Origin of the sequence: Nocardioides rubriscoriae (assembly GCF_008087085.1) — a bacterium.
Taxonomy (GTDB): Bacteria; Actinomycetota; Actinomycetes; order Propionibacteriales; family Nocardioidaceae; genus Nocardioides; species Nocardioides rubriscoriae.
Map to the genome: position 1 here is coordinate 624,338 of NZ_VIYJ01000002.1, position 46,915 is coordinate 671,252.

General features: G+C 73.3%; 45 protein-coding genes and 1 riboswitch (1 of these 46 only partly in view). Of the genes, 21 read left to right on the forward strand and 24 right to left on the reverse strand.

The window, feature by feature from the left end; genetic code table 11:
- From FZC61_RS06350 to FZC61_RS06375, 6 genes are all read left to right on the forward strand, one after another.
- Positions 1-20, forward strand: the 3' end of a protein-coding gene (locus FZC61_RS06350; RefSeq protein WP_148613259.1) for an NADP-dependent oxidoreductase. It extends 976 nt beyond the left edge of the window; the window shows 20 of its 996 coding nt (coding positions 977-996); its start codon lies off the left edge, out of view; its stop codon occupies positions 18-20.
- Between the two features lie 155 nt (positions 21-175).
- Positions 176-790: a CAP domain-containing protein gene (locus FZC61_RS06355; protein WP_148613260.1), complete on the forward strand. Its 615-nt coding sequence runs from the start codon at positions 176-178 to the stop codon at positions 788-790.
- Between the two features lie 63 nt (positions 791-853).
- Positions 854-3,328, forward strand: a complete 2,475-nt coding sequence (gene pepN, locus FZC61_RS06360) for an aminopeptidase N (RefSeq protein ID WP_148613261.1) — start codon at positions 854-856, stop codon at positions 3,326-3,328.
- Positions 3,325-4,125 (forward strand): formate dehydrogenase accessory sulfurtransferase FdhD, encoded by an 801-nt coding sequence (locus tag FZC61_RS06365; protein WP_148613262.1) that lies wholly within the window; start codon positions 3,325-3,327, stop codon positions 4,123-4,125. Before pepN ends, FZC61_RS06365 begins: the two co-directional genes overlap by 4 nt.
- Positions 4,126-4,250: 125 nt before the next feature.
- Entirely contained in the window at positions 4,251-5,429 is a 1,179-nt protein-coding gene (locus FZC61_RS06370) for an exonuclease SbcCD subunit D (protein WP_148613263.1), read from the forward strand.
- Positions 5,426-8,419 (forward strand): AAA family ATPase, encoded by a 2,994-nt coding sequence (locus FZC61_RS06375; protein WP_148613264.1) that lies wholly within the window; start codon positions 5,426-5,428, stop codon positions 8,417-8,419. Before FZC61_RS06370 ends, FZC61_RS06375 begins: the two co-directional genes overlap by 4 nt.
- Positions 8,420-8,431: 12 nt before the next feature.
- Here FZC61_RS06375 and FZC61_RS06380 read toward each other — a convergent pair whose 3' ends face one another.
- Both FZC61_RS06380 and FZC61_RS06385 read right to left on the reverse strand, forming a co-directional pair.
- Complete coding sequence (locus tag FZC61_RS06380; protein WP_148613265.1) at positions 8,432-8,965, reverse strand: type 1 glutamine amidotransferase domain-containing protein; 534 nt, start codon at positions 8,963-8,965, stop codon at positions 8,432-8,434.
- A gap of 72 nt (positions 8,966-9,037) precedes the next feature.
- Entirely contained in the window at positions 9,038-9,760 is a 723-nt protein-coding gene (locus FZC61_RS06385; RefSeq protein ID WP_148613266.1) for a sulfotransferase family protein, read from the reverse strand.
- 38 nt (positions 9,761-9,798) lie between these two features.
- Here FZC61_RS06385 and FZC61_RS06390 point away from each other — a divergent pair, with 38 nt between their 5' ends.
- The 5 genes from FZC61_RS06390 to FZC61_RS06410 all read left to right on the forward strand — a co-directional run bounded on the left by FZC61_RS06390 (position 9,799) and on the right by FZC61_RS06410 (position 15,000).
- Complete coding sequence (locus tag FZC61_RS06390; RefSeq protein ID WP_148613267.1) at positions 9,799-11,361, forward strand: TldD/PmbA family protein; 1,563 nt, start codon at positions 9,799-9,801, stop codon at positions 11,359-11,361.
- Positions 11,358-12,749: a TldD/PmbA family protein gene (locus FZC61_RS06395; protein ID WP_148613268.1), complete on the forward strand. Its 1,392-nt coding sequence runs from the start codon at positions 11,358-11,360 to the stop codon at positions 12,747-12,749. The genes FZC61_RS06390 and FZC61_RS06395 overlap by 4 nt, the downstream gene beginning before the upstream one ends.
- An 86-nt stretch (positions 12,750-12,835) precedes the next feature.
- Positions 12,836-13,513 (forward strand): Ig-like domain-containing protein, encoded by a 678-nt coding sequence (locus FZC61_RS06400; protein WP_148613269.1) that lies wholly within the window; start codon positions 12,836-12,838, stop codon positions 13,511-13,513.
- A complete protein-coding gene (locus tag FZC61_RS06405; RefSeq protein WP_148613270.1) occupies positions 13,506-14,279 on the forward strand; it encodes an Ig-like domain-containing protein in 774 nt (257 codons plus the stop codon). Before FZC61_RS06400 ends, FZC61_RS06405 begins: the two co-directional genes overlap by 8 nt.
- A 76-nt stretch (positions 14,280-14,355) precedes the next feature.
- Positions 14,356-15,000, forward strand: coding sequence for an Ig-like domain-containing protein (locus FZC61_RS06410; protein ID WP_148613271.1), 645 nt, complete (start codon positions 14,356-14,358; stop codon positions 14,998-15,000).
- A 13-nt stretch (positions 15,001-15,013) separates the two neighbouring features.
- On the opposite strand, the gene FZC61_RS06415 is transcribed toward FZC61_RS06410, so the two are convergent.
- From FZC61_RS06415 to FZC61_RS06485, 15 genes are all read right to left on the reverse strand, one after another.
- Entirely contained in the window at positions 15,014-16,522 is a 1,509-nt protein-coding gene (locus FZC61_RS06415; RefSeq protein ID WP_148613272.1) for a CYTH and CHAD domain-containing protein, read from the reverse strand.
- A gap of 48 nt (positions 16,523-16,570) precedes the next feature.
- Positions 16,571-17,812 carry a serine hydrolase domain-containing protein gene (locus tag FZC61_RS06420; protein ID WP_148613273.1) on the reverse strand — a complete coding sequence of 414 codons (1,242 nt, stop codon included), beginning with the start codon at positions 17,810-17,812 and terminating at the stop codon, positions 16,571-16,573.
- Entirely contained in the window at positions 17,809-20,727 is a 2,919-nt protein-coding gene (gene gcvP / locus FZC61_RS06425) for an aminomethyl-transferring glycine dehydrogenase (protein ID WP_148613274.1), read from the reverse strand. Before gcvP ends, FZC61_RS06420 begins: the two co-directional genes overlap by 4 nt.
- Positions 20,728-20,817: 90 nt before the next feature.
- A riboswitch (glycine riboswitch) is annotated at positions 20,818-20,910 on the reverse strand.
- A gap of 105 nt (positions 20,911-21,015) precedes the next feature.
- Entirely contained in the window at positions 21,016-21,576 is a 561-nt protein-coding gene (locus FZC61_RS06430) for a MerR family transcriptional regulator (RefSeq protein WP_246142572.1), read from the reverse strand.
- A gap of 218 nt (positions 21,577-21,794) precedes the next feature.
- Positions 21,795-22,277: a bifunctional nuclease family protein gene (locus FZC61_RS06435; protein ID WP_148613276.1), complete on the reverse strand. Its 483-nt coding sequence runs from the start codon at positions 22,275-22,277 to the stop codon at positions 21,795-21,797.
- A gap of 63 nt (positions 22,278-22,340) precedes the next feature.
- Positions 22,341-23,168, reverse strand: a complete 828-nt coding sequence (ftsR, locus tag FZC61_RS06440; RefSeq protein ID WP_425465809.1) for a transcriptional regulator FtsR — start codon at positions 23,166-23,168, stop codon at positions 22,341-22,343.
- Between the two features lie 10 nt (positions 23,169-23,178).
- The gene (locus FZC61_RS06445) at positions 23,179-23,709 is read right to left on the reverse strand and encodes an FHA domain-containing protein (RefSeq protein WP_148613277.1); all 531 of its coding nucleotides are present in this window, start codon (positions 23,707-23,709) and stop codon (positions 23,179-23,181) included.
- 219 nt (positions 23,710-23,928) lie between these two features.
- Positions 23,929-24,315: a glycine cleavage system protein GcvH gene (gcvH, locus tag FZC61_RS06450; RefSeq protein WP_148613278.1), complete on the reverse strand. Its 387-nt coding sequence runs from the start codon at positions 24,313-24,315 to the stop codon at positions 23,929-23,931.
- 94 nt (positions 24,316-24,409) lie between these two features.
- On the reverse strand, positions 24,410-25,135 hold the full coding sequence (locus FZC61_RS06455; RefSeq protein WP_148613279.1) for a DUF881 domain-containing protein: 726 nt from the start codon (positions 25,133-25,135) through the stop codon (positions 24,410-24,412).
- Between the two features lie 13 nt (positions 25,136-25,148).
- Positions 25,149-25,481, reverse strand: coding sequence for a small basic family protein (locus FZC61_RS06460; protein WP_148613280.1), 333 nt, complete (start codon positions 25,479-25,481; stop codon positions 25,149-25,151).
- Entirely contained in the window at positions 25,478-26,185 is a 708-nt protein-coding gene (locus FZC61_RS06465) for a DUF881 domain-containing protein (protein WP_148613281.1), read from the reverse strand. The genes FZC61_RS06460 and FZC61_RS06465 overlap by 4 nt, the downstream gene beginning before the upstream one ends.
- A gap of 233 nt (positions 26,186-26,418) precedes the next feature.
- Positions 26,419-27,063, reverse strand: coding sequence for a cardiolipin synthase ClsA (gene clsA, locus FZC61_RS06470; RefSeq protein ID WP_211357116.1), 645 nt, complete (start codon positions 27,061-27,063; stop codon positions 26,419-26,421).
- A gap of 69 nt (positions 27,064-27,132) precedes the next feature.
- The gene (locus FZC61_RS06475) at positions 27,133-28,185 is read right to left on the reverse strand and encodes a hemolysin family protein (protein ID WP_148613282.1); all 1,053 of its coding nucleotides are present in this window, start codon (positions 28,183-28,185) and stop codon (positions 27,133-27,135) included.
- A complete protein-coding gene (locus tag FZC61_RS06480; RefSeq protein ID WP_148613283.1) occupies positions 28,182-29,606 on the reverse strand; it encodes a hemolysin family protein in 1,425 nt (474 codons plus the stop codon). Before FZC61_RS06480 ends, FZC61_RS06475 begins: the two co-directional genes overlap by 4 nt.
- A gap of 415 nt (positions 29,607-30,021) precedes the next feature.
- The gene (locus FZC61_RS06485) at positions 30,022-30,804 is read right to left on the reverse strand and encodes a spermidine synthase (protein WP_246142563.1); all 783 of its coding nucleotides are present in this window, start codon (positions 30,802-30,804) and stop codon (positions 30,022-30,024) included.
- A gap of 47 nt (positions 30,805-30,851) precedes the next feature.
- Between FZC61_RS06485 and FZC61_RS06490 the strand changes: the two genes are divergently transcribed.
- From FZC61_RS06490 to FZC61_RS06515, 6 genes are read left to right on the forward strand one after another with little or no spacing between them, the layout of a single operon-like run.
- Positions 30,852-31,877 carry an SGNH hydrolase domain-containing protein gene (locus tag FZC61_RS06490; RefSeq protein WP_148613284.1) on the forward strand — a complete coding sequence of 342 codons (1,026 nt, stop codon included), beginning with the start codon at positions 30,852-30,854 and terminating at the stop codon, positions 31,875-31,877.
- Positions 31,878-31,926: 49 nt separating this feature from the next.
- On the forward strand, positions 31,927-32,304 hold the full coding sequence (locus FZC61_RS06495) for a nuclear transport factor 2 family protein (RefSeq protein WP_148613285.1): 378 nt from the start codon (positions 31,927-31,929) through the stop codon (positions 32,302-32,304).
- A 22-nt stretch (positions 32,305-32,326) separates the two neighbouring features.
- Entirely contained in the window at positions 32,327-33,319 is a 993-nt protein-coding gene (locus tag FZC61_RS06500; RefSeq protein WP_148613286.1) for an SGNH hydrolase domain-containing protein, read from the forward strand.
- A 4-nt stretch (positions 33,320-33,323) separates the two neighbouring features.
- On the forward strand, positions 33,324-33,635 hold the full coding sequence (locus FZC61_RS06505; protein WP_148613287.1) for a DUF1330 domain-containing protein: 312 nt from the start codon (positions 33,324-33,326) through the stop codon (positions 33,633-33,635).
- Positions 33,632-34,360 (forward strand): enoyl-CoA hydratase, encoded by a 729-nt coding sequence (locus tag FZC61_RS06510; protein ID WP_148613288.1) that lies wholly within the window; start codon positions 33,632-33,634, stop codon positions 34,358-34,360. Before FZC61_RS06505 ends, FZC61_RS06510 begins: the two co-directional genes overlap by 4 nt.
- A 49-nt stretch (positions 34,361-34,409) precedes the next feature.
- Positions 34,410-36,230, forward strand: coding sequence for a metallophosphoesterase family protein (locus FZC61_RS06515; RefSeq protein WP_148613289.1), 1,821 nt, complete (start codon positions 34,410-34,412; stop codon positions 36,228-36,230).
- Here the strand turns inward: FZC61_RS06515 and FZC61_RS06520 are convergent.
- Positions 36,116-36,925 (reverse strand): CPBP family intramembrane glutamic endopeptidase, encoded by an 810-nt coding sequence (locus FZC61_RS06520; RefSeq protein ID WP_148613290.1) that lies wholly within the window; start codon positions 36,923-36,925, stop codon positions 36,116-36,118. The genes FZC61_RS06515 and FZC61_RS06520 overlap by 115 nt on opposite strands.
- 67 nt (positions 36,926-36,992) lie before the next feature.
- On the reverse strand, positions 36,993-37,472 hold the full coding sequence (locus FZC61_RS06525; protein ID WP_148613291.1) for a type II toxin-antitoxin system PemK/MazF family toxin: 480 nt from the start codon (positions 37,470-37,472) through the stop codon (positions 36,993-36,995).
- Between the two features lie 206 nt (positions 37,473-37,678).
- Between FZC61_RS06525 and FZC61_RS06530 the strand changes: the two genes are divergently transcribed.
- Together FZC61_RS06530 and FZC61_RS06535 are read left to right on the forward strand one after the other, a co-directional pair.
- Positions 37,679-38,860 (forward strand): hypothetical protein, encoded by a 1,182-nt coding sequence (locus FZC61_RS06530; RefSeq protein WP_148613292.1) that lies wholly within the window; start codon positions 37,679-37,681, stop codon positions 38,858-38,860.
- A gap of 39 nt (positions 38,861-38,899) precedes the next feature.
- Positions 38,900-39,364, forward strand: a complete 465-nt coding sequence (locus FZC61_RS06535; RefSeq protein ID WP_170285998.1) for a lysyl oxidase family protein — start codon at positions 38,900-38,902, stop codon at positions 39,362-39,364.
- 23 nt (positions 39,365-39,387) lie between these two features.
- Here the strand turns inward: FZC61_RS06535 and FZC61_RS06540 are convergent, their stop codons facing one another.
- Genes FZC61_RS06540 through FZC61_RS06555 form a run of 4 tightly spaced genes read right to left on the reverse strand, consistent with a single transcriptional unit; the run spans position 39,388 to position 42,939 of the window.
- Positions 39,388-40,176 (reverse strand): ABC transporter permease, encoded by a 789-nt coding sequence (locus tag FZC61_RS06540; RefSeq protein ID WP_211357117.1) that lies wholly within the window; start codon positions 40,174-40,176, stop codon positions 39,388-39,390.
- Positions 40,173-40,973, reverse strand: coding sequence for an ABC transporter permease (locus tag FZC61_RS06545; RefSeq protein ID WP_148613295.1), 801 nt, complete (start codon positions 40,971-40,973; stop codon positions 40,173-40,175). Before FZC61_RS06545 ends, FZC61_RS06540 begins: the two co-directional genes overlap by 4 nt.
- Positions 40,973-41,827 carry an ABC transporter ATP-binding protein gene (locus FZC61_RS06550; RefSeq protein WP_246142564.1) on the reverse strand — a complete coding sequence of 285 codons (855 nt, stop codon included), beginning with the start codon at positions 41,825-41,827 and terminating at the stop codon, positions 40,973-40,975. Before FZC61_RS06550 ends, FZC61_RS06545 begins: the two co-directional genes overlap by 1 nt.
- Entirely contained in the window at positions 41,824-42,939 is a 1,116-nt protein-coding gene (locus tag FZC61_RS06555) for an ABC transporter substrate-binding protein (protein WP_148613296.1), read from the reverse strand. The genes FZC61_RS06550 and FZC61_RS06555 overlap by 4 nt, the downstream gene beginning before the upstream one ends.
- A gap of 194 nt (positions 42,940-43,133) precedes the next feature.
- Between FZC61_RS06555 and FZC61_RS06560 the strand changes: the two genes are divergently transcribed.
- Both FZC61_RS06560 and FZC61_RS06565 read left to right on the forward strand, forming a co-directional pair.
- Positions 43,134-44,378, forward strand: a complete 1,245-nt coding sequence (locus FZC61_RS06560; RefSeq protein WP_211357118.1) for an oxidoreductase — start codon at positions 43,134-43,136, stop codon at positions 44,376-44,378.
- A gap of 193 nt (positions 44,379-44,571) precedes the next feature.
- Positions 44,572-45,888, forward strand: coding sequence for an HNH endonuclease signature motif containing protein (locus FZC61_RS06565; RefSeq protein ID WP_170285999.1), 1,317 nt, complete (start codon positions 44,572-44,574; stop codon positions 45,886-45,888).
- 140 nt (positions 45,889-46,028) lie between these two features.
- On the opposite strand, the gene FZC61_RS06570 is transcribed toward FZC61_RS06565, so the two are convergent.
- Positions 46,029-46,454, reverse strand: a complete 426-nt coding sequence (locus FZC61_RS06570; protein ID WP_148613299.1) for a hypothetical protein — start codon at positions 46,452-46,454, stop codon at positions 46,029-46,031.
- Positions 46,455-46,915: the final 461 nt, after the last annotated feature.

Here is a 46,915-nt window from a genome sequence, read left to right on the forward strand (position 1 = left end):
TGCTCATCCGCGTGGGCTGAACGACGCGGCGTAGGCGCCGGGGCGGAGGCCCGCCCCGGCGCATCCTCCGTTCGGTCACTGCTGCCTGGTCACTCGCGACCACTCGCACCCGCGGACGGGTGGAAGCCGCGGGTAGGGGGTCAATCCGGCGTGGGGCCGCGTCGAGATTCCCCACATGCGACACCCCCACGGCGCACGAAGCACCCGCACCCCCGGCACCGTCCGAGGAGTCCTGGGCGCCCTGCTCGCCCTCGTCGCGTTGCTCGCCCTGGTGGTCGCGACACCGTCGTCGTACGCCGCCCCGGCCCCGGCCGCCGCACCAACCACCAGTACCAGCACCGGCACCAGCACCAGCACCAAGGTGGTGGTCCGCCGCACGCTGCGCGTGGTGCTGCGACTGGTCAACGCCACGCGAGCGACCGGCTACACGTGCGGCGACACGTTCTACCCCGCGGTCCGACCGGTGCGCCTGGACCGCAAGCTCAACCGGGCCGCTGCCAGGTTCGCCCGCCTCCTGGCCAAGCGCGACTTCTTCGCCCACGAGTCGCCCGACGGGTCGGGCCCGGGCGACCGGATCACGGCTGCGCGCTACCGCTGGCAGGCCTACGGCGAGAACATCGCCGCCGGCTACGAGACCGCCGCGGCGGTCGTCCAGGGCTGGCTCGACAGCCCCGGCCACTGCGTCAACCTGATGAACGGCACCTACACCGAGGTGGGGCTCGGCCACGCCTACCGCGCCGACTCCGACTACGGCGACTACTGGGTCCAGGACTTCGCTCGCCCGCGGTAGTGCCGCGGGGCCCGCGGGGCCCGTGCGGCCCCGCCCCGTGGGTCGGCTCCTAGGCTGGGCCACATGAGCGTCGCGTCCTCCCGAAGCCTCCTGCGCACCGAAGCCGTCGCCCGTCGCGACCAGCTCGACGTCACGTCGTACGACGTGGTGCTCGACCTGGCCGGGGCCGACGGCGACGAGGCCACCTTCGGGTCGGTGACCACGATCGTGTTCGAGAGCACCGGCGGGCCGACCTTCGTCGACCTCAAGCCGGTCTCGGTGCGCTCGCTGCGGCTCAACGACCGCCCGCTCGACCCCGACCTGCTCACCGGGGGGCGGCTGCCGATCGAGACGTCGACCGGCACCAACGTCCTGGTCGTCGACGCCCGGATGCCGTTCCGCAACGACGGCGAGGGCCTGCACGCGCACGTCGATCCCGCCGACGGGCGGCGCTACGTCTACGGCATGTCGTTCATGGACGCCGCTCCCACGATCTTCGCCTGCTTCGACCAGCCCGACCTCAAGGCGCCGTACACCCTGCACGTGCGCGCACCGCACGACTGGGTGGTCATCGGCAACGCGCCGGCCACCAACCCCGAGCCCGGCCGGTGGGAGATCGGTCCGACCCAGCCGCTCTCGACCTACTTCGTGACCCTCGTCGCCGGGCCCTACCACGTGGTCCGCGACGAGCACGACGGCATTGCGCTGGGCCTCAGCTCACGTCAGAGCCTCGCCGCGCACCTCGACAAGGACGCCGATGAGCTGTTGACGCTGACGCGCCAGTGCTTCGACGAGTTCCACCGGCTGTTCGGCATCCGCTACCCGTTCGGCGACTACCACCAGGCGTTCGTGCCCGAGTTCAACGCCGGCGCCATGGAGAACCCCGGGTGCGTCACGTTCCGCGACCAGCTCGTGTTCGACACCCGGGTGACCCGCGGCACGCGCATCGCCCGCGCCACGACGATCGCCCACGAGATGGCCCACCAGTGGTTCGGCAACATCGTGACCCCGACCTGGTGGGACGACCTGTGGCTCAACGAGTCCTTCGCCGAGTACATGGGCAACCGGGTCACCGCCGACGTCACCGAGTACGCCGACGCCTGGACCCACGTGGCCTGGTCGCGTCGCCAGTGGGGGCTGCTGGCCGACCAGCGGCCCAGCACGCACCCGGTCGCGGGCAACGGGGCGGTCGACGCCGTCGCGGCACTGCAGAACTTCGACGGCATCTCCTACGCCAAGGGCTCGAGCATCCTCAAGCAGCTGTGCACCTCGCTCGGCGACGAGGTGTTCTTCGCCGGCGCGGTCGACCACTTCACCCGGCACCGCTTCGGCAACGCCACCATGCACGACCTGTTCGCCAGCTGGGAGCGCGCCGGCGCCGGCGACCTGTCCCCGGTCGTCGACCAGTGGCTGCGGGTCGCGGGTGCCGACGTCCTGACCCTCGACCGCGCCCGCGGCGTGCTGCACCGGCAGGCGCCGGCCGACCACCCCGCCGACCGCGCCCACCGTCTCGAGGTGGTCACGCTGGCCGGTGGTGCCCCCGAGGCGACCGTCGTCGACGTCACCGGTGACGAGACGGCCGTGCCGGCCCTCGTCGGCGCGACCGGCGCGGTGGTGATCGACCCGCGTGAGCAGAGCTGGGGCGTCTACGCGCCCGACGCGGTCACGGTCGCAGCGCTGCGCGAGGAGCTGCCGCTGGTGACCGACGACCTGCTGCGCGCCGCGACCTGGAACAATCTCAAGAGCGGCTTCAACGAGGCCCTCGTCGCCCCCGACGACGTCGTCGAGCTGCTGGTCGCGGCGCTGCCGGTCCACGACACCGAGGACACCGGGCGCCACACCATGCCCTGGGTGCTCGGCGAGGTCCTGCCCGCCGCCTCACCCGGGTCGACGGCCCGCGTGCACGCTGCGGCGGTCGACCTGGTGGCCTCGGGCGAGCCCGGGTCCGAGCTGCAGCTGTCGGCGTTCCGCGCGGCCGTCAGCACCGCGGACGACGTCGACGTCCTGCGTGCCTGGCTGACCACGACCCCCCGGGGCATCGAGCTCGACTCCGACGTGCGGTGGCGGCTCCTGGTGCAGCTGGCCGCCCTGGGCGGCACCGACCCGGCCGAGCTCGACGCCGCCCTGGCCGCCGACAAGACCGCGGCCACCCGGGTCTCCCACACCCAGGCGACCACCGCCCTGCCGACCGCGGAGGCCAAGGCCCTGGCGTGGCAGATGTTCACCGGGGTCGTCGACGCCCCCAACTACGAGCTCGTCGCCGCCGGGCAGGGGCTGTGGCAGGGCGCGCAGCACGACCTGACCGCGCCCTACGTCGAGCGCTACTTCGCCGAGCTGCCCGCCACCTCGCAGGTGCGCTCGGGCTGGGTGCTCGCGCTCGCCGCCGACGCCTACTTCCCCCGCACCTTCGTCGACGACGCCACCCTCGCCCGCGGCCAGGAGCTGCTCGACAGCGGCCGGCTCGAGCCGGCCGTCCAGCGCCGGGTGGTCGACCAGGTCGACACGCTGCGCCGACGTCTCGCCGTCCGTGCGGCCTACCCGACCGGGCCGGCGTCGTGAAGGCGCGCCGGCCCGGCCCGTCGGTGCGGGTGCGGGTGCGCGAGGGCGACCGCGAGCGCGAGGACCGCGTCATCACCGAGGAGCCCCTGGAGATCAGGCTGCAGTGGCCCGGCGCCGACGCGCGCCGGGTGTGGGTGACGATGCGGACCCCCGGGCACGACTTCGAGCTCGCGGCCGGATGGGTGGTGCACGAGGGCCTCGCCCCGGCCGTGCGCGGCGTCGCCTACTGCACCGACACCACGCTGGCCCCCGAGCAGGAGTTCAACGTCGTCACGGTGACGCTCGAAGCCCCACCGGCCGCGGTCCCCCACCAGCACGAGGCCATCTCGGCCGGTTCGTCGGCCTGCGGGGTCTGCGGGTCCGACAGCGTGAGCAGCGCCCTGGCCACCACCGGTCCGAGGTGGAGCGGACCGCTGCCCGAGCCCGACGTCGTACGCCGTCTGCCCGACGCGCTGCGTCCCCACCAGAAGCTGTTCGACCGCACCGGCGGGGTCCACGCCGCCGGCCTCGCGACCGCCGACGGCGAGGTGCTCGTCGTGCGTGAGGACGTCGGGCGCCACAACGCCGTCGACAAGGTCACCGGTGCCCGTCTGCTGGCCGGTGAGCAGGCGGCAGGGTCGTGCCTGGTGGTGAGCGGCCGGGCCGGGTTCGAGCTCGTGCAGAAGGCCGTCACCGTCGGCACCGGCGCCCTGGTGGCCGTGGGAGCGCCCACCAGCCTCGCCGTCGACCTCGCTACCCGGGCCGGGCTCGTGCTCTACGGGTTCACCTCGTCGCAACGGGCGGTCCGCTACGCCTGAGCCCCCGCGGGACCCGCGGGACCCTCGGGAACCGGGCGCCGAGTGAGGCACTCCGCGAGGCGCGTCCCGGCCCCGACGGCGCGTGCTCCGAGGTGTTGTCGGTGATCACCCCTAGCGTTCGAGCCATGCGCATCCTGCACACCTCCGACTGGCACCTCGGCCGGTCGTTCCACCGTGAGGGGATGCTCGGTCACCAGGCCGCCTGGGTCGACCACCTGCTCGAGGTCGTCGCCTCCGAGCGCGTCGACCTGGTCGTGGTGGCCGGCGACGTCTACGACCGGGCGTTGCCCCCGGTCGACGCCGTACGCCTCGCCGACGACACGCTCGTGCGCCTGGCCCGCTCACGCGCCGCGGTGGTCCTCACCAGCGGCAACCACGACTCCGCCCAGCGCCTCGGCTTCTCCTCCCGCCTCATCGACGCCGCCGGCATCCACCTGCGCACCGACCTCACCGAGGTCGGCACCCCGGTCCTGCTCCACGACGTGCACGGTCCCGTCGCCGCGCACGGCCTGCCCTACCTCGACCCGCACGCGGTGGCCGAGCCGTGGTCGCTGCCCCAGCGCTCCCACGAGGCCGCCCTGGCCGAGGCCATGACCCGGGTCCGGCGCGACCTCGCGGGCCGTCGCGGCACCCGCTCGGTGGTCCTGGCCCACGCGTTCGTCGCGGGGGCCCAGCCCTCCGACTCCGAGCGCGACATCACCGTCGGCGGGGTCTCCCGCGTCCCCACGAGCGTGTTCGACGGCGCCGACTACGTCGCGCTCGGCCACCTGCACGGACCGCACGTGCTGTCCGACCGGGTGCGCTACAGCGGCTCCCCCCTGGCCTACTCGTTCTCCGAGGCCGCGCACCGCAAGGGCTCCTGGCTGATCGACCTGGGCGCGCGCGGCGAGGTCCACGCGTCGTGGATCGAGGCACCCGTGCCCCGCCCGCTGGCCCGGCTGCGCGGCACGCTCGAGGAGCTGCTGGCCGACCCGGCCCACACCTGGGCCGAGGGTGCGTGGGTCGAGGCGACCCTGACCGATCCCGGGCGCCCGCTGCAAGCCATGGAGCGGTTGCGCCGGCGCTTCCCGCACGCCCTGGTCCTGTCCTTCGCCGGGTCCCGACCCGCCCTGGGGGCCCGACCGGCGTCGCCGACCCGGTCGCGGCGCGACCACGAGGTCGCCCACGAGTTCCTCGTCGAGCTGCGCGGCGCCGAGCCCGACCCGGCCGAGGTCGAGCTGCTCTACCGCGCGGTCGACGCCTGCTGCGACGACCCCGAGGTCGACACCCTGGTCCGCGACCCCGACCAGGTGGCGGTCCGGTGAGGCTGCACCAGCTGCGCGTGCAGGCCTTCGGCCCGTTCGCCACGTCGACCTCCGTCGACTTCGACGAGCTGTCCGAGGCCGGGCTCTTCCTGCTGTCCGGCGCCACCGGCGCCGGCAAGACCAGCGTCCTCGACGCCGTCTGCTTCGCCCTCTACGGCGACGTGCCGGGCGACCGCAGCAGCGCCAAGCGGCTGCGCTGCGACCAGGCACCGCCCGGGCTCCCGCCCGAGGTCGAGCTCGAGGCGACCTTGTCCGGACGACGGTTCCGCCTGGTCCGGTCCCCGGCCTGGGAGCGACCCAAGAAGCGCGGCACCGGCACCACGACCGAGCCCGCGAAGGTGAGCGTCTCCGAGCTGGTCGACGGCACCTGGGTGCCGCTGTCGAGCCGCCTCGACGAGGCCGGCGACCTCGTCACGCGCGTGCTCGGGCTGACCCAGACCCAGTTCACCCAGGTGGCGATGCTGCCGCAGGGCAAGTTCCAGACCTTCCTGCGCGCCCGCTCCGACGACCGTCACCGGCTGCTCCAGCAGCTCTTCCGCACCGGGCGCTTCGAGGCCGTCGAGCGCTGGCTGGTCGAGCGTCGCCAACAGCTCGGGCGCGACGACGCCCGCCACCACGAGCGGGTCGCCGACGTCGTCAGTCGCGCCACCGAGGTCGCGGCCACGCCGTTGCCCGAGTCCTTCGACCTCCACGCGCTCGGCCAGCCCGCCGTCGACGGCACGCTGCGCGCCTGGGTGGCCGAGGCCCACGCCGCCAGCCAGGTCGCGGCTGACACCTCACGACGCCGAGCGGAGTCCTCGACCCTCGAGGAGGAGGGCCTGCGCACGGCCCTCGAGCAGACGCGCGCCGAGGTGGCCCGCCGACAGCGTCTCGAGGTCGCGCGACGTGAGCGGTCCGGGCTCGACGCCCGCGCCGACGCCCACGCCGACGACGTCGCGCGCCTCGACGCCGCCCGGCGGGCCGCGACGGTCGTGCCGTGGCTGCGACTGGCCCGGTCCGCCGACGCCCGCGTCGTGTCGGCCCTGGGGCGCGCTCGTGACGCCGAGCGCGCGCTGCGCGCCCACCTGCCCGACCTCGGGCCCGACCTCGACCCCGGCGACCTTCGCGACCTGGCCCACCGGGCGGCCGAGGCCGCCGCCGCCGCCCGGGCCCTGCGTCCCCGGGCCGAGGCACTGGCGAAGGTCGACGACCGCGTGCACGCGCTCGAGCGGCGCCGCCGGAGCCTGGCGACCGAGCTGGCCGAGGTGCAGCGGGCCCACGCCACCCGTCCGGCCGAGGCCGAGGAGCTGCGCGCCGAGGTGCTCGGCGTCCAGCACCTCGCCTCGAGCGTCGACGCGCTCACGGTCCTGGCCCAGGACGCCCGCGGTCGTCTCGACGCCCACGAGCAGGCGGTGACCCTGCGCGCGCGGCGCGACGAGGCGCGCGAGCGCTGGTTGCGAGCCCGCGAGCACACCCTGAGAGCCAAGGACACCCTGGTCAGCGTGCAGCTCGCCCGGGTCGACGGCATGGCCGCCGAGCTCGCGTGCGCCATCGCGGTCGGTGGCTGCTGCCCCGTGTGCGGCTCAGCCGAGCACCCGTCGCTGGCCCACCCGGCGCCGGGCGCCCCCGACGCCGCCACCGAGAAGGCCGCACGCCAGGACGTCGGTGACGCCGAGGTCGTCGAGCACGCCCTCGACCAGCAGGTCCGCGACCTCGAGCGCACCCTGGCGGCGGCGACCGCGCGGGCCGGTGACCTCGACGCCGAGACCCTGGTCGAGCGCTTGGCCGGCCACCAGACCGCCCTGGCCGACGCCCATCGCGCGGCGGGCCGGCTGCCCGACCTCGAGGCCCGCCTGGGTTCGCTCGAGGCCCAGGTCGACCACCTCAACGCCCGCCTGACCGGCCTGATGGCCCAGGAGGCCGGGCTCGACGCCGAGCACGCCGCCGCGCTCGCCGACGGCGCCGGGCTGCGCGACGAGCTCGCCACCCTGGGCGCAGCCGACCTCCGCGACCTCGACACCCTCGCCGCCGCCCACCGACGCACCACCGAGCTCTGTGCCGACGCACTGCGCACCCGTACCGACGCCGACGAGGCCGCACAGGCCGCAGCCCACGCCCACCAGGCCCTGACCGACGCCGCGTCGGAGGCCGGCTTCCCCGGGGTCGAGCAGGCGCAGACCGCCGTCCTCGACCCGTCGCTGCTCCAGCAGCTCGCCGACACCGTCGCCCACCACGAGCAGCGGCTCGCCGCGGTCACCGAGGTGCTGCGCGAGGCCGGACCCGACGACACCGGTCCCCTGCCTGACCTCGCGGCCGCCCTCACCGCGCACGAGACCGCCGTCGCCGCGTCGCGCCGTGCGGCGGCCGACGCCGAGGTCCACCGCAGCCGCGCCACCCGGCTGGCCGACCTCCTCGGCGAGCTCGACGACGCGCTCGCGGTGTGGACCCCGCTGCGACACGACCTCGACGTCGCGACCCGGCTCGCGGCCTTCGTCGAGGGGCGCTCGACCGACAACCTGCTGCGGATGCGGCTGTCGGCTTTCGTGCTGGCCTACCGCCTCAGCCAGGTGGTCGACGCCGCCAACGAGCGCCTGGCCCGGATGAGCGACCAGCGCTACTCCCTCGAGCACTCCGGACGCCGCGGCGCCGGCGAGACGCGGGGCGGCCTGAGCCTGCTGGTCCGCGACGACTGGTCCGGCGAGTCACGCGACCCCGCCACCCTGTCCGGCGGCGAGACCTTCGTGGTCTCGCTGGCCCTGGCCCTGGGGCTGGCCGACGTCATCGCCCACGAGGCGGGGGGCGCCTGGCTCGACACCCTCTTCGTCGACGAAGGGTTCGGCTCCCTCGACGCCGACACCCTCGACGACGTGATGGACACCCTCGACTCCCTGCGCGACGGCGGCCGCGTGGTCGGGGTGGTCAGCCACGTCGCCGAGATGCGCGATCGCATCCCCACCCAGCTCGTCGTCACCAAGGCCCGCCAGGGCTCGTCGGTCTCGCTGCGCCGCTGAGCCCGTGCTCGTTCAGCCGGCGTCGAGCGCCGCGACGAGGGCCTCGTTGAAGGCCGGCAGGTCGTCGGGGTTGCGGCTGGTGATCAGGTTGCCGTCGACGACGACCTCCTCGTCCTTCCAGCTGCCGCCGGCGTTGCGGATGTCGGTCTGCAGGCTCGGCCACGACGCGAGGGTGCGTCCGGTCAGCACGTCGGCCTCGACGAGGGTCCAGGCCGCGTGGCAGATGGCCGCCACCGGGCGCCCCGACTCCACGAAGCTCCGTACGAAGTCGACGGCGTCGTCGTCGAGGCGCAGCGCGTCGGGGTTGGCGACCCCGCCGGGCAGCACCAGGGCCGCGTAGTCGTCGACGTCGGCGTCGGCGACCACCAGGTCGACGGCCTGCGAGCCCACCTTGTCGAGGTGGTCGAACAGCACGGCCTCGCCCGGCTCGAGCGACAGCAGCACCGGCTCGTAGCCGGCCTCCTGCACCGCGGCCCAGGGCTCGGTGAGCTCGACCCTCTCGATGCCCTCGTTGGCGGTCAGGAACGCGATCTTCGTGGTGGCCATGTCTCGACGGTAGGTCGGCCGGGCGTGGCGGCCTCCGCCCGGTGGGGTGACTTCGCGAGACGGCGGCCGGGCTCAGGCGAAGGAGCGCCAGGAGGAGACGTCGAGGCCCCAGTCGTCGGCGAGCCGGGCGAGCTGGGGGCGGTAGAGGACCTGGAGCGACTCGCGCAGCCCGGGGGTCCAGTCCCAGTCGGCGCGCGACGACGACCCGGAGGCCTCCTCGACGCCGCTCAGCGGCACCGGGTCGAGCCCGAGCACGCCCCAGAGCCGGTCGATCGTGGCCTGCGGGTCGAGCCGGACCGACTCGAACACCATCACGTGCATCCGCTCGCGCCCGACGGCCGCGGCCCACACGTCGAGCTGGTCGGCGTACATGCCGGTCCAGGTCTGCACGGTGATCGGCACGGGGTAGGGCCACGGCGGGGCCTTGCCGGACTGCTCACGGGTCGCGGCGAGCCGCATCGCGGAGCGGAAGCGCTCCACCGGGTCGCGCAGCACCACCAGCACCGGCACGTCGGGCAGCAGCCGGGCCGCGATCGCGGGCGTCGAGGCGTGGCGCAGGTACTGCGGGGTCCAGTCGCCGCGGCGGATCCCGTCGGCGGGGAAGAGCCCGAGGTAGTCCTCGGCCGGCAGGCGGCCATCGCCGACCTTCTGCAGCAGGTGCTGCTCCTTCTTGCCGTTGGTGCCGAGCCCGACCTGCGGGTGCTGCACCAGCAGGTCGGTCAACCACGTGGTGCCGCTGCGCTGGGCGCCGATGCCGAGCCACGACGGACCGCTCTGCTGTGACCGTGCAACCATGTCGCAGACCCTAGTGCGATGCGGATAGGTTCCCGACCATGAGTGGTCTCGACCCGACCTTCACCGCGCTGCCCTACCGGGCGCTCGGCGATGCCGCCCTGTCCCGAGCCCGCGAGCTCGGGGTGACCCACGCTGACTTCCGGTTCGAGCGGGTGCGCTACCAGAACGTCCGGGTGCGCGACGGAGCCCTGCAGGGCGCCAGCGACTCCGAGGACCTCGGCTTCGCGGTCCGGGTGATCCACCGCGGGTCCTGGGGGTTCGCCTCCGGGGTGGTCCTCACCCCCGACGAGGCGGTGCGCGTGGCCGAGACGGCCGTCGCCGTCGCCACCGTGGCGGCGGGCATGACGCGCAGGCCGGTCGAGATCGCGGCCGAACCGGTCTACGACGATGTCACCTGGGTCAGCGCCTACGAGCTCAACCCGCTGGAGGTGCCGACGGCCGACAAGGTCGCGGTGCTCGTCGACTGGACCGAGCGGCTGCGCACCGGTGCCGCGGTCGACCACGCGACGGCGTACGTCCAGCAGGTGCAGGAGAACAAGTACTACGCCGACCTCGCCGGCACCCGCACCACCCAGCAGCGCGTGCGCCTGCAGCCGGGCTTCGAGGCGATGGGCGCGGGCGCCGACACGTTCGACTCGATGGCGAGCATCGCCCCGCCCGTCGGCCGCGGCTGGGAGTACGTCGTGGGGTCGTCCGGGTCGTCGGGGCAGGGTGCCTGGGACTGGGACGCCGAGATCGACGAGGTGCCCGAGCTGCTCGCCGAGAAGCTCAAGGCCCCCAGCGTCGAGGCCGGCACCTACGACCTGGTGATCCACCCGAGCAACCTGTGGCTGACGATCCATGAGTCGATCGGGCACGCCACCGAGCTCGACCGGGCCCTGGGCTACGAGGCCAACTACGCCGGCACGTCGTTCGCCACGATCGACAAGCTCGGGGTGCTGCAGTACGGCTCGTCGGTCATGAACGTCACCGGTGACCGCACCGTCGAGCACGGCCTGGCCACCACCGGCTACGACGACGAGGGCGTCCGGACGCAGACCTGGGACATCGTGCGCGACGGCGTGCTGGTCGGCTACCAGCTGGACCGTCCCATGGCCGTGATGCTCCCGGAGCTCGCTGTGTCCGACGGCAGGGGGCTCGACTACCGGGGCCGCTCCAACGGCTGCGCCTATGCCGACTCCCCCGGCCACATCCCGATCCAGCGGATGGCCAACGTGTCGCTGCAGCCCGACCCCGACCCGGCCGGCCCGAGCACCGACGACCTCATCGGTCGCGTCGAGCGCGGCCTCTACGTCGTGGGCGACAAGTCGTGGAGCATCGACATGCAGCGCTTCAACTTCCAGTTCACCGGGCAGCGGTTCTACACGATCAAGGACGGCGAGCTCGTCGGCCAGGTCCGCGACGTCGCCTACCAGGCGACGACCACCGACTTCTGGGGCTCCATGGAGGCCGTCGGCAACCGCGACACCTGGGTCCTCGGCGGTGCGTTCAACTGCGGCAAGGCCCAGCCGGGGCAGGTCGCGGCCGTCAGCCACGGCTGCCCCACGTCGCTGTTCCGCGACGTCCGGATCCTCAACACCCTCGAGGAGGGCGGCGCATGAGCGCGGCGATCAACCCCCAGAGCCTGGTCGAGCAGGCGCTCGCGGCGAGCACGGCCGACGAGTGCGTCGTCATCGTCCGTGACAAGACCAGCGCCAACCTGCGCTGGGCCAACAACACCCTGACCACCAACGGCGTGATGCACGGGGTGGGCGTCACCGTGATCTCCTTCGTCGCGACCGCGACGGGGTCGGTGACCGGCAGCGCGACCACGCCGGAGCAGGTCGCCGAGCTGGTGCGGGCCGCCGACGCGGCAGCGCGCGCGGCCGGTCCGGCCGAGGACGCCCAGCCGCTGGTCACCTCCGACGAGGTGGCGCCGAGCACCGACTGGGACGACGCGCCCGAGCCCACCGACATCCACGTCTACGACGCGTTCGCCCCCGCCCTGGGCGAGGCCTTCGGACGCGCCGAGGCCGGCGGGCGGGTCCTCTACGGCTTCGTCAACCACGAGGTCACCACCACCTACCTCGGCTCCTCGACCGGGCTGCGGCTGCGGCACGCCCAACCGACCGGTCACTACGGCTGCACCGGCAAGAACTCCGCGCTGACCGAGAGCGCCTGGGTCGGCGGTGCGACCCGCGACTTCACCGACGTCGACGCACTGGCGATGGACGCCGAGGTCGCCCAGCGGCTGGCCTGGGGCCGACGTCGGGTCGACCTGCCGGCCGGCCGCTACGACACGATCCTGCCGCCGTCGGCCGTCGCCGACGTCATGATCGACGCCTACTGGTACGCCGGGGCCCGTGACGCCTGGGAGGGCCAGTCGGTCTACAGCCGACGCCCCACCGGCACGCGCATCGGCGAGGCCATCGTCTCCCCCGGGGTCCATCTCTTCAGCGACCCGGCCCACGACCGGCTGCAGTGCGCGCCGTTCAACGTCGCCACGGCGTCGGGAAGCGAGAGCTCGGTCTTCGACAACGGCCTGCCCCTGGGGCGTACCGACTGGATCTGCGACGGCGAGCTCACCGCGCTGCTGCAGACCCGGCACACCGCTGCCATGACCGGCCAGCCGGTCACCCCGGCGATCGACAACCTCGTGCTCGAGGTCGACTCCGGCAGCGGCACCATCGACGACCTGGTCGCCGGCACCCGGCGCGGCCTGCTGCTGACGTGCCTGTGGTACATCCGCGAGGTCGACGCGCAGTCGCTGCTGCTGACCGGGCTGACCCGCGACGGGGTCTACCTCGTCGAGGACGGCGAGATCACCGGTTCGGTCAACAACTTCCGCTGGAACGAGAGCCCGATCGACCTGCTCCGACGCTTCAGCCACGCCTCGGCCACGGTGCCCAGCTTCAGCCGGGAGTGGGGCGACGACTACTTCTCCCGCACCGCGACCCCGGCCCTGCGGGTCCCCGACTTCAACATGTCGAGCGTGTCCCAGGCCATGTGAGTGTCGCCGGGGCCAGCCGGTCCCCGGCCCGTAGAGTCGCCTCCACGACGTCCTCCCCCCACGGTGAACGACTCGGAGACCCCCGCATGGCCCCACGACGACGCCGCTCGGCTCTCGTGCTCACCGGATCCTGTGCCGCCGTGCTGGCGACCCTGGCCGCGGCCCTGCCCGAGGGGCCGGCGCACGCCGACGGGGTCTCCAGCGCGCCGGTCACCGTCGCCGACCGGGTCACGCTCCGCGGTGGCGGCACCGGCGTCGTCGACGTCGTGGCCAACGACAGCGACCCCGACGGCGACCCCCTCGAGCTGTGCCGCGTCGACGTGCCCGACGGGGTGCCCCTGGAGCAGCAGCGCGACCAGGTCCAGGCGGCGGACGGCGACGGCACCTCCTTGCCGCAGCCGCTCACCCTGACCAGCACCTCCTTCGAGCCCGGCACCTACACCGTGACCTACTTCGCCTGCGACTTCGCCTACCTCACGTCGGGCACCGTCACCGTGACGGTGACGCGCACCCAGCCGGTCCGCCTGCGCAAGATCGCTCCCCACGTGGTGCGCTTCACCAACCCCGACGACCGGCCGGTGCTCGTGTCGTTCTACTCCTTCGGCGGCGGCCTGGACGGCCTCGTCGAGGGAAGCGTCCGGCTGCCGGCCGGCGAGGGCCGACGCCTGCGCGTCCCGGGGCGCCACCTGTCCTGGACGGCGACCGCCACCCGCACCGGTGATCCCGCCGGCGAAGGCTACCTGCGGGGCCTGGCCCGTGGCTGACGTACGGCGCGCGGTCACGACGCTCACGGCCCTGGCCGCCCTGGGCGCGCTCGCGGCTCTGCCGGCGCAGGCCGACGAGGGCCCCGCCGACCCGGGCCCCGGCGAGGGCCCCGCCGAGGGCACCGGCGCCCCGGTCGCGGCGGCCGACCGGCTGACGATCCTCGCCACCCCGGTGCCCGGACCCGCGACCCTGCTCGACGTCCTGGCCAACGACAGCGACCCCGACGGCGACGACCTCGAGATCTGCCGCGTCGTGCTGCCCGAGGGGTCCCCGCTCTCGGTGGCGCAGGAGCTGGTCGAGGGCGACCCGGCCGCCGGCACCGACACCGGGGGCGAGCAGCTGCTCGTCGGGGTCGACGTCAACCGTGCCGCTACCGCGACCTTCACCTACTACGCCTGCGACCGCGACTCCCTGACGCCGGCGACGGTGACGGTGGTCGTGACCCCGACGCCCCGCGTGCGCGGCACCGCGGTCACCAGGCCGGGTCGGGTCCGCTTCACCAACCCCGGCGAGCACGGTGTCGTCGTCCTGTACGGCGGGCGGGGCGAGCGAGACGCCGACGGCCGGGTGGCCGTGCCCCCCGGGGGGTCCCGGACCGTCCGGGTGGAGCGCCGCCGCGTGGTCTTCATGGCCGTGCTGCAACGCAGCGGGCGCCTGGTCAACCACGGCACGATCCGCGGCGTCCGCCTGCGCGGCGACCACGGCCCCGCCGGAGCGACCTCGACGGGTCGTCGCGACCCGCGGCGCTGGCCCACGGCGCGCTGACCGGGTTCGCCGGACGGCCCGGGCCGCGCACCGGTACGGTCTACCCGCCCCTCCTACCCTCCCGGGAGCCCATCGCATGACCCGCCGCACGACCCGTCGCCCGACCCGCGCCGCCGTGGCGCTGACCGGGGCCGTGGTCGCCGCCCTGCTCGCCACCCCCGCACCGGCGCAGGCGGCCCCGCGCGCCGCCGCCGACTCGTTCGCCCTGTACGCCGGCGGCACCTACACCGTCGACCCGATCGCCAACGACGACACGGTCCTCAGCCTGCCGCCGAGCAGCGGCCCGTTGAGCCTGTGCGGGGTCAGCGGCGTCGACCAGCAGCGGGTCTACGTCGAGCAGTCCGGCGACAGCCTGGTCGTCGAGGTCTCCGACACCTTCCAGGGCACCACCCGCTTCTCCTACGAGGTGTGCCAGGGCGACCAGCGCGACCAGGGCACGGTCACGCTGGCCGTCACCCGGTTGCAGGACCTGCGCGCCGTCAAGCGCAAGGGCACCCGGGGCAGGGTCGTCTTCAGCAACCCCAACGACGTCGCCGTCGAGGTCAGCTGGGGCAGCGCGTCGTCGGGACGCGCCGATGCCTCGCGCACCGTGCCGGCCGACCGGGCGATCACCATCAGCACCACCCGCAAGTCGATCTACTGGGTGGGCCTGTACTCCGACCAGGACGTGCTCGTCGTCGTCGGCGACGGCGTCGTCACCGGGCTGCAGCGCACGCGGTAGCCAGGCCCCGACCTCAGGCCTCGAGCCAGTCGCGCAGCCCGCGGCGCGAGGCCGAGGCCCAGACCAGCTCGAACTCGGCCTCCAGCTCGCGGCTGCGTGCCTGGTCGCGGGCGTGGAGCACGCCGTAGGTGAAGGCGTTCTCGCCGGCGGCGGTGGCCTCGTGGGCGATCCGGACGAGGTCGACGGCCCCGACGACCGCGTCCTGGCGGTCGCCGAGCACCCGCGTGATCTCCTGCACGGCCTTGCGCAGCCGGGTCGCGTCCTTGCCCCACCACGGCTCGAGCACCTCGCACGCGTAGCGCAGGCGCTTGGCGGCCTTGCGCGCCTCGTGCAGGGCCACGTCGTGGGCCGCGGGGTCGGAGCCGTCCACGTGGTCGACGCACCGTCGCAGGCGCCGGTAGTCACGCGCGACCCGCTGCGTCATCAGCGTGTCCGCGGGCTCGTCGGCGACGTCGGTCCACGGCGGGGCGGTCGTGAGCTCGGCCAACCGGTCGAGGAGCCGGAGGTAGCGCTCGGAGTCGAGCAGCTCCTGCGCGTCGCGGTCGGCGCTGCCGCGACGGTCGGCGAAGCTGCGGTCCAGCCGCGCCCGCACGGGCCCGACCACCAGGTCGGCCGGCAGGTCGTCGACCAGGGCGCGCAGCCGGTCGTGCACCACCTCGGCGTCACGGCCCTCCCCGAGCGTGCGGGCCAGCCACCCGAGCTCGTCGCGCACCGGGTCGGTCACCGCACGGTCGACCAGCGGGCGGAAGGTCGCCAACGCCCCGCGCAGCCGGCGACACGCGACGCGCAGCTGATGGACGCCGTCGTCGACCCCGCGGCGTACGTCGCAGTCGCTGCGCTGCAGGGCGGCGACCTGCTCGTGCAGCCGGACCAGCAGGACGGGTCCTGCCGCGCCGTCGCGGTCGGCGACCGGTGGCGTCGGCACGGCAGCCAGGCGCTCGGCCAGGACCGTCCCGATCTTGCGCTGCTCGGTGCGGGGGTGGATGTCGCTGGCCGCCGCCAGCAGGTCGTCGGCGGCGTCGAGCAGGTCCGGACCCGCGCCGACGAGCTCGACCTCTAGCTCGCGCCAGGCCAACGCCTCCCGACCGTCGGCGGGGGTCCCGACCACGACGTCGTCGGCCACCTCGGCGAGCACCGCACCGGTGTCGTCGCGCAGCTGCGTGGTCGTCCGGACCGTCTCGATCAGCGCCACCGGGCCCAACACACGACCGCGCGTCCACCCGAGCACCAACCGTGCCAGGTCGGCCGGGACGCCCTCGGTGCCCAGCGGACGGTGCACCTCGTCACGTCCGTCGCCGGCCGGCACCTTGAGGTGCCACCCCTCGTCGTCGCCCCCCGTGCGGCGTCGCAGGGTCACCCCGGCGCGCAACAGGCTCAGGTCATCGGTGTCGAGGTACGTCGCCACGAGGGTCGCCGTCCGCGGCTCGGTGACCGACGCGACCCCGCGCAGCGCGCCAAGGTCGGGCAGGACGTCATCGGGTCCGACGGCGTAGGCCCGTTCGACCTCGTGGTGCTCGCTCACGTCCCAGTAGTAGCCGATGCCGGTGAACGGCGCACCGGTGGGCCACCGTCACGGACCCGGGATCGGCGCACGCGGGTCGTAGGGACTGCGGGTGTAGACGAACGTCGCGCACTCGAGGTGGGTGTCGTGCACGTGCAGGGTCTCGCCGCGGTGGTAGCCCGACACGCCCACGACGGTGCCGTCGGGACCGGCCGCGAACGCGTAGGCGAGAGCGCCGCCCTGCAGGGCCCGGACCTCGACGCGCTCGTCCTGCCAGCGCCACTCGGTGGCGGTGTTGCCCCAGAACCACAGGCCGAGCAGGGGCTCGGCCCACGCCGGCACACCAGTGCTCGGCCGCCACGGAGCGGGACCTGTCGGCGGCTCGCCGGTCAGCAGGCGGGCGGGCACGTCGTCGGTGTCGAGACCGGTGGTGGCGTCGGCGAGCACGACGGCACCGTCGCCGGTGGCGGGGTCGACGAAGAGCGAGGCGAGGAAGCCGGGCATCGAGCCGGTGTGACCGACCAGGGTCCGGCCGTCGAGGTCGACCAGGCGCAGGCCCAGGCCGTAGCCCGGGTCGAGGCGGGGGGTGCCCATCTCGGCCAGGGTGGCCGGGTCCAGGACGTCGGGCCGCCGACCCGCGAGCACGCCGGCCCAGGTGGCGAGGTCCGCGAGGGTCGACCAGAGCTGGCCGGCCGGCGCCATCGCCCCGGTGTCGGTGTGGGGCTCGTCGGTCAGGACCCCGGTGACGTGACCGACGCTGTGGCCCTGGGCGTGCGGCGCCACCGGACCCCAGGTGGTGCGGGTCATCGCCAGCGGCGCGAGGAGCCGCTGCTGGACGACGTCCCACCACGTCGCGCCGCGCAGCCGGGCCACGACCTCGCCGAGCAGCCCGTAGCCGAGGTTGGAGTAGTGGAACCACTCGCCACGACCGGCGACGGCGCCGGACCCGTCGTTGGCGGCGGCCAGCGCCGCGAAGTCACCACCGGTCGAGCGCTCCCACCACGACCCGGCGGGCTCGCTCTGCATGCCGCCGGTGTGGCCGAGCAGGTCGGCGACGCTCAGCTCGGCGTACCCGACGCCGGGCAGGTGCCGGCCGAGCGGGTCGTCGAGGGACAGCAGGCCCTCGTCGCGCAGCTGCAGCACCAGCACCGCGGTCAGGGTCTTGGTGATCGACCCGATGCGGTAGGCCGTCGCGACGTCGGCGTGGACACCGGCGGTCTCGACCAGCTCGCCGTCGCGCAGCACGCCACCGACCACCGAGGGCAGCCGGCCGGCGTGCTGCAGCGCGGTGAGCCGCGCCTGCAGCGTCACTCCTCGCCAGGTCCGGCCGACTCGGCGAAGGCCTCGATCGGGGGGCAGCTGCAGACCAGGTTGCGGTCGCCGTAGGCCTGGTCGATGCGCCCGACGGGCGGCCAGTACTTGTCACCGGTGAGATGGCCGGACACGCCGGTCGGGAAGACCGCGAGCTCGCGGGAGTAGGCCCGGTCCCACTCGCCGACCAGGACGCGTGCGGTGTGCGGGGCCCCGCGCAGGGGGGAGCTCTCGGGGGTCCACTCCCCCGCGGCGACCCGGTCGATCTCGCCGCGGATGGCGATCATCGCGTCGCAGAACCGGTCGATCTCCGCCAGGTCCTCGGACTCGGTGGGCTCGACCATCAGGGTGCCGGCGACCGGGAACGACATGGTCGGCGCGTGGAAGCCGTAGTCGACCAGCCGCTTGGCGACGTCGTCGACGGTCACACCGGTGTCCTTGGTCAGCCCGCGCACGTCGAGGATGCACTCGTGGGCGACCAGGCCGCCCTGTCCGGTGTAGAGCACCGGGAAGTGGTCGCCGAGTCGCCGAGCGACGTAGTTGGCCGCCAGCACCGCGGTGGCCGTGGCCCGGGTCAGCCCCGCAGCGCCCATCAGCCGGATGTAGGCCCACGAGATCGGCAGGATGCCCGCCGAGCCGTACGGCGCCGCGCTCAGCGCACCGATGCCGACACGCTTGTCGGCCTCGGGGTGCAGCGCGTGGGTCGGCAGGAACGGCGCGAGGTGGGCGCGCACCGCGACCGGTCCGACGCCCGGTCCGCCACCGCCGTGGGGGATGCAGAAGGTCTTGTGCAGGTTGAGGTGGGACACGTCGCCGCCGAACTCACCGGGCTTGGCGTAGCCGAGCAGCGCGTTGAGGTTGGCGCCGTCGACGTAGACCTGGCCACCGTGGGCGTGCACGATCTCGCAGAGCTCGCTGATGGTGTGCTCGTAGGCACCGTGGGTCGAGGGGTAGGTGACCATGATCGCGGCCAGGTCATCGGCGTGCTTCGCGCACTTGGCGCGCAGGTCGTCGAGGTCGACGGTGCCGTCGTCGGTGCCCTTGACCACCACGACCTTCATGCCGGCCATCACCGCCGACGCGGCGTTGGTGCCGTGGGCCGAGCTGGGGATCAGGCAGACGTCGCGCTTCTGGTCGCCGCGCGAGTGGTGGTAGCCGCGGATGGCCAGGAGCCCGGCCAGCTCGCCCTGCGAGCCCGCGTTGGGCTGGATCGAGACCCGGTCGTAGCCGGTTACCTCGGCCAGCCAGCCCTCGAGCTCGTCGACCAGGCGGCGGTAGCCCTGGGCGTCCTCGGCCGGGGCGAAGGGGTGCAGGTCGGCGAAGCCCGGCAGCGAGACCGGCTCCATCTCGGTCGTGGCGTTGAGCTTCATCGTGCACGAGCCCAGCGGGATCATCCCGCGGTCGAGCGCGTAGTCGCGGCCCGAGAGCCGGCGCAGGTAGCGCAGCATCTGGGTCTCGCTGTGGTGGCTGGAGAAGACCTCGTGGGTCAGGTAGGGGGTCTCGCGGCGCAGCCCGGTCGGCAGCGCGTCGGCCACGACCTGGTCGATCTCGTCGATCCCGCCCTCGCCGGTCGACCCGGTCGCGACCCCGAAGGCCTTGAGCACGCTGTCGATGGTCGAGCGCGTGGTGGTCTCCGACGTGGAGATCCCGACCGTGTCGGCGTCGACGAGCCGCAGCTGGATGCCGAGGGCCCGGGCCGAGGCCACGACCGCGTCGGCGCGGCCGGGGACCTGCACCTGGAGGGTGTCGAAGAACGCCTCGTGCCCGAGCGTGAGGCCGGCCTCGCTGAGGGCGCGGGCCAGGACGGCGGCGTAGCGGTGGGTGCGGGTCGCGATCGCCTTGAGGCCCTCGGGACCGTGGTAGACGGCGTACATGGAGGCGACCACGGCGAGCAGGACCTGGGCGGTGCAGATGTTGGACGTCGCCTTGTCGCGCCGGATGTGCTGCTCGCGGGTCTGCAGGGCCAGGCGGTAGGCCCGGTTGCCGTCGACGTCGATGCTGACCCCGACCAGGCGGCCGGGCAGGTGTCGCTCGAGGCCCGCCGCGACGGACATGTAGCCGGCGTGGGGACCGCCGTAGAACAGCGGGACGCCGAAGCGCTGGCTGGAGCCGACCACGATGTCGGCGCCCATCGACCCGGGCGACTCGAGCAGGGTCAGGGCGAGCAGGTCGGCTGCCACCACGGCGAGCGCGTCACGCTCGCGGGCGGCCGCGATCACCGGGGCCGGGTCGAGGATGCGGCCCGACGCGCCGGGGTACTGGACCAGCACGCCGGACAGCTCGCCGTCGGGCAGGCCCCGGGCCAGGTCGGCGACGACGATCTCGATGCCCATCGCCTCGGCGCGGGTGCGCACGACCTCGATGGTCTGCGGCAGGGCGTCGGCGTCGATGACGAACGGGCCGCTGGCCTTGCGGTTGCCGCGGCGGACGAGGGTCATCGCCTCGGCGGCCGCGGTGCCCTCGTCGAGCAGGCTGGCGTTGGCCGTCGGCAGGCCGGTGAGGTCGCCGACGACGGTCTGGAAGTTGAGCAGCGCCTCGAGGCGCCCCTGGCTGATCTCGGGCTGGTAGGGGGTGTAGGCGGTGTACCAGCTGGGGTCCTCGAGCACGTTGCGCCGGATCACCGGCGGCGTGATCGTCGCGTGGTAGCCCAGGCCGATCATCGGCTCACCGGGCCGGTTGGAAGCCGCGATCTGGCGCAGCGCGGCCGCGGTCGCCGCCTCGGTCAGCGGGGCCGGCAGGTCGAGCGCCTCGGCGCTGCGGATGCCACCGGGCACGGCGGCGGCCATCAGCTCCTCGAGCGAGGCGTAGCCCAAGGTGGCGAGCATCCGGGCCACGTCGTCGGGGCCGAGGCCGATGTGGCGGTCGACGAACGGCAGCGCCGCGTCGAGCTCGGTGAGGCTGAGGTGGTCGGACACGAGGGCTCCTGGGATCGACAGATCACGGATGGACGCCCTCCCCCTCTGTCACCCCCCGCCCAGGATCTGGCCGGTGAGCTCCACAGGTGCCTGCTCCGCGCGGTCCGGGTGCCTGAGAGGTTCCGGGGAGGAATTGCCCCTTCGGCGCTTCGGTGCTGCTGAAGACTCTCCCGCGCGGGATCGTCAGCGCGCCCAATCTAGCGGACGCGCGGCGGTCGCCCGGAATCCCGCGCCCGAAATGACGCCGACCCGTCGCGTGGACGCGACGGGTCGGTGAGCCGGAACGAGTCAGCCGGCGTGGCGGGCCCGGCGTCGGGCGGAGAGCTCGTCGGCGGCCGACGGCGTGGCACCGGCGGCGGGCTCGTCGGCGCGCTCGCTGGGCAGCGCGGCGAGGGTGCCCTCGATCTCGCGCCACACACCGCCGATCGCGATGCCGAAGACGCCCTGGCCGCCCTGCAGCAGGTCGATGACCTCGTCGTTGGACGTGCACTCGTAGACCGAGGCGCCGTCGCTCATCAGCGTCACGCGCGTCAGGTCGTCGGTGCCGCGGGCACGCAGGTGCTCGACGGCGGTGCGGATCTGCTGCAGCGAGATGCCGGCGTCGAGCAGGCGCTTGATGACCTTGAGGATCAAGATGTCGCGGAAGGAGTAGAGGCGCTGCGACCCCGAGCCCTTGGCCCCGCGCACGGTCGGCTCGATGAGCCCGGTGCGCGCCCAGTAGTCGAGCTGGCGGTAGGTGATGCCGGCGGCGTTGCACGCGGTCGGACCGCGGTAGCCCAGGTCGCTGGGCAGCGGGGAGACGTCGTCGGTGAAGAGGAGACCCTGCTCCTCGGCAGACTCGACGACCACGCTGTCGACAGCGTGGGTGTCGTGGTGCGGCTTCTGCTCGTTCACACGGTCCTCCGTGGGTCTTCTTCGCTCCGGGGAAGGTGCCGTGACGACACGTGTGGAGTTACAGCGAAGGACTTCAAGGTACGGCTCGCGGCAGGGCCGGTCAAAGAACCCGGCGGCGTGTCGCAACCCTCAACCTCCAGATGAGGGTCAGTCGTTGCGGCGACCCGTGGCCGTCAGCCGGCCGGGTCGGTCCCGGCCTCGAAGTCCTCGGGCGTCACGTGGTCGAGGAACTCGCGGAACTTCTCGACCTCGTCCTCCTGCTCGGCCGGCACCGCCAGCCCGGCCTCGTCGAGAACGCCCTCGGCGCACATGATGCGGGTGCCGGTGCGCAGCGCGAGCGCGATCGAGTCGGAGGGCCGCGCGCTGACCTCGACCCCGGAGACGAAGACCAGGTTGGCGAAGAACACGCCGTCCTTGACGTCGGTGATCTGGACCTCGGTCAGCGCGTTGCCGGTGGCCTCGAGGACGTCCTTGAACAGGTCGTGCGTCAACGGGCGCGGGGGCACGACCCCCTGCTGGGCGAAGGCGATCGCGGTCGCCTCCACCGCACCGATCCAGATGGGGAGGTACCGCTCGCCAGAGACCTCGCGCAGCAGCACGATGGGCTGGTTGGACGGCATCTCGACCCTGACACCCATGACGTCTACCTCGCGCATGCCTCCACAGTACTCGCGCCCCCACGACGCCGGCAGACCGGCAGCGCCACGGTCAGCCCCGTGTCAGGAGCGCTTGAGCCCGGCCTTGACCAGGGTGGCGTGCAGGCGCACCGACAAGGCGGCGACCTCGTGGACGACCTCGTCGGCCCGGGCCCGCGCGCCCGCGTCGCGGGCACCGCGCAACGGGGCGACGACCTGCTGGACGAGGCCCACCTCACGGTCGGCCGCGGCGCGGAAGGCCCGCAGGTGACGCGGCTCCAGGCCGAAGTCGGCCAGCTCGCGTGCGGTGCGGGCGATGACCAGTGCGTCGGTGTCGTAGTGGCCGGTGCCGGTGCGCGGCACGATCAGCCCGAACTGCTCGAGCTGCTCGAGCAGCTCGTCGGTGATCTCGGCGATCTTGACCAGCTCGCGGCGCGACAGGCGCAGCTGGTCGCGCCGGGCGTAGGACGCGGCCGACGGCGTCCCGTCGCCCGAGAGCGCCACCTGGGGCACCACGGGGACGACCGGCTCGATCGGCGGCGGCTCGAGGCCCCGGTCGATGGCGTCGAGGTGCTCGGCGATCACCTTCAGCGGCAGGTAGTGGTCGCGCTGCATCGTCAGCGCGTAGCGCAGGCGCTCGACGTCGGCGGTGCTGAACTTGCGGTAGCCCGACGGGGTCCGCTCGGGGCGGATCAGCCCCTCCTCCTCCCAGTAGCGGATCTTGGGGATCGAGATCGCCGGGAAGTCGGGACGCAGCAGGTCGAGGACCTGCCCGATGTTCATCCGGGAGCCGTCGGCCCGGTGGTCGGCCCGGTGGTCGGCCCGGTGGTCGGACTGGTGGTCGGCTCGGTGATCGACGGCAGGTCGGGTGGACGGGTCGTCCGGGTCGGCACCCGGGAGTGCACGGGCCACGTCCCAGACCTCAGGAGGCCTCGTGGCCGGCGAAGAACACCAGGCGGTACTTGCCGATCTGGACCTCGTCGCTGTCCTTGAGCCGCACCTTCTCGATGCGGTCGCGGTTGACGTAGGTGCCGTTGAGGCTGCCGGCGTCACTCACGGTGAAGGTCTCGCCGTCGCGGTGGAACACCGCGTGGTGGCGCGAGACCGTGACGTCGTCGAGGAAGATCTCGCTGTCGGGGTGGCGCCCGGCGTGGACCTCGTCGGCGTCGAGGAGGAACCGGCTGCCGGAACCGGGGCCCTTCTGCACGACCAGGAGCGCGTGCCCCAGGGGCAGCGCGTCGACCGCCGCGGCGTCGACGGGGTTGAGCGCCCGGTCGGAGGTCTCGGTCTTGTCGACGCCGACGCCGATCTGGATGGTCGCGGTCGACTCGCCGACCGGGTCACCGGCCGACGTGGGCGTGGACGGCGCCAGGCTGAGCAGCCGGGTGCCGCACTGTGCGCAGAAGCGGGCGTCGTCCGGATTCTGCCGGCCGCAGCTCGTGCAGAAGATCATGGCGCGTGTTCCCTCCGGTTCGACCCTGGTCGCCTCAACCCTCACCACGCAGGTGAGGGTGACGGTTGGTCGAACCTATCAGTTGTCGGGTGACCTGGACCCGGATCGGGGCACCTGGGCGCTGGCCCCGGTCGGTGCCCCGGTCGGTGCCCCGGTCGGTGCCCCGGTCGGTGCCCCGGTCGGTGCCCCGGGCGGTGGTCCGGGCGGAGCGGCGCCGGTTCAGCCCTCGAGCGTCGCGACGTAGGCGTCGGCGGCGAGCAGGCCGTCGAGCTCGCCCGACGCGGACGGCACGATCTCGAAGAGCCAGCCGCCGCCGTAGGGGTCGTTGTTGACCAGCTCGGGCGTGGCGTCGAGGGCCTCGTTGCGGGCCACGACCTCGCCGCTGACCGGCGCGTAGACGTCGCTGACCGACTTGGTCGACTCGAGCTCGCCGCAGGTGCTGCCGGCCTCGACGGTGTCGCCGATCTCGGGCAGGGAGACGTAGACGATGTCACCGAGGGCGTCCTGGGCGTAGTCGGTGATGCCGATGCGCACCGACCCCTCGTGCTCGCCGGGGGTGCGCACCCACTCGTGCTCGACGGTGTACTTCAGGTCCTCGGGGTACACGGGGGCTCCTCATCACTGCGGTGTCCGGATCGGTTCGGAGGTTAGCGGGTCGTGGACCGGGCCGCGTGGCCGCGGGGGCGGCCCACGGGTCGGCCTAGGGGTCAGGCTCGGCGAACGCCGGGTCGGTCGGCTTCACCGTGGTGTCGATGTCGAGGGAGGCCAGCTGCTCGACGGTGAGCTCACCGCCGTCCTGGCGCACCTGCCGGGCCGGCCCGAGCGAGAACACCATGGCCCCCGAGAGCGGGTCGGGGTCGCCGATGGCGTCGATGACGTAGGGCGGCTCGACCAGGGTGCCGTCGATGACGATCCCCCCGGTGCCCTGCTCGAACGACGACTGGGCCAGCAGCCGGACCTCGCCGTTGACCTGGATCGCCTCGGCGCCGACCGAGCGCAGCTCCTGGATCACGTCGAGGAAGGTCGCGACCGACACGACGCCGGTCCTCTCGGTGATGGTGACCCGGACGCCCGGCCCGGTCACGGGCACGGCGCCGGCCAGCACGCTGAGGCGGTCGACCTCGAGCTTGGTGCGGTCGAGCGCGGCCTCGCGCCGGGTCGTCTCGGACAGCAGGTCCTGGCGCTCGCGGGTCAGCCGGTCGATCTCGGCCTGGGTGCGCTGGGTGGTGCCGGCGAGGCCGTCCAGCACGTCGATGAGGTCCTGCTCGCGCAGTCCGGAGTAGGTCGAGTCGGTCTCGTTGGTGCGGATCTGCGTCACGGCGGCGAACCCGACCACGGCCAGCAGCACGCCGACGACGGCCTGGCTGCGCGAGGGCCGGGCCAGGGCTCGACGCAGCCGTGACCGACCGGACTCCTGCTCGCTCATCTTTGTCTCGTGCCTAGGCGTGGAAGAGGTGGCGGCGGATGGCGGCGACGTTGGAGAAGATCCGGATCCCGAGGACCACGATCACGCCGGTCGACAGCTGGCCACCGACGCCCAGGCGGTCACCGAGGTAGACGATGCCGGCGGCGATGACGACGTTGCTGACGAACGAGACGACGAAGACCTTGTCGTCGAAGATGCCGTCGAGGTAGGCGCGCAGGCCACCGAAGACGGCGTCGAGGGCCGCCACGACGGCGATCGGCAGGTAGGGCTCGACGCTGAGCGGCACGTCGGGGCGGAAGAAGAGCCCGAGCGCGACTCCTAGGAGCAGTCCGAGTGCGGCGATCACGATGTCGGCCCTCTCTTGTCGTCGGTCGTCTCGTCGGGGGTCAGCGACCGTGCCGAGCGCAGCACCTCGCGCGAGGCGGGTGCGGCCGGCAGGCGCAGGTCGTCGACACTATCCACGTTGTAGGTGAAGCCGTAGAACTCGGCGTTGGAGGCGAAGGACTGCCCGGTCGAGGTGTCGACGAACCGGGCGGGGAGGGTGCGGGTGTCGCCGATGGCCTCGACGACGTACGGCGGGGCGATCCCGACGAAGTTGACCCCGATCGCGTCGCCGCTGGTCCGGATGGCGCTGGTGGCCGACAGCCGCTGCCCGTTGACGGCCACGGCCTCGGCGCCGGCCGCGAACAGCCCGTTGACCAGCAGCCGGAGGTCCTGGTCGTTGACTTGGGAGGTCTCGTCGGCGTCGGGGGCCGGCGTGACGGTGACGCGGACACCCTCGCCGCGCACCGGGACGAACCCCGTGAGGGCCTGCAGCCGGCGCTCGGAGACCGCGTCGGTCTGCTGCTCCTCGGTGAGGCGCCGGGTGCCGCGCTCGAGCTGGGCGACCCGGCTGCGCAGGGCCACGACCCGCTCCTCCTGCCGGGCGCGGCGCGCGCTGGAGGCCTCGATCCGGTCGACCAGCGACGCCCGGCTGGCCGAGGTGACGTCGGCGTTGCGCGAGGTCTGCACGAACGCGGTCGCGACCAGCAGGCCGAAGACCAGGACCACCAGCGCGGCGACCCGGGCCGGTCGACCCGGCGGGGGGGCGCGGTGCGCCGGCGATCTTGCGGTCGGCGGCGTGCTGGTAGTCCTCGTCGAGCGACTGCTGGGTGATCAGCGTCAGCAGCGGCATCCGCACCCGGTCGGGGACCGGGGCGCGGTCGGGCTGCGCGGGCTTGGGCACGACATCAGGCACGGCATCAGGCACGGGGTCGGGCAGGGGGTCGGGCACGGTCACGGTCTCAGCCGTCGCGGGCCGGGCCCCGGGCACTGGCCCGGGCGGGGCGCCGTTCGGTCGTCAGCAGCAGCTTGCGCACCTGCCAGGCGTAGAGGATCCCGGCCCACCAGTAGAGCCCGATGCCCCAGATCGCGAACGCCCAGCCGAAGACCTCGGCGAGGGTCGCGACGGTCCCGTCACCGTCGCCCAGCAGCAGCAGCGGGAAGGCGTAGAGCAGGTTGAAGGTCGCGGCCTTGCCCAGGAAGTGCACGGGCAGCGCGCTGTAGCCGCGGGTGCGCAGCAGCGGCACCAGGCCCCACATGAGCAGGTCGCGCAGCGGCAGCGAGACCGCCATCCACCACGGGATGATGTCGCGCAGCGCGAGCCCCACGACCACGGCCAGGATGTAGAGGCGGTCCGCGACCGGGTCGAGGATCTGGCCCACCACCGACTGCTGGTCGAGCTTGCGCGCCAGCCAGCCGTCGAGGAAGTCGGTCAGCCCGGAGGCGACGAGCACGGCGAGCGCCCAGCCGTCGGCCTCGGGGCCCAGGACCAGCCACAGGAAGAGGGGGACGCCGAGCAGCCGCAACGCGCTCAGCGCGTTGGGCACCGTCCACACGAGTGGACGTGGACCTGGGACGCTCGCGGCGCCGACGCCCGTCTCACTCACGGTGACAGAGCCTAGTGGCGCGCCCCTCCGCGCCCGGCAACGCGGGGGCGGACGGACCGCGTGTCCGGCTCAGGACGAGCCCTCCTCGAGGTGGGCGGCGTCGCGGATCTCGCCGACGAGCTCCTCGATGACGTCCTCGAGCGTGGCCACGCCCAGCGTCCGACCGCCGTCGTCGACGACGCGGGCCATGTGGGACCCGCGGCGCTGGAGCACCTCGAGGGCCTCGTGCAGCGGGGACTGCTGGGTGACGGTCGCGAACGGGCGGACCCACTTGTCGTCGATGGGCCGCGCGCGGCGCTCAGCGTCGGGCTCGAGGACGTCCTTGATGTGGAGGTAGCCCAGCAGCTCGCCGTCGTCGGCCGAGACCGGGAAGCGGCTGAAGCCGGTGCTCGCGCACAGGGCCTCGACGTCGGCGGGGCTCGACCCGCGGGCCACGGTGGTCAGGCTCCCGGACGGCAGGCACACCAGCTCGACCGACTTCTCGGTGAAGCCGAGGGCACCGGCGAGCCGGTCGTACTCGTCGGCCTCGATGAGGCCCTCGCCGCGCGACTCCTCGACGAGCGCGGCGACCTCCTCGCGGGTGTAGGTGGAGCTCACCTCGTCGCGGGGCTCGACCTTGAGCAGCCGCAGGGTGGCGTTGGCGATCGCGTTGAGCGCGCGGATCACCGGTCGCAGCGGCGTCGCGACGGCGACGAGCATCGGGCCCAGGACCAGCGCGGAGCGCTCGGGCCCGGCCAGGGCGATGTTCTTGGGCACCATCTCGCCCAGGACGACGTGCAGGAACACCACGACGGTCAGGGCCAGCACGAAGGCGACCGGGTGGACGAACCCCTCGGGGACCCCGAGGCGCTCGAAGAGCGGCTCGATGAGGTGGGCCAGGGCCGGCTCGCCGACGGCACCCAGGCCGACCGAGCAGATGGTGATGCCGAGCTGGGCGGCGGCCATCATGACCGACACGTTCTCCATGGCGTGCAGCGTCGTGCGGGCCATGCGCGACCCGGCCTGGGCGCGGGGCTCGATCTGGCTGCGCCGGGCCGAGATCAGCGCGAACTCGGCGCCGACGAAGAAGGCGTTGAAGGCCAGCAGCAGGACCGCGACGAGCAGGGCGGCGTAGTCGCTCACGACAGCTCGCCCCTCGCGTGGGCCGGGTCGCCGGCGGCGGCGTCGCGCCGCGCGGTCGGGTCGTCGCCGGTGGTGGCGGGGTCGGGGTCGGCCCCGTGCAGGCGCAGCGCCAGCCGGTCGACCCGCAGGCCGTCCATGTGCTCGACCGTCAGCACCGCGAGCTGGCGCCCGGGCTCCTCGGGGTCGCTGCGGTCGGGCACCTCGACCTCGGCGATGTCGCCGACGGTCGGGATCCGGCCGAGCACCTGCAGCACCAGGCCGGCGACGGTGTCGTAGTCCTCGCTCTCGGGCAGCTCGATGCCGGTGAGGTCCTCGACCTCGTCGGGGCGCAGCAGGCCCGAGACCGACCAGCTGCCGTCACGGCGCTGCCGAACGCGCGCACCGAGCCGGTCGTGCTCGTCGGCGATGTCACCGACGATCTCCTCGATGACGTCCTCGAGGGTGACGATGCCGGCGTGGCCGCCGTACTCGTCGAGGACCACGGCCATCTGGAACCCGTCGGCGCGCAGCAGGGCCAGCAACGGGTCGAGCCGCAGCGAGTCGGGAACGACGATCGGCTTGGCCATCAGGTGCTTGACCTTGGTGGTGGCGCGCTCGTGCATCGGCAGCGCCACGGCGTGCTTGACGTGGACGGTGCCGACCACCACGTCGTCGTCGTCGAGGACCGGGAAGCGGGAGTGCCCGGTGTGGCGGGTCAGCTCGATCACGGCACTGGCACGGTCGTTGGCCTCGAGGCTGCGCGTGCGGACCCGCGGGGTCATGATCTCGCCGGCGGTGCGGGTGCCGAACTCGACCGAGCGCTCCATCAGCTCGGCCGTGTCGGCGTCGAGCGTGCCCTCGTCGGCCGAGCGCTGGATCAGCGAGGCGAGCTCGGTGGAGCTGCGCGCCGAGCGCAGCTCCTCCTGGGGCTCGATGCCCAGGCGCCGCACGATCGCGTTGGCCGAGCCGTTGAGCACCCGGATCGGGCCGCGCATGGTGGCGGTGAAGACCCGCATCGGCAGCTGGGTGGAGCGCGCCGTCGCCATGGGCAGCGCGATCGCGAGGTTCTTGGGCACCAGCTCGCCGAAGAGCATGGTCAGCACGGTGCTGACGACGAAGCCGAGGGTCAGGGCGACCGGTGCGACGGCTCCCCCGGCCAGGCCGGCCGCCTCGAGCGGGCCGCGGACCAGCTGCGAGATCGCGGGCTCGGCGAGGTAGCCGATGCCGAGGTTGGTCACGGTGATGCCGACCTGGGCGCCGGACAGCTGCGTCGACAACGATCGCAGGGCCGCCTGGACGCCGCCGGCCGCGGTGTCACCGTCGTCGGCGGCCCGGTCGACCTGTCCTCGGTCGACGGTGACCAGCGAGAACTCGGCCGCCACGAAGACACCGCACAGCACGATGAGGCCGAGGGCGACCGCGAGCAGGATCCACGCGGTCATCGAGTCGCCTGCTGGGCCGGGGCTGGGGGCAGTGGCAACGTATCTTGAGAGCCGTCCATCGGGCGGTTCTGGGCCTCCGGGTCGTCGTACAGGGAAGGGCCAGCCTAGGGCATCGCGCCACGCTCCCCCACGGCGCGCAGGCCGCGGCTCCCCGAGTTTGACGCCGGCCGGCCCCGGGCTTGCTGACCGCACCAGGTCGGCACCGCGCCGACCTCTCGGGAGACCAGACCAGGGAGGCCTCGGTGAGCACCACCACCCAGCACCACCACCAGCACGACCACCGCACGACCGGGCCGTCCCTCCGGCGCCCGCGTAGCGGCGACCGCCGAGAGCGCCGTGCAGCGCGTGGCCGACGCGTCGATCTGGCTGCTCTTCCGCCTCGACGGCGTCCGCTCGTCGTAGCCGGCCCCGTCGCTCAGCGGCCGCCACCGAAGGAGTCGCTGACCTGGCGCGGGTCCAGGACGCGGTAGGGCGCCGCCGAGGTCGCGGCACTGCGACGTAACGCTTCCAGGGGCGGGGTCGTCCCGGCGACGAGCAGCAGGTTGCCGGGGCGACGTCCACGCAGCGTGGCCGGCTCGGCGCTCAGCACCACCGGGCCCACCGCGGCCCGCAGCCGGGCCACCACGTCGCGCGCCCGGCCGAACGGCGCCCGGTCGGCGAGGTTGACCAGCACCAGTCCGCCGGGGGCCAGGACGCGGGCGACGTCACCGAGGAACGCCGCCGTCAGCAGGTCGGCGGGCACCTCGCCGTCGTCGTAGGCGTCGAGAACGAGCAGGTGCGCGTGGTCGTCGCGCAGCGCGGCGACCCCGCTGACGCCGTCGACCGGACGCACCTTGATCCCGCTGCCGCGCGGCAGCGGCAGCCGTTCGCGCACCAGGGCGGTGAGCAGCTCGTCGGGCTCCAGGACCACCTGGGACGTGCCCGGTCGCGTCGCGGCGACGTAGCGCGGCAGCGTGAGGCCGGCCCCGCCCACGTGGACCACCCGGAGCGCGCCGGCCGGCAGGGCGTCGACGACGTCGCCCATCCGGCGCACGTAGTCGAAGACCAGGCGCGTCGGGTCCCCCAGGTCGACGTAGGACTGGTCGTGACCGCCGACGCGCACCACGAACCCGCCGGCGTGCTCGGTCGGCACGACCTCGCGCACGACCTGACGCACGACCTCGTGCACGCCCTCACCGGGCACCTCGGGACCCGCCACCCGAACCCCTCTCCCACGGCGCGACGCTGTGACACCATAGGCCCACCATGAGCGCTCCCCTCTTCGGTTCTCGCGTCCTGCGCGCCCTCGCGCTCGTGCTGACGTCCCTGCTCGCCGCCACCCTGCTCGGCGGCGTGCCGGCGTCGGCCGGCGGCCGCGACACCGCCCGCGACACCACCCGCGACAGCACCCGCGACAGCACCGCGACACCGCCCCCGGCGCCCCGCCTCGAGGCGCGCGGCGACCTCGCGGGCTACGACGCGCCGGTGCTGCCCCCGGGCTGCTTCGGGCCGGCCCGCTCGGGCATCGACCCGTTCCCCTGCCCGCTCAACAAGTACCGTCCTCGGCTCCCCACGATCCTGCTGTGGGGCGACTCGCACGCCTACGAGTGGATCCCCGCGCTGCGCGAGGCCGTGCGGGGCGAGCGCGTCAACCTGGTCTCGTTCGTTGCGGGCTCGTGCCCGCCGGTGCTCATCACCCGCGACCTGCACGACGGCGCGTGCCGTCGCAGCAACTACGTCGCGCTGCGCACCGTGGAGGCCCTGGTGCGCGAGAAGGCCCGGTTCAAGGTCGTCCTCGGCTCCAACTGGTCGGGCTTCCGGCGCGCCTACCGCCGGGTCTACCTCGAGTCGGTCACCGGCGTCCCCTCCGGTTACGACGCCTACACCACCGACATGATCCGGCTGGCCCACGAGGGCACCCCCGACCTGTTCACGCGGCTGGGGCGGATGGGCGTCGACGTCGACATCATCGGCCAGGCCGCCACGGTGCCCGAGCGTCGCCCGTCGTGCCCGGCCGGCGACGCGCCGTACAACTGCGACCTGCCCCGCTGGCGGGCCCTGCCCGAGGAGCGGCGCACCGTCGGCTACCTGCACCACCAGCAGGACAAGATCACGGTGCGCGGCCGGTCGCGCCTCATCGACGCCACCCCCGGCTACTGCACCGCGACGGTCTGCCACGGCAAGATCGGGGCGATCGAGACCTACTTCGACGACCTGCACCTGTCGGCCACCCGCACCCGCGCCCTCGCGAGGTTCTTCAAGCCCGCAGTACGTGACCTGCACCGTCGCTGACCTGTCCCCCGGTGTCGCGCAGAACTAGAACCTGTTATAGAAACAGCGCATGACACTCAGCAACGAGGCCGTGGCCTCCGGCGTGCAGCGCTACCTCGACACCGTCGCCACCGGCACGGCCGCCGACGTCCGGGCGCTGTTCGCGGCCGACGCCACCATCGAGGACCCGGTCGGCGCGACGCCGATCTCGGGCCACGAGGCGATCGAGGCCTTCTACGCCACCATCGAGGCGCTGCCGAAGACGACCGAGCTGGTGACGCTGCGCGCGTGTACCGGCCAGGCGGCGTTCCACTTCTCGATCGTCGTCGACCTCGGCGGCGGTGCGACCTCGACGATGGCGCCGCTGGAGGTCATGACCTTCGACGACGACGGCCTGATCACCTCGATGCGCGCCTTCTGGAACGACAGCGACCTCGTCATCGCCTGATCCGTGCGAAAATCCCGACATCATGGGCCTCCCTCCTCGTCTGCTGCTCCCCCTGCTCCTCGTCGTCTCGCTGCTGCTCCCGCTCGGGGCATCCCCGTCCCAGGCGGCGTCCGGCACGGCACCGTCCACGGCACCGTCCACGGCACCGTCCACGGCATCGTCCGCGGCACCGGTCGGACGCGCCGGCCCGGGCACCGGCGACGACTTCCCGCGGCTGCCCGCGAGCTGCTACGACGCCCACGACGTCATCACCAGCCCGTGCCGCGTCACGCGCTACCCCGGGCGGCCGATGGTGGTGCTGTGGGGTGACTCGCACGCCCAGATGTACCTCCCGGCGCTGCGGCAGGTGGCCCGTCACCAGCGCATCAACCTGACGGCGGTTCTCTTCGGCGGCTGCCCGATCAGCACGCCCTACCCGCGCAGCTCCGGCTTCCAGCGCACCGGCTGCGACGACCACAACGTCCGGTCGCTGGCCTACGTCCGCGACCTGACTCAGCGCCGCAGCCGGGTGCGGATCGTCATCGGCGGGTTCTGGTCCGGCTACCGCCAGGCCTACGCGCTGGTGCGCGAGGAGGAGCGCACCGGCGTGCCGTCGGGGCTCAGCGACTACCGCGAGCAGATGGCCCGGCTCGGTGTCGAGCGTTCGCGCCCGATGTTCCGCGCGATCGGTCGCCTCGGCGTCCCGGTCGACATGATCGGCCAGGCCGCGACGGTGCCGCTCGATCCGCGCCGCTGCGCCGCCGGGCGCGAGCCCTACCAGTGCGACCTCCCGCGCCGGCGGGCCCTGCTCGACGAGGCCGACAACCGGCGCTGGATCCGCTCGAACCTGATGTCGGTCCTGCCCGGACGACCGCGGCTCATCGACGCCACCGACACCTACTGCGACACGCGGACCTGCTTCGCCCACGTCGGCGACGCCAACACGTTCTACGACGACATCCACCTCGGCGCGCGGCTGACCGCGACCATGGCGGCCTACTTCCGTCCGGTCTTCCGCGACGTGCTGGCACGATGAGGCCATGACGGCGTACTGGATCAGCAGCTATCTCGAGGTCACCGACGAGACCAGGCTCAAGGCCTATGCCGAGCTCGCGTTCCCGGCGCTCACCAGCGCCGGCGGCACCTTCCTCGCGCGCTCGACGCCTGCGGCGGTCTACGAGGCCGGGCGCGACATGCGCACGGTGCTCATCGAGTTCGAGTCGGCCGAGGCGGCCGTGGCGGCCCACGACAGCGCCGCCTACCAGGAGGCGCTCGAGGCGCTCGGCGACGGCGCCGTGCGCGACATGCGGATCGTCGAGGGCATCGCGCCCGCCCCCGTCAGCGACCGATGAGCGTGCTCGACACCAGCCGGGACGGGGCCGTCTCGGTCCTGGAGCTGCGCCGCCCCGAGCGTCGCAACGCCCTCGACCTCGAGCTGTGCCGGGCGATCACCGCGGCGGCCGGTGCCGAGGTGGCGGCCGGGGCCCGGGTGCTCGTCGTGACCGGCGGCGGCACGTCGTTCTGCTCCGGCGCCGACCTGACCGGCGTCTACGGCGACGACTTCCTGCAGGCGCTCTACGGCATGCTGCACGGCCCCCAGGGCCTCACCTCGCTGCCCGTGCCGGTCATCGCCGCGGTCAACGGTCCCGCCATCGGGGCCGGCACCCAGCTCGCGCTCGCCAGCGACCTGCGCGTCGCCGACGAGACCGCGAAGTTCGCCGTGCCCACCCCGCGCAACGGGATGGCCGTCGACGCCTGGACGATCCGCCGGCTCGCCGACGTCGCGGGGGGCGGCGTCGCCCGGCGGCTGATGATCGCCGCCGAGACCGTCGACCGTGACGAGGCCCTCGCCTGCGGGCTCGCCGACCGCGCCGGCACCCTCGACGACGCGCTCGCCTGGGCCCACGAGATCGCCGCTCTCGCACCGCTGTCGCTGGCGCACAACAAGGCGGTCCTCAACGGCGCCGACGACGCCACGGCCGAGACGTCGTTCGCGGTGTGCTGGGCCAGCGAGGACGTCCGCGAGGCGGCCACCGCGCGTACCGAGAAGCGCGCACCGGTGTTCACGGGTCGCTGAGCCGATCGGTTCGACCCCGGCGCCCTCACCGGGCCCGTACCGTGGGGTGATGGAGCGGGTACTGGTGGGGTCGCGGCGGCTGCTGCTGTGCGTGCTGGCCGCCGGGGTCCTCGGACTGCCCCTCGCCTTCTCGTGGGCGGTCACCCACACCGAGGTCACCGAGAAGATCGGGACGTCGCCGACGACGTTCACCCTGTCGACCCAGGGTCACAGCGAGGTGCGGCTCGGCATCGCCGGCACCGTCTACCTGCCCGAGTCGCGCGGCCCGATCGGTCTCGTGGCGACCGTCGACGGGCCCGGCGACCCGGGCGCCGGCGACGGCGACCTGGCCAACTACGTGCGGCCCGAGATGCTCGAGCTCTACGCCGGGCTGTTCCACGACCCCGCTGCCGCGGTCGCGCAGTACGTCGACCTCGTCGAGGCCGAGCTGCGCCACCAGCTGCTGGTGTCGACCGCGGTGGTCGCGCTGGTCGGCGGGGTGGGGCTGTTCGCGCTGCACGAGCTGTTGCCGGTGCAGCTGCGCCGCGACCGACGCCGCGACACCCTGCGCGTCGGGCTGGCGGCGCTGCTCGTGCTGGGGATGACCACCGGCCTGGCCTCGGTGCAGCTGCAGGGCTCCGAGGGCGGTCGCGGACCGACCGCGGGCACCTACGAGCTGGCCTCGCTCGACGGCACCCTGGCCGACGGCGCCACGACCGACAGCCCCGTCGTCCGGGCGCTGCTGGGAGGGGCGTTGGCCAAGGCGCAGACGCTGGTGGACCGGCAGGAGGCCGGCGAGCAGGCGTTCCGCAGCGTCGCCGAGACCGGCCTCGACGACCAGGCCGACCTGTTCGAGGGCCCGGCCGACGGTGAGGTGGCGGTGATGATGCAGTCGGACATGCACTGCAGCACCAGCATGATCCGCCTGCAGCGGCGGGTGTTCTCGATGCTGGCCGAGGCCGGGGACGCCCCGTCGCTCCTGGCCGTCACGGGCGACCTCACCACCAACGGGACCGCGGCCGAGGGCACCTGCATCGCCGACGAGGCGGCGATCGCGGGCGACGCCCCGGTGGCGGCCATCACCGGCAACCACGAGTCGGCCGTGAGCGAGGAGCAGATGTCCGACGCGGGCATGACGGTGCTCGACGGGTCGGTCGAGGAGGTCGGCGGGGTCCGCGTGCTCGGCGACGGCGACCCGTCACGCACCGAGCTCTTCGGTGCCACGGCGCTGCGCGGCGACGAGGGCCAGGACGGCCAGGGGCGACGGCTGCGCGAGGTCGCCGCGGACGCGGACCCCGACGAGCGCCCCAGCCTGGTCATGGTGCACGAGGCCTACGCCGCCCAGGCGTTCCTCGACATCGACTCGGTCGACACCCTGGTGCTGTCCCACGTGCCCTCACTGACCCGGCCGCCGGCCGACCCCGACGACGACGGGGTGGGCGACGTGCCGGCCGGCGCGGTCCTCTACGGCCACTGGCACCGCTCGATCGACCCCCGGGTGCTCTGGAACTCCGACGGCACCTGGACCCTGCTCATGGAGCTCGACACCACCGGCGGCGCGGTGGACACCCCCACGATCAACAACTTCTCGACCCCGTGGTCGCGCCCGCAGCAGGAGGCGTCGTTCCCGGTGCTGTTCCTCGACCGGGGCTCCCGGCTGGTCACCGGCTACCAGCTCTACCGCTTCGACACCGACGGCACCGTGACCGTGGAGCCGCGGGTCGACGTCGGGGCCACTGTGCCCGAGCGGGCGACGGCGGCGCCGCAGGCGGACGCCTACGTCGGGAGCCAGGACACGTGCCCGGCCAGGGCGGCGTACCCGACGAACGCGCCGACGTCGAGCAGCGTGTGCGTCACGACCAGCGGCGTGACCCGGCCCCAGCGCCGGTAGAGCCAGCCGAACAGCAGGCCCATCACGAGGTTGCCGACGAAGCCGCCGAGCCCCTGGTAGAGGTGGTAGCTGCCACGCAGGAGCGCGGCGAGCCCGATCGCCCTGATGTCGGAGAAGCCGAGCTGGCGCAGCCGGACCAGCACGTAGCCCAGGACGACGAACTCCTCGAGCACGGCGTTCTTGACCGCCTGCAGCACCAGCACCGGCACGTTCCACCACGGCGAGGTGTCGAGGCCGGACGCGGCGACGGTGAGGTTGAGCCCGAGGGCGTGCATCCCGAGGTAGAACAGCAGACCGACCGACCCGACGCCCGCCGCGATCAACGCACCCGTCGGCACGTCGCGCCAGCCGGCGCCCTTGAACCACACGTCGCGCAGCACCGACCCCGTGCGGACCAGGAGGTAGCCCGCCAGGGCGACCGGCGCCAGCGCGAACACGATGCCGAGCAGCTGGTAGGTCAGGTCGAGCAGGGGCCGCTCGGGGGTGTAGGTGCCGTTGAGGGTGGTGGTCTGGGCGGCCAGGCCGCCCGGCTCAGTCGCCGCGGCGATGAGCGAGACCACGGAGTAGACCGCGCTGCGGCCCAGCGACAGCGACAGCACGATCAACAGCTCGACGACGAGCAGGCGTCGGCTCGGGAGCGACGGTGACCCCGATGACGCCGGTGACCGAGGCTCCCCCGCGGCGTACGTCGTCATGGGGACCATCATGCGGACCGCGTGCAAGGTGGTCGCACCGCGAGGGAGGGCGGCCCGCCGCCGACGGCTACCAGCCGAGGGTGTCGCGGGCGGCCGCGGCGACCTGCTCGAACCGCGTGCGGTCGAGCGCGGCACCCTCCCGGCGTACGTCGCCGGGGGCGAGCCGCAGCACCCGGTCCAGGCGCACCTCGCTGGGCCGGCCCTGGCGGTCCCACGCACCCGTGCCGATGTCGAACCAGACGGGGCCGTCGGGTCGGCGCGGGTCGCGGTCGTGGTCCTTGCTCGTGAGCATCAGACCGAGCAGGTCGCCGCCCGAGCGGGCGAGCACCAGCACAGGGCGGTCCTTGCCCTGCGTGGGGTCCTCCTCGAACGGCACCCAGGCCCACACCACCTCGCCGGGGTCGGCGTCGCCGTCGGCCCGAGGGGCGTACTCGATCGTGGCGCGCCCCTCGTAGTCGCCGCGGTAGGCGGCGTTCGCCGGCTCCGCCGAGGCTCTTCCGGGACGCCGCCGGCGTGCCACCCATCCGCGCAGACCCAGCCTCACCATGTACGCACCCTAGGCGCGCGCCGACCGCTCGTCTGGGGACCCGCCGCCTACCACCGTCGCGGCGCTGGCGCAAGTGGACTGAGCCTCTACGAGACCAGCGACGTGTCTTGGGAGGGTGGCCCCTTGACGGGGCACAGACAGATCCGGGACGGCGTCCTGCCCACGGGGCCTGCCGCTTCGTGATCAGACGGAGAAGAGGCATCCTGATGAAGAGATTCATCGTGGCGCTGGTGCTGGCCCTGACGGCCTTGACGGCGCTGTCGCCCAGCACGGCCGGCCCCGCGTCGGCGGCGGTCGCAGGAGACGACGTGGTCATCGGGAGTGCGTCCCTGCCACTGTCCGGCGTCGACGTCTACCGCTCGGCCAACGCCCTCGTGCAGTACACCGCTGCCAAGGGCGCCACCACCGGCACCAACTCCTACGGCTTCGAGGCTGCGGTCGTGGGCGGCAAGATCACCGCCGTCGCGAACGGCGTGGGCAACATGGCCATCCCCGCCAACGGCTACGTGCTGTCGGGTCACGGCACGGCCAGGACCTGGCTGCAGACGAACGCGAAGGTCGGGGCCACCGTGACCATCGGCGGCACCGCTCCCCCGCCCCCGCCCCCGCCGCCGCCCACCGGCGCCAGCGTGACCGTCGCCGGCCAGACGCTGGCCCTGACCGGCACCGACGTCCCACGGACCACCAACGCCCTGGTGCTGTACCGGACCGGCGCCACCACCGGCACCAACTCCTACGGCTACGAGGCGGCCGTGGTCGGCGGACTGGTGACCAGGGTCGAGAACGGCGTGGGCAACATGGCGATCCCGTCCGGCGGGTTCGTCCTGTCCGGGCACGGGACCGCCAGGACCTGGCTCGTCGCCTACGCGAAGGTCGGGGCCACGGTCGTCGTCAACGGCGGTGGTGGCGGTCCGGGCAGCCCGCCGGCTCCCGTCGTCGAGACCCGACAGGTCGACGGGACCGCGACCTGCCAGACCCTCACCGTGCAGGTGCGGACCGAGAAGCGGACCAACACGTGGCAGTGGGACGGGACGGCCTGGGTCCCCAGCTGGAGCGCCTGGGCGCCCACGGGCGAGACGTCGACCCGGCCCGCCACGGCCGCGGACTGCGTGCACGTGGTGGCGTCACCTCCCGCGGACGCGCTGCTGCCGGACCTGCGGGTCAAGGGCCTCAACAAGTGCGGGACGGGCGACAGCACGGCCACCGGCGGCAGCTGCTTCCTGATCGTGAACCCCGCCCCGTACAACCAGGACTTCCCCCAGCTGCAGGGCCGCAAGCTGCTGAAGTTCCCGGTGATCACCCTCAACGTCGGTGTCGGACCGGCCGAGGTCATCGCCGACCGCACCTCGACCGACCAGACCGACTGGAGGGCGTACCAGACCTTCTAGCGCCCGAACGGCGAACGGCAGTCCGTGGTCTCCCCGGGGGTGAAGTTCCACTACGCCGGCGACGGTCACAACCACTGGCACTTCACCGACTTCGACGACTACTGGATCGAGACGCTGGGCGGGACCGACCTGCGCAGTGCCGAGAAGCACGGCTACTGCCTGGAGGACAACACCACCTGGGCCGGCCTCGCCGGCGCCGCGGGTGTGCCCACCAGCCCGGTCTACCTCGGCGCCACGTCGTGCGGGAAGGGTCTTCCCCAGGCGCTGACGGTCATCGAGGGCCTGAGCCGCGGCTGGGGCGACACCTACCCGCTGACGCTGCCCGACCAGGCGATCGACGTCACCGGTCTGCCGGACGGCCGCTACCGGGTGGGCATCACGGCCGACGCGCTCGGTGCGGTCGTCGAGGGCGACGAGTCCAACAACACCGCCACCATGGAGATCTCGATCTCCGGCAACACCGTCACGACCTACCCCGCCACGGCGACCGGCGGACTCAACTAGGGCGCGGCTCCTCCTGGCACGGCTCAGACGACGGCCACCCCGAACCGCTGCAGCACCAGCCGCTCGGCCAGCTGCGCCAGCACGTAGAGCAGGATCGAGGCCAGGGTCACCACGACGACCAGGGCCCAGAGCTTGTCGTACTGGTAGAGCGCGAGCGAGGTGTTGACCGCCTTGCCGACGCTGTCGGTGGTGGTGAAGTACTCCGCGATCAGGGCGCCGGTGATCGCACCCGGCACCGAGATACGTACCGCGGCGAACAGCGACGGGAGCGCTGTCGGGTAGGCGACGCGCCGCAGCACGTCGATCGTCGAGCCGCCGTAGACCGTGACGACGTCGCGCATCTGCGGGGTGACCGACCGCAGCCCGTAGGCGATGGTCACCAGCGCGGGGAAGAGCACCACGATCCCGCTCATCACCGCGACGCAGAGGAACCCGTTGCCGAAGATCAGCGTGATGATCGGGGCGAGCGCCACGAGCGGCACGGTGCGCAGCAGGAGGACGACGGGCAGCGTGGCGGCCTCGACGCCGCGTGAGAGCACCATCCCGGTCGCCAGCAGCGTCGCGGCGACCAGGCCGGCCACGAAGCCGATACCGGCGTCGAGCAGTGTCCGGCGCAGCGGCCCGAGCACGTCGGCACGGTTCTCGGCGGCGTCGGGGTCGGTCACCAGCCAGGCCCACACGTCGGCAGGGCGTCGTACGACGAGGTCGCTGACGTCCGAGACGTGGAGGAGCAGCGCCCACAGGCCCACGACGACGGCGAGCACGAAGGCCAGGTTGAGCGCCGGGCGACCGACCAGCCGGAGCGCCGTCACCTCGCCACGCCCTTCGACCACGGCGTCACGAACCGGCCGAGCAGCCCGATCGCGAGGTAGGCGACCCCGGCGACGACGGCGCACGCGATGCCGAGGGACCAGGCCAGCGCCGTCTCGCGGTTGTTCTGGGCGAGGATGAGCGAGGGTCCGACACCGACCTCGAGGTGCCGGTCGAAGTACTCGCCCAGCAGGGCACCGAGGTAGGCCGCCGGGGCGGCGACCTGCAGCGTGGTGAACAGGGCGGGCAGGGCCGAGACGAGGCGCACCCGGAAGAACTGCTGCGGCTTGCCGCCGCCGTAGACCGAGACCACGTCGAGCGCGGCCGGGTCGGCGGAGCGGAAGCCCAGCACGGCTCCGACGACGGTCGTGAAGAAGACCGACACCGCGGCGAGGTCGACGGCGGTGGCCGAGTGGCCGCCCGGTTCGGGCAGGTCGTGGACGATGATGAGGATCGGCGCGAGCACGACGACCGGCAGGCAGTAGGTCACCACGGCGAGCTGCATCACCACCGGCTCCAGCCGTGGCACCAGCAGCACCAGCGTGGCGAGCACGAGGGCGGCCCCGACGCCGACGACGTAGCCGCGCACGGCCTCGCCGAGGGTGACCGAGAAGATCTCGCGGTAGTAGGACGGGCCACGCTCGCGGAAGACGTCGAGCACGTCGGGTGGCGTCGGGACCTGGTGGCCGGCCAGCCAGGTCGCGGCCGACACCCACCAGACCGCGAGGGTCACGGCGGTGCCGAGGACGCCGAGCAGCAGGGTGCGGCGCTGCTCGGCCGACAGGGTCGGTCGACGCATCAGGGGTCGGTCCCCGTCGCCGTACCGGGGTCGCCGAACAGCAGCTCGGAGGCGTGGTCGTGCAGCGCGTGGAACTCCGGGGTGCGCATCATCTCGGGGGTGCGCGGGCGTGGCAGGTCGACGGTGATGACCTCCTTGACCCGCCCGGGGCGGGCGCTCATCACCGCGACCTGGTCGGACAGGAAGATCGCCTCGGAGATGCCGTGGGTGACCATCAGCGTGGTCGCCGGCTTCTCGGTCCAGATGCGCAGCAGCTCGAGGTTGAGACGTTGGCGCGTCATGTCGTCGAGCGCCCCGAAGGGCTCGTCCAGCAGCAGCACCGACGGCTTGACCACCAGCGAGCGGGCGATCGACACGCGCTGACGCATGCCGCCCGACAGCTGCGCCGGTCGGGCCTTCTCGAAGCCCTCGAGGCCAACGAGCGTGATGAGCTCGCGGACCAGAGCGTCGTCGGGCTTGGTGCCCGAGACCTGGAAGGGCAGGCGGATGTTGGACTCCACCGACCGCCAGGGCAGCAGCGCCGAGTCCTGGAACGCGATGCCGAGCCGGTGGTCGCGACGCAGCTCGGCGGGCGTCTTGCCGTCGACCCGGGCCTCGCCGCTCGTCGCGGTCTCCAGCCCCGCGAGGATCCGCAGGATCGTGGACTTGCCGCAGCCCGAGGGCCCCAGCAGCGAGAGGAACGCACCCTTGTCCGTGTGCAGGGTCGCGCCCTCGGGCGCGACCACCTGCTGCCGGCCGACCGTGAACGTCTTGGACAGGTCCTGGACGTGCAGGCCGGTGCCGCTGAGCTCGGTGTCGGTCGGTGCCAGGCCTGCCAGGTCGGGTGCCTCGGCTGCCGGGGCCTTCGGGGTCACGGCTTGAGCTCGGGGTTCTCCTCGTAGACCTCGGCGAGCAGGCTGAGGTCGAAGAGGTCGTCGGCCTCGAGGTCGATCTGGGCGGCGGCCAGCGAGTCCAGGTTGGCCTGGACGAGGTCGTCGCTGATGGTGAACAGACCGTTGGCCGCGGTCTCGTCGGTGTTGACCAGCAGGTCGCACTGCTGCTCGGCCTGGGCGACCTCCTTGTCCAGCTCCAGCGGCGGGTCGATGTCGACGCCGTACTTCTCCACCGCGAGCTCGGCACCGGCCTCCGGGTCGGCGCACGCGTCGTTCCAGCCCTGGATCTCGGCCTTGAGGAACGCCTTGACCATGTCGGGCTCGTTCTTGATGGTGTCGTCGGTGGCGATGACGCTCTCGGCCACGAAGGGCAGGCCGTTGTCGGCGAAGCCGAGGTCGACGGTGTCGAAGCCGTCGCCCTTCACGAGCAGGGACTCGTTGGTCACGTAGGCGACGAGCCCGTCGATCTGGCCGTCCTCGAGCGGGGCGATGTCGAAGCCGTTGGGCACGACCTCGACGTCGTCGGGGTCGATGCCGTTGGCCGCGAGCAGCGCGTTGAACAGGCTGAGGTTGGGGTCCTGGACACCGATCTTCTTGCCGATCAGGTCCTGCGGGGTCGCGATGTTGCCGCCGTCGGCCAGCGAGAGGATCGAGAAGGGGTTCTTCTGGTACGTCGTGCCGATGATCTTGAGCGGGAAGTCCGAGTTGGCCACTGCCGCGCCGGTCGAGATCGCGTTGCTCAGCCCGAAGTCGGCCTTGCCCGTGGCGACGAGCTCCTCGGTCGCGACCGGACCGGACAGCAGGTCGACCCCGTCGAACCCGGCGTCGGCGAAGTAGCCCTTGTCGTCGGCCATGAACTCGCCGGCGAACTCGGCGTTCTTGATCCACGACAGCTGCACCGCGATGCTGCCGAACCCGTCGCCGTCCGCGCCGCTGCCGGCAGCCGAGGCGTTGCCGCCGCCGTCGCCGCCGTCGTCGCCACAGGCAGCGAGGAGCAGGGTGGCGGCCACGAGCGCGGTGGCCGCCTGCCAGCGTCGGGCCCAGTGGTGGGCCCCGTTTCGGGAGGGACGGGGCCTGCGGGGGTTCGTGGTCATGCGGTGCCTCCTGGGCGCGGGTGGTGCTGGTCGCCGAGCTCGACCGTGCGGTCCCGCGAAACGTAGGAGCCGGAGGTTCCCGGGTCGTGATCCGCGCATTTCGGGGGGATTACGTCCGTCTCGGGGCGGCCGTGGACGGTCCGCCCGTCGGCCGCGTGGTGTGGAAGCATCGGCCGCGTGATCCAGGAGTGCACGTGACGCTGCTCGAGTCCCCGCTGACCCTGCCGAGCGGGCTGGTGCTGCCGCACCGCATCGTGAAGGCGGCCATGACCGAGAACCTCTCGGACGCCGACAACCAGCCCACGACACGACACGAGGCCCTCTACCGCCGCTGGGCGCAGGGCGCCGCCGGTGGACTGCTGGTCACCGGCAACCTGATGGTCGACCGCCGCTACCTCGAGCGCAGCCGCAACATCGTGGCCGACGCCCACCTCGACGTCGCCCGCCTGCGTCGGGTGCGCGAGGCGGCCCGGCCCTCCCCCGTCATCGCTCAGCTCAACCACCCGGGCCGTCAGACCAACCGCTTCCTGGCCTCGACCCCGGTCGCACCCAGCGCCGCCGCGGCGGTCCCGATGATGGGGATGTTCGCCCGGCCCCGGGCCCTCGAGGCGGTAGAGATCGAGAAGATCGTCGCGGCGTTCGGTGCCGCTGCCGCGCTGTGCCAGGACGCCGGGCTCGACGGCGTCCAGGTGCACGCGGCCCACGGCTACCTGCTCGCGCAGTTCCTGTCCCCCCACGTCAACCAACGCACCGACCGCTGGGGCGGCGACGTCACGGGTCGCTCCCGCGCCCTCGTCGAGTCGGTCCGGGCCGCCCGCACCCGCACCGGCCCCGGCTTCACCGTGGCGGTCAAGCTCAACTCCTCCGACTTCCGTCACGGCGGCTTCACCGAGGACGACGCCGAGCAGGTGATCCGGCTGCTCGTCGCCGAGGGCGTCGACCTGATCGAGATCTCCGGCGGGACCTACGAGAGCCCGGCGCTCTTCGGCGAGGTGGCCGAGCTCGGCTCGGGCGCGAGCGCCAAGGAGGCTTACTTCGCGGCGTTCGCCCGCCGCGCCCGTGCAGCGGCCGGCGACGTACCGGTCATGCTCACCGGCGGCATCCGTACCCGCTCGGTGATGGAGGCCCTGCTCGCCGACGGCGGGGTGGACCTGATCGGCCTCGGCCGGCCGGTGGCCATCGACCCCGACCTCCCCGCCAAGCTGCTCGCGGGCGCACCCGGCACCACGCTGCCGCGTTACACCCTGCCCACGGCGATCGGCTTCGCCGGCGAGTCGGAGTGGTACGAGGCCCAGATCGGACGGATGGGCGCGGGCCTCGAGGTCAAGCCGGGCCTCAACGCCGCCGTCGCCGCGACGCGGTTCGTGGCCGGCGAGCTGGGACGAGGACTCTCGGCCCGGCGGCGGCGGGCCCGGCTGGTGGCGAGCACGCCGGGCTGAGCAGGCACGAGGCCTTGACCCATCAGTCGAACATGTGCTCTAATACAGCAGCACGGCTGAGATGATCAGCCTCAGATGCAGTAGTCCTCCGGGTGTGCTCCGGAGCTCGCCAAGCATGGCGCGCTGGCATCGCGGTCCTCGTCGTCCCGGGGGTGGGTCCCCGGGCAGGGTTCGATCGAAACAGGCCAGTCAGATGCTCTCCCCGTGCACCCTCTCGCCCGCGGCGGTCCTCGCGACCGCCGGGTCGCAGCTCGGCGAGCTGCGGGAGCGGCTGTGGGCCGGCGTGGGCCACGAGGACCTCGTCGACGGGCTGCAGGCCCTCGAGGCGCTCACGGCGCAGGCCGCGGCGCTCCGAGCCCAGCTGCTCACCGAGGTCGACCACCGGGAGATCCCCCGTCGGCAGCTGTCCTGGGCCTCGACCCACGAGTGGTACGCCCACCTCGCCGGCCTCACGGTCGGCGAGGCGCGCAAGGCCGTGGTCCACGCGCGGGCACTCACCTCCGAGCGGTCCGCGACGTTCGAGGCGCTGGCTGCCGGCGAGGTCTCTCCGCGCCAGGCCGGCATCGTCTGCGACGCGGTCGAGGACCTGCCGCCCGGTCCGGCGCTGCGCGCGCAGGCCGAGCAGACGCTCCTGGCCGAGGCGACCCGGCTCGACGCGACCGACCTGCGCAAGGCGGCCCGCCACCTGGCCGACGTGGTCGACCCCGACCGGGCCGAGCGCAAGGCCGAGGCCGAGCTCGACCGTGAGGAGCGCGCCGCCCACCTGAAGCGCTTCTTCGCCGTCACCGACGACGGAGCCGGCGGCGTCCGCATCAAGGGCCGTGGGTCGGTCGAGGACGCCGCGATCCTCAGGGCGGCCCTGATCCCGCTGACCAAGCCCTCCCCGGCCGTCGACCCCGAGCAGCCCGACGAGCCCGACCACGTCGACCCGCGCGACCACGGCGCCCGGATGTGGGACGCCCTCGTCGGCCTGGCCCAGCACTCCCTCGACACCGACCTCCAGCCCGCGAGCCACGGCGCGCGGCCCCGGGTCGGCGTCCTCATCGACCTCGACGACCTGCGCCACGGCACCGGCACGGCCGGCACCACCGAAGACGGTCTGACGCTCTCGGTGTCCGCCGTACGCCGCCTCGCGTGCGACGCCGACATCCTTCCGGTCTGCCTCGGCACCGAGGGCCAGGTCCTCGACGTCGGCCGCACCCACCGCCTCGTGACCATGGCCCTCTGGCTCGCGCTGATCGCCCGCGACCGACACTGCGCCTTCCCGGGCTGCAGCCGTCCGCCGGTCATGTGCCACGGCCACCACGTCCGGCACTGGGCCGACGGCGGCGCGACCGCGCTCGACAACCTGGTGATGCTCTGCGGGGCGCACCACCGCGTGATCCACCACAGCCCGTGGGAGGTGCGTCTCTCCCCGGTCGACGGGCGACCCGAGTTCCGACCACCGCCACGACGTCGAGGCGATCCACCACCCGAGGAGTGGATCCGACACCGCCCGCGGCGGGTCTAGGAACGGCCGCCCAGCGTGGCTGAGTGGGACCGATCCTCACCGAGCTCGGGTCGCGCCGCGTCGCGTCGCGGACTCAACCACCGTGGGGAGGTGTACCCGATCGTCGGCACGAGCGCGCTCTCCGCGGCATGGCCGGGCGATCAGGATTGGGGAAGTGCGTCCTCGGGCTCCGTGACGCTTGCCGACTGAGCGTCGATGACGATGCTTCGTTCGTTCTCCCAGAGCACCTGGAGTTGGATTCCAGCCAGGCACGTCTCAGCGCGCAGCTGTGCCACCTCGGAGAGGCCCCAGTTGATGGCCTCAGGGTGGTCAAGCATCGCTGGCGACAGCGCGCCCTCCATATGGAGCCGCTGGACGCCGTGCATCTCAATGATTAGACGCTGCTCGCGTGTATCGAGGTCGGGACGAAGGACACCTTCCGAGGCCCAAGTCAGGTTGAACGCAAGTCTCACTGCATAGCCGTGATGCGTCAGAGCCATCTCGACAAGCAGGGATTCCTGGCAGTGCAGCCAACGACTCAGTTCGTTGTCCAGACCCGCAGCCTCTCTAAAAGCGGTGGTCCCCATTCCGCCATCGTCGCACCCGCCGGGCAGAGCCCCGCTGAGCAGGCGCCCGACTCTCGGCAGAGTCGGGCGGTTCGACCTCCGACGTATCAAGCGAGGTTCGCGTGAACCTGGTGCACGCGATCCTCGCCTGATCCTCAACGGCGACGGCGTCGGGTGGATGAGCACCTGAACAAGCCCCGAAGGTTCGTGCCACCTGGTGGCACGAACGTTCGGGGCTGACTTCTCGAGCCTGTGCACACGTCGTTAGCGCAGGATCGCCCGCGCCATACGCCGACATTCCTCCACCGTCGGACACCGCCTGGCAGCGCCACACACCGAGTCTCGAGGTTCGGGCCTAGGAGCCTGCTGAACAAGCAGGGGTGGGGACCCGCGTTTGTTGTGGGTGCGGGCGGAGCGCCGCCAAGGCAGTCGAGCTGCGGTCAGCACACGTGGTGCGACACGGGGTCGTTCCGCCCGCATAC

Coding starts and splice junctions, on each gene's coding strand:
- FZC61_RS06355 (WP_148613260.1), top strand. CDS start 176: ATGCGACACCCCCACGGCGCACGAAGCACCCGCACCCCCGGCACCGTC.
- pepN (WP_148613261.1), top strand. CDS start 854: ATGAGCGTCGCGTCCTCCCGAAGCCTCCTGCGCACCGAAGCCGTCGCC.
- FZC61_RS06370 (WP_148613263.1), top strand. CDS start 4,251: ATGCGCATCCTGCACACCTCCGACTGGCACCTCGGCCGGTCGTTCCAC.
- FZC61_RS06380 (WP_148613265.1), bottom strand. CDS start 8,965: ATGGCCACCACGAAGATCGCGTTCCTGACCGCCAACGAGGGCATCGAG.
- FZC61_RS06385 (WP_148613266.1), bottom strand. CDS start 9,760: ATGGTTGCACGGTCACAGCAGAGCGGTCCGTCGTGGCTCGGCATCGGC.
- FZC61_RS06390 (WP_148613267.1), top strand. CDS start 9,799: ATGAGTGGTCTCGACCCGACCTTCACCGCGCTGCCCTACCGGGCGCTC.
- FZC61_RS06395 (WP_148613268.1), top strand. CDS start 11,358: ATGAGCGCGGCGATCAACCCCCAGAGCCTGGTCGAGCAGGCGCTCGCG.
- FZC61_RS06400 (WP_148613269.1), top strand. CDS start 12,836: ATGGCCCCACGACGACGCCGCTCGGCTCTCGTGCTCACCGGATCCTGT.
- FZC61_RS06410 (WP_148613271.1), top strand. CDS start 14,356: ATGACCCGCCGCACGACCCGTCGCCCGACCCGCGCCGCCGTGGCGCTG.
- FZC61_RS06435 (WP_148613276.1), bottom strand. CDS start 22,277: ATGCGCGAGGTAGACGTCATGGGTGTCAGGGTCGAGATGCCGTCCAAC.
- FZC61_RS06445 (WP_148613277.1), bottom strand. CDS start 23,709: ATGATCTTCTGCACGAGCTGCGGCCGGCAGAATCCGGACGACGCCCGC.
- FZC61_RS06455 (WP_148613279.1), bottom strand. CDS start 25,135: ATGAGCGAGCAGGAGTCCGGTCGGTCACGGCTGCGTCGAGCCCTGGCC.
- FZC61_RS06480 (WP_148613283.1), bottom strand. CDS start 29,606: ATGACCGCGTGGATCCTGCTCGCGGTCGCCCTCGGCCTCATCGTGCTG.
- FZC61_RS06490 (WP_148613284.1), top strand. CDS start 30,852: ATGAGCGCTCCCCTCTTCGGTTCTCGCGTCCTGCGCGCCCTCGCGCTC.
- FZC61_RS06495 (WP_148613285.1), top strand. CDS start 31,927: ATGACACTCAGCAACGAGGCCGTGGCCTCCGGCGTGCAGCGCTACCTC.
- FZC61_RS06500 (WP_148613286.1), top strand. CDS start 32,327: ATGGGCCTCCCTCCTCGTCTGCTGCTCCCCCTGCTCCTCGTCGTCTCG.
- FZC61_RS06505 (WP_148613287.1), top strand. CDS start 33,324: ATGACGGCGTACTGGATCAGCAGCTATCTCGAGGTCACCGACGAGACC.
- FZC61_RS06510 (WP_148613288.1), top strand. CDS start 33,632: ATGAGCGTGCTCGACACCAGCCGGGACGGGGCCGTCTCGGTCCTGGAG.
- FZC61_RS06515 (WP_148613289.1), top strand. CDS start 34,410: ATGGAGCGGGTACTGGTGGGGTCGCGGCGGCTGCTGCTGTGCGTGCTG.
- FZC61_RS06520 (WP_148613290.1), bottom strand. CDS start 36,925: ATGACGACGTACGCCGCGGGGGAGCCTCGGTCACCGGCGTCATCGGGG.
- FZC61_RS06525 (WP_148613291.1), bottom strand. CDS start 37,472: ATGGTGAGGCTGGGTCTGCGCGGATGGGTGGCACGCCGGCGGCGTCCC.
- FZC61_RS06530 (WP_148613292.1), top strand. CDS start 37,679: ATGAAGAGATTCATCGTGGCGCTGGTGCTGGCCCTGACGGCCTTGACG.
- FZC61_RS06545 (WP_148613295.1), bottom strand. CDS start 40,973: ATGCGTCGACCGACCCTGTCGGCCGAGCAGCGCCGCACCCTGCTGCTC.
- FZC61_RS06555 (WP_148613296.1), bottom strand. CDS start 42,939: ATGACCACGAACCCCCGCAGGCCCCGTCCCTCCCGAAACGGGGCCCAC.
- FZC61_RS06565 (WP_170285999.1), top strand. CDS start 44,572: ATGCTCTCCCCGTGCACCCTCTCGCCCGCGGCGGTCCTCGCGACCGCC.
- FZC61_RS06570 (WP_148613299.1), bottom strand. CDS start 46,454: ATGGGGACCACCGCTTTTAGAGAGGCTGCGGGTCTGGACAACGAACTG.